The organism is Nocardioides flavescens (genome assembly GCF_009823805.1).
Classification (GTDB): Bacteria; Actinomycetota; Actinomycetes; order Propionibacteriales; family Nocardioidaceae; genus Nocardioides; species Nocardioides flavescens.
Genome location: NZ_WUEK01000005.1, coordinates 113852 through 170658, shown reverse-complemented (window position 1 = coordinate 170658; position 56807 = coordinate 113852). Strand labels below are relative to the sequence as shown.

Annotated in this window: 54 protein-coding genes (2 of these 54 running past the window's edge); 24 read left to right on the top strand and 30 right to left on the bottom strand. The window is 72.1% G+C overall.

What is annotated here, in order from left to right; translation table 11 throughout:
* From GRQ65_RS09665 to GRQ65_RS09655, 3 genes are all read left to right on the top strand, one after another.
* Window positions 1-422: the 3' portion of a DUF3109 family protein gene (locus GRQ65_RS09665; RefSeq protein ID WP_160877643.1), read on the top strand. It extends 358 nt beyond the left edge of the window; 422 of the gene's 780 nt are visible here — the last part of the coding sequence; its start codon lies beyond the left edge, outside the window; its stop codon occupies window positions 420-422.
* Window positions 423-854: 432 nt separating this feature from the next.
* A complete protein-coding gene (locus GRQ65_RS09660; protein WP_160877641.1) occupies window positions 855-1493 on the top strand; it encodes a VOC family protein in 639 nt (212 codons plus the stop codon).
* A 4-nt stretch (window positions 1494-1497) separates the two neighbouring features.
* Window positions 1498-2217, top strand: coding sequence for a class I SAM-dependent methyltransferase (locus GRQ65_RS09655; RefSeq protein WP_202387912.1), 720 nt, complete (start codon window positions 1498-1500; stop codon window positions 2215-2217).
* Between the two features lie 6 nt (window positions 2218-2223).
* On the opposite strand, the gene GRQ65_RS09650 is transcribed toward GRQ65_RS09655, so the two are convergent.
* Window positions 2224-3273, bottom strand: coding sequence for a LacI family DNA-binding transcriptional regulator (locus GRQ65_RS09650; protein ID WP_160877639.1), 1050 nt, complete (start codon window positions 3271-3273; stop codon window positions 2224-2226).
* A 185-nt stretch (window positions 3274-3458) separates the two neighbouring features.
* Here GRQ65_RS09650 and radA point away from each other — a divergent pair, with 185 nt between their 5' ends.
* The 5 genes from radA to GRQ65_RS09625 all read left to right on the top strand — a co-directional run bounded on the left by radA (window position 3459) and on the right by GRQ65_RS09625 (window position 8340).
* Window positions 3459-4910, top strand: coding sequence for a DNA repair protein RadA (gene radA, locus GRQ65_RS09645; protein ID WP_160877637.1), 1452 nt, complete (start codon window positions 3459-3461; stop codon window positions 4908-4910).
* Between the two features lie 86 nt (window positions 4911-4996).
* Window positions 4997-6055 carry a DNA integrity scanning diadenylate cyclase DisA gene (gene disA, locus GRQ65_RS09640; RefSeq protein ID WP_439331857.1) on the top strand — a complete coding sequence of 353 codons (1059 nt, stop codon included), beginning with the start codon at window positions 4997-4999 and terminating at the stop codon, window positions 6053-6055.
* Between the two features lie 46 nt (window positions 6056-6101).
* On the top strand, window positions 6102-6896 hold the full coding sequence (locus GRQ65_RS09635; RefSeq protein WP_160877635.1) for a glycosyltransferase family 2 protein: 795 nt from the start codon (window positions 6102-6104) through the stop codon (window positions 6894-6896).
* Entirely contained in the window at window positions 6893-7294 is a 402-nt protein-coding gene (locus tag GRQ65_RS09630; protein ID WP_160877633.1) for a DUF2304 family protein, read from the top strand. Before GRQ65_RS09635 ends, GRQ65_RS09630 begins: the two co-directional genes overlap by 4 nt.
* Entirely contained in the window at window positions 7291-8340 is a 1050-nt protein-coding gene (locus GRQ65_RS09625) for a glycosyltransferase (protein ID WP_160877631.1), read from the top strand. Before GRQ65_RS09630 ends, GRQ65_RS09625 begins: the two co-directional genes overlap by 4 nt.
* Here GRQ65_RS09625 and GRQ65_RS09620 read toward each other — a convergent pair.
* Window positions 8312-9118: a hypothetical protein gene (locus GRQ65_RS09620; protein WP_160877629.1), complete on the bottom strand. Its 807-nt coding sequence runs from the start codon at window positions 9116-9118 to the stop codon at window positions 8312-8314. The two genes, GRQ65_RS09625 and GRQ65_RS09620, sit on opposite strands and share 29 nt — an antisense overlap.
* A gap of 64 nt (window positions 9119-9182) precedes the next feature.
* Here GRQ65_RS09620 and GRQ65_RS09615 point away from each other — a divergent pair, with 64 nt between their 5' ends.
* On the top strand, window positions 9183-10043 hold the full coding sequence (locus GRQ65_RS09615) for an HhH-GPD family protein (protein WP_160877627.1): 861 nt from the start codon (window positions 9183-9185) through the stop codon (window positions 10041-10043).
* 6 nt (window positions 10044-10049) lie between these two features.
* On the opposite strand, the gene GRQ65_RS09610 is transcribed toward GRQ65_RS09615, so the two are convergent.
* The 3 genes from GRQ65_RS09610 to GRQ65_RS09600 all read right to left on the bottom strand — a co-directional run bounded on the left by GRQ65_RS09610 (window position 10050) and on the right by GRQ65_RS09600 (window position 13886).
* Entirely contained in the window at window positions 10050-10670 is a 621-nt protein-coding gene (locus GRQ65_RS09610) for a DapH/DapD/GlmU-related protein (RefSeq protein ID WP_160877625.1), read from the bottom strand.
* Between the two features lie 114 nt (window positions 10671-10784).
* Complete coding sequence (locus GRQ65_RS09605; RefSeq protein ID WP_160877623.1) at window positions 10785-13364, bottom strand: ATP-dependent Clp protease ATP-binding subunit; 2580 nt, start codon at window positions 13362-13364, stop codon at window positions 10785-10787.
* Window positions 13365-13544: 180 nt separating this feature from the next.
* Window positions 13545-13886 carry a histone-like nucleoid-structuring protein Lsr2 gene (locus GRQ65_RS09600; protein WP_160877621.1) on the bottom strand — a complete coding sequence of 114 codons (342 nt, stop codon included), beginning with the start codon at window positions 13884-13886 and terminating at the stop codon, window positions 13545-13547.
* A 593-nt stretch (window positions 13887-14479) separates the two neighbouring features.
* On the opposite strand from GRQ65_RS09600, the gene GRQ65_RS09595 reads away from it, so the two are divergent.
* From GRQ65_RS09595 to GRQ65_RS09570, 6 genes are all read left to right on the top strand, one after another.
* Window positions 14480-15697, top strand: coding sequence for a nucleotide sugar dehydrogenase (locus GRQ65_RS09595; RefSeq protein ID WP_160877619.1), 1218 nt, complete (start codon window positions 14480-14482; stop codon window positions 15695-15697).
* On the top strand, window positions 15694-16461 hold the full coding sequence (locus tag GRQ65_RS09590; protein WP_160877617.1) for a glycosyltransferase: 768 nt from the start codon (window positions 15694-15696) through the stop codon (window positions 16459-16461). The genes GRQ65_RS09595 and GRQ65_RS09590 overlap by 4 nt, the downstream gene beginning before the upstream one ends.
* 30 nt (window positions 16462-16491) lie before the next feature.
* Window positions 16492-17523 carry an NAD-dependent epimerase/dehydratase family protein gene (locus tag GRQ65_RS09585; RefSeq protein WP_160877615.1) on the top strand — a complete coding sequence of 344 codons (1032 nt, stop codon included), beginning with the start codon at window positions 16492-16494 and terminating at the stop codon, window positions 17521-17523.
* Window positions 17524-17584: 61 nt separating this feature from the next.
* The gene (locus tag GRQ65_RS09580; RefSeq protein ID WP_160877613.1) at window positions 17585-19171 is read left to right on the top strand and encodes a hypothetical protein; all 1587 of its coding nucleotides are present in this window, start codon (window positions 17585-17587) and stop codon (window positions 19169-19171) included.
* Window positions 19172-19276: 105 nt separating this feature from the next.
* Window positions 19277-20308, top strand: coding sequence for a methyltransferase domain-containing protein (locus GRQ65_RS09575; RefSeq protein WP_160877611.1), 1032 nt, complete (start codon window positions 19277-19279; stop codon window positions 20306-20308).
* Window positions 20309-20313: 5 nt separating this feature from the next.
* Window positions 20314-21960 (top strand): glycosyltransferase family 2 protein, encoded by a 1647-nt coding sequence (locus GRQ65_RS09570; RefSeq protein ID WP_160877946.1) that lies wholly within the window; start codon window positions 20314-20316, stop codon window positions 21958-21960.
* 31 nt (window positions 21961-21991) lie between these two features.
* Here the strand turns inward: GRQ65_RS09570 and nadC are convergent, their stop codons facing one another.
* The 6 genes from nadC to GRQ65_RS23955 are packed head-to-tail and all read right to left on the bottom strand — an operon-like array spanning window position 21992 to window position 28274.
* Window positions 21992-22870: a carboxylating nicotinate-nucleotide diphosphorylase gene (gene nadC, locus GRQ65_RS09565; RefSeq protein ID WP_160877609.1), complete on the bottom strand. Its 879-nt coding sequence runs from the start codon at window positions 22868-22870 to the stop codon at window positions 21992-21994.
* On the bottom strand, window positions 22867-24546 hold the full coding sequence (locus GRQ65_RS09560; protein ID WP_337191604.1) for an L-aspartate oxidase: 1680 nt from the start codon (window positions 24544-24546) through the stop codon (window positions 22867-22869). Before GRQ65_RS09560 ends, nadC begins: the two co-directional genes overlap by 4 nt.
* Window positions 24530-26050: a DUF2142 domain-containing protein gene (locus tag GRQ65_RS09555; protein WP_160877605.1), complete on the bottom strand. Its 1521-nt coding sequence runs from the start codon at window positions 26048-26050 to the stop codon at window positions 24530-24532. Before GRQ65_RS09555 ends, GRQ65_RS09560 begins: the two co-directional genes overlap by 17 nt.
* 9 nt (window positions 26051-26059) lie before the next feature.
* A complete protein-coding gene (gene panD / locus GRQ65_RS09550; protein ID WP_160877603.1) occupies window positions 26060-26494 on the bottom strand; it encodes an aspartate 1-decarboxylase in 435 nt (144 codons plus the stop codon).
* Window positions 26494-27363 (bottom strand): pantoate--beta-alanine ligase, encoded by an 870-nt coding sequence (gene panC, locus GRQ65_RS09545; RefSeq protein ID WP_160877601.1) that lies wholly within the window; start codon window positions 27361-27363, stop codon window positions 26494-26496. Before panC ends, panD begins: the two co-directional genes overlap by 1 nt.
* Window positions 27360-28274: a DUF2520 domain-containing protein gene (locus GRQ65_RS23955; protein ID WP_160877599.1), complete on the bottom strand. Its 915-nt coding sequence runs from the start codon at window positions 28272-28274 to the stop codon at window positions 27360-27362. The genes panC and GRQ65_RS23955 overlap by 4 nt, the downstream gene beginning before the upstream one ends.
* 184 nt (window positions 28275-28458) lie before the next feature.
* Here GRQ65_RS23955 and GRQ65_RS09535 point away from each other — a divergent pair, with 184 nt between their 5' ends.
* Window positions 28459-29049, top strand: coding sequence for a class I SAM-dependent methyltransferase (locus GRQ65_RS09535; protein ID WP_160877597.1), 591 nt, complete (start codon window positions 28459-28461; stop codon window positions 29047-29049).
* Here GRQ65_RS09535 and GRQ65_RS09530 read toward each other — a convergent pair.
* On the bottom strand, window positions 29013-29978 hold the full coding sequence (locus tag GRQ65_RS09530) for a glycosyltransferase family 2 protein (RefSeq protein ID WP_202387867.1): 966 nt from the start codon (window positions 29976-29978) through the stop codon (window positions 29013-29015). The two genes, GRQ65_RS09535 and GRQ65_RS09530, sit on opposite strands and share 37 nt — an antisense overlap.
* Window positions 29975-31063, bottom strand: coding sequence for a sulfotransferase family protein (locus GRQ65_RS09525; RefSeq protein WP_337191603.1), 1089 nt, complete (start codon window positions 31061-31063; stop codon window positions 29975-29977). Before GRQ65_RS09525 ends, GRQ65_RS09530 begins: the two co-directional genes overlap by 4 nt.
* Before the next feature lie 20 nt (window positions 31064-31083).
* Here GRQ65_RS09525 and GRQ65_RS09520 point away from each other — a divergent pair, with 20 nt between their 5' ends.
* The 5 genes from GRQ65_RS09520 (at window position 31084) to GRQ65_RS09500 (ending at window position 35677) form a co-directional block, all read left to right on the top strand.
* Window positions 31084-32244 carry a glycosyltransferase gene (locus GRQ65_RS09520; protein WP_160877595.1) on the top strand — a complete coding sequence of 387 codons (1161 nt, stop codon included), beginning with the start codon at window positions 31084-31086 and terminating at the stop codon, window positions 32242-32244.
* A 137-nt stretch (window positions 32245-32381) separates the two neighbouring features.
* On the top strand, window positions 32382-33233 hold the full coding sequence (locus GRQ65_RS09515; protein ID WP_160877593.1) for an ABC transporter ATP-binding protein: 852 nt from the start codon (window positions 32382-32384) through the stop codon (window positions 33231-33233).
* Window positions 33230-33955 carry an ABC transporter permease subunit gene (locus tag GRQ65_RS09510; RefSeq protein WP_160877591.1) on the top strand — a complete coding sequence of 242 codons (726 nt, stop codon included), beginning with the start codon at window positions 33230-33232 and terminating at the stop codon, window positions 33953-33955. The genes GRQ65_RS09515 and GRQ65_RS09510 overlap by 4 nt, the downstream gene beginning before the upstream one ends.
* Complete coding sequence (locus tag GRQ65_RS09505) at window positions 33955-34704, top strand: ABC transporter permease (RefSeq protein WP_160877589.1); 750 nt, start codon at window positions 33955-33957, stop codon at window positions 34702-34704. Before GRQ65_RS09510 ends, GRQ65_RS09505 begins: the two co-directional genes overlap by 1 nt.
* A 31-nt stretch (window positions 34705-34735) precedes the next feature.
* On the top strand, window positions 34736-35677 hold the full coding sequence (locus GRQ65_RS09500) for an ABC transporter substrate-binding protein (protein ID WP_160877587.1): 942 nt from the start codon (window positions 34736-34738) through the stop codon (window positions 35675-35677).
* A 168-nt stretch (window positions 35678-35845) separates the two neighbouring features.
* Here GRQ65_RS09500 and GRQ65_RS09495 read toward each other — a convergent pair whose 3' ends face one another.
* From GRQ65_RS09495 to folP, 14 genes are all read right to left on the bottom strand, one after another.
* Complete coding sequence (locus GRQ65_RS09495) at window positions 35846-36424, bottom strand: VTT domain-containing protein (RefSeq protein WP_160877585.1); 579 nt, start codon at window positions 36422-36424, stop codon at window positions 35846-35848.
* Window positions 36425-36431: 7 nt separating this feature from the next.
* Window positions 36432-37193, bottom strand: a complete 762-nt coding sequence (locus GRQ65_RS09490) for an MBL fold metallo-hydrolase (protein ID WP_337191602.1) — start codon at window positions 37191-37193, stop codon at window positions 36432-36434.
* Entirely contained in the window at window positions 37190-39331 is a 2142-nt protein-coding gene (locus tag GRQ65_RS09485; RefSeq protein ID WP_160877583.1) for an alkaline phosphatase family protein, read from the bottom strand. Before GRQ65_RS09485 ends, GRQ65_RS09490 begins: the two co-directional genes overlap by 4 nt.
* A gap of 155 nt (window positions 39332-39486) precedes the next feature.
* Window positions 39487-40515 (bottom strand): GNAT family N-acetyltransferase, encoded by a 1029-nt coding sequence (locus GRQ65_RS23950; RefSeq protein ID WP_202387866.1) that lies wholly within the window; start codon window positions 40513-40515, stop codon window positions 39487-39489.
* An 80-nt stretch (window positions 40516-40595) separates the two neighbouring features.
* Window positions 40596-41126: a hypothetical protein gene (locus GRQ65_RS09475; RefSeq protein ID WP_237448027.1), complete on the bottom strand. Its 531-nt coding sequence runs from the start codon at window positions 41124-41126 to the stop codon at window positions 40596-40598.
* Window positions 41127-41252: 126 nt separating this feature from the next.
* Window positions 41253-42071, bottom strand: coding sequence for a PASTA domain-containing protein (locus tag GRQ65_RS09470; protein WP_237448026.1), 819 nt, complete (start codon window positions 42069-42071; stop codon window positions 41253-41255).
* A 122-nt stretch (window positions 42072-42193) separates the two neighbouring features.
* Window positions 42194-44446: a GNAT family N-acetyltransferase gene (locus GRQ65_RS09465; RefSeq protein WP_160877577.1), complete on the bottom strand. Its 2253-nt coding sequence runs from the start codon at window positions 44444-44446 to the stop codon at window positions 42194-42196.
* On the bottom strand, window positions 44443-45756 hold the full coding sequence (locus GRQ65_RS09460) for a SidA/IucD/PvdA family monooxygenase (RefSeq protein WP_160877575.1): 1314 nt from the start codon (window positions 45754-45756) through the stop codon (window positions 44443-44445). Before GRQ65_RS09460 ends, GRQ65_RS09465 begins: the two co-directional genes overlap by 4 nt.
* Window positions 45753-47279 (bottom strand): pyridoxal phosphate-dependent decarboxylase family protein, encoded by a 1527-nt coding sequence (locus GRQ65_RS09455; RefSeq protein WP_160877573.1) that lies wholly within the window; start codon window positions 47277-47279, stop codon window positions 45753-45755. The genes GRQ65_RS09460 and GRQ65_RS09455 overlap by 4 nt, the downstream gene beginning before the upstream one ends.
* A gap of 193 nt (window positions 47280-47472) precedes the next feature.
* A complete protein-coding gene (locus tag GRQ65_RS09450) occupies window positions 47473-48453 on the bottom strand; it encodes an IS481 family transposase (RefSeq protein WP_439331854.1) in 981 nt (326 codons plus the stop codon).
* A gap of 162 nt (window positions 48454-48615) precedes the next feature.
* A complete protein-coding gene (locus GRQ65_RS09445; protein WP_337191601.1) occupies window positions 48616-49125 on the bottom strand; it encodes a DUF3180 domain-containing protein in 510 nt (169 codons plus the stop codon).
* A gap of 34 nt (window positions 49126-49159) precedes the next feature.
* Entirely contained in the window at window positions 49160-49729 is a 570-nt protein-coding gene (gene folK, locus GRQ65_RS09440; protein ID WP_160877569.1) for a 2-amino-4-hydroxy-6-hydroxymethyldihydropteridine diphosphokinase, read from the bottom strand.
* Complete coding sequence (gene folB / locus GRQ65_RS09435) at window positions 49726-50103, bottom strand: dihydroneopterin aldolase (protein WP_160877567.1); 378 nt, start codon at window positions 50101-50103, stop codon at window positions 49726-49728. Before folB ends, folK begins: the two co-directional genes overlap by 4 nt.
* A complete protein-coding gene (gene folP / locus GRQ65_RS09430; RefSeq protein ID WP_160877941.1) occupies window positions 50100-50933 on the bottom strand; it encodes a dihydropteroate synthase in 834 nt (277 codons plus the stop codon). The genes folB and folP overlap by 4 nt, the downstream gene beginning before the upstream one ends.
* Window positions 50934-51247: 314 nt before the next feature.
* On the opposite strand from folP, the gene GRQ65_RS09425 reads away from it, so the two are divergent.
* Complete coding sequence (locus tag GRQ65_RS09425) at window positions 51248-51736, top strand: hypothetical protein (RefSeq protein ID WP_160877565.1); 489 nt, start codon at window positions 51248-51250, stop codon at window positions 51734-51736.
* Here GRQ65_RS09425 and GRQ65_RS09420 read toward each other — a convergent pair.
* Window positions 51670-52749 (bottom strand): sulfotransferase family protein, encoded by a 1080-nt coding sequence (locus GRQ65_RS09420; RefSeq protein WP_160877563.1) that lies wholly within the window; start codon window positions 52747-52749, stop codon window positions 51670-51672. The two genes, GRQ65_RS09425 and GRQ65_RS09420, sit on opposite strands and share 67 nt — an antisense overlap.
* Window positions 52750-52775: 26 nt before the next feature.
* Here GRQ65_RS09420 and GRQ65_RS09415 point away from each other — a divergent pair, with 26 nt between their 5' ends.
* Together GRQ65_RS09415 and GRQ65_RS09410 are read left to right on the top strand one after the other, a co-directional pair.
* Window positions 52776-53423: a hypothetical protein gene (locus GRQ65_RS09415; protein WP_160877561.1), complete on the top strand. Its 648-nt coding sequence runs from the start codon at window positions 52776-52778 to the stop codon at window positions 53421-53423.
* Window positions 53424-53642: 219 nt separating this feature from the next.
* Window positions 53643-54260, top strand: a complete 618-nt coding sequence (locus GRQ65_RS09410) for a DUF8548 family protein (protein ID WP_160877559.1) — start codon at window positions 53643-53645, stop codon at window positions 54258-54260.
* Here GRQ65_RS09410 and folE read toward each other — a convergent pair.
* Window positions 54244-54849, bottom strand: coding sequence for a GTP cyclohydrolase I FolE (gene folE / locus GRQ65_RS09405; RefSeq protein WP_272917631.1), 606 nt, complete (start codon window positions 54847-54849; stop codon window positions 54244-54246). The genes GRQ65_RS09410 and folE overlap by 17 nt on opposite strands.
* Window positions 54850-54851: 2 nt before the next feature.
* Window positions 54852-56807: the 3' portion of an ATP-dependent zinc metalloprotease FtsH gene (gene ftsH / locus GRQ65_RS09400; RefSeq protein ID WP_160877557.1), read on the bottom strand. It continues 132 nt past the right edge of the window; 1956 of the gene's 2088 nt are visible here — the last part of the coding sequence; its start codon lies beyond the right edge, outside the window; its stop codon occupies window positions 54852-54854.

Sequence of the window (56807 nt, the reverse complement as noted above, 5' to 3'; positions counted from 1 at the left end):
GCGTCTTCGCCAACCGGCCCGACTTCGTGCGCCCCGACGGCTCCAGCGGCGCCGGCTGCGCTCTGCACGCGCTCGCCCTGACGCTGGGCAAGAACCCCCTCGAGACGAAGCCCGACGTGTGCTGGCAGCTGCCGCTGCGCCGCACCTTCCGTGACGTCGAGCGGCCCGACGGCACGACGTACACCGAGGTCTCGATCGGCGAGTACGACCGCCGCGGCTGGGGCCCCGGCGGCCACGACCTCGACTGGTACTGCACCGGCAACCCCGACGCCCACGTCGCCCCCGAGCCGCTCTACCTCACCAGCGCCGCCGAGCTCACCGAGCTGATGGGCGCCGCGGCGTACGCCGAGCTGGTCCGGCACTGCGAGGCCCACCTCGCCTCCCGCTCCCGCCTCGCCATCCACCCCGCCGACCCCCACTGAGCGGCCCCACCGCTCGTCGAGCAGCGAGCGCCAGCGAGCGTCGTCGAGACCATCAGCCGACCCGGTGGTTGAGGAACGACGAAGTCGTGTCTCGAAACCACGCCCCACCGCTGGTCGAGCAGCGAGCGCCAGCGAGCGTCGTCGAGACCACCGCAGCCTCGGCACCCGCTCGACCCGCACCGCCTGGGTCTCGACACGGCGGTTCGGACCTCGTCCCTCGGTCCGACGCCCTGCTCGACCACCGACGCTGCGCCCTCGCAGGCTCGGGCCCAGCCGACACGACGGTTCCGGCCTCGTCCCTCGGCCGGACGGCTCGCTCGACCACCATCAGGGTGGGCACGCGCTCGTTCCTCGCGCGCCCCACCCTCTCGACGTCAAGAGACCCGCACCCCGTGTTGGAGGCCGGAGAGGCCCACCCGCACAATCGTCGGCATGCGCCTCGACCACCTCTCGTTCGCCGCCGGCCCCGACGGACTGGCCGCGACGGCCGAACGCATCGGGTCCCAGCTCGGCGCCACGTTCGTCGACGGGGGCGTGCACCCCCGCTTCGGCACCCGCAACATGACGCTGCCGCTGGCGGACCGCACCTACATCGAGGTCGTCGAGGTGCTCGACCACCCGGCCTCCGACAAGGCGCCGTTCGGCCAGGCGGTCCGCGCCCGCTCCGCGCTCGGCGGCGGCTGGCTCGGCTGGGTCGTGGCCGTCGACGACATCGCCGTCGTCGAGAAGCGCCTCGGCCGCGAGGCCGTCGCCGGCAGCCGGCACCGTCCCGACGGCACCCAGCTGCGCTGGCGCCAGATCGGCGTCAACGGCCTGATCAGCGACCCCCAGCTGCCGTTCTTCGTGCAGTGGGAGGACGGCGCGGGCGAGCACCCGAGCACGGGCGCCGACGAGGCGTTCTCGCTCGCCGCGCTCGAGATCGCCGGCGACCCGCAGCGCGTCTCGGAGTGGCTCGGCGAGACCGTCGAGGCGCCCCTCGAGGACATCAAGGTCGAGTGGGTCGCCCCCAACGGCATGCCGGGCGTGCTCGCCGTCCAGGTGCAGACACCCGGCGGCCTCGTCCGCATCTGACGCCCTGGACCTCCCTCCCGGGACCCGACCGAGTCCCAACATCTGGCACCACACGGCGACGTACGAGATCGAGAACCGCGCCGTCGACCCCGACGGTCGCCTGTGGTCGACCCTCGCCGACCTCGCGCACTGGGACGGCCGCGACGTGCTCGACCTCGGGTGCGGCACGGGCTTCCACCTCCCCCGCTTCGCCGAGACCGCCCGCTCGGTCGTCGGCGTCGAGCCGCACCCCGACCTCGCGGCGCTGGCCCGCCGCCGCACCCGCCGTCTGAGCTCCGTGACGGTGCGGCAGGGCACGGCTCAGTCGGTGCCGCTGCCCGACGCCTCCGTCGACGTCGTCCACGCTCGCTGGGCCTACTTCTTCGGGCCCGGCTGCGAGCCCGGTCTCGCCGAGCTCGCCCGCGTCGTACGCCGCGGCGGGGTCGCCACCGTCGTCGACAACGACCCGACCCGCTCGACGTTCGGCGGCTGGTTCCGGCGCGGCTACCCCGAGGTCGACCCCGACGCGGTGGAGCGGTTCCGGTCGCAGCACGGTTGGACCCGCAACCCGGTCGACATGGGCTGGCGGTTCACCTCACGCGCCGACCTCGAGGCGGTCGTGCGCATCGAGTTCGACGCCGCCACCGCCGACGCGGTGCTCGCCGAGCACTGGGCCCACCACGGCGACAGCCCCAGCGGGCTCGAGGTCGACTACGCCGTCAACGTCTGGTCGCGGGCGTTCTGAGCCGCGTCAGCTGGAGCCGCGGACGACGAGCCGCGGCGTGAGCAGCACGCCTGGGTGCACGGTGGGCGGCGCTCCCAGCAGCCCCTCGAGGGCCTTCACGACCTCGACGGCGACGTCCTCGAGCGGCTGACGCACCGAGGTGAGCCCCGGCGGCACCGTCTGGGCGACCTGGGAGTCGTCGAAGCCGGTCACGGCGATGTCGTGGCCGGCGCTCAGCCCCCGCTCGGCGAGCGTGTGCAGCACCCCCATCGCGAGGGTGTCACTGGCACAGACGAACGCCGAGGGGTGGGCCTCGTCGAGCAGCACCGCGCTGGCCTCGCGGCCGGACGAGACGGTGTCCTCGACGCGGGAGGCCAGGCCGCTGGTCGGGATGTCGCGGCTGCGCATGGCGCGGCTCCAGCCGGCGCGGCGCTCCTCGCCCAGCAGCGAGTCCTTGCGCCAGCCGATCCAGGCGATGCGGGTGTGGCCGCGCTCGATGAGGTGCGTCGTCGCCATCTCGGTGCCGGCGGCGCCGTCGACGTCGACCCAGGGGTGCCGGGCGTCGGGATCGTTCCACGGCCGCCCGAAGGCGACGAACGGCGCCCGGCGCTGGTCGAGCCACTCCGCCTGGGGGTTGCCCAGGTAGGTGTCGGTCACGACGAAGGCGTCGACGGCGGTCGAGCGCAGGAGGTCGTCGTAGGCCGGGAGCTCGTCGACCGCCTTGCCGGTGCGGGTGCCGGAGAAGAGCAGGACGTGGTAGCCCGCCTCGCGTGAGGAGTCGACCAGTGAGTGGACGAAGCGGTCCATCAGGGCGTTGGCGGTGCCCTCCTCCGCGGCCTTGATGGGCAGGCCGATGAGGTGGGAGGCGCGGGTGCGGAGGTTGCGGGCGGCGCGGTTGGGGAGGTAGCCGAGCTCGGCGATCGCCTGCTGCACCCGGCTCAGGGTGTCCTCGCGCAGGAGGTCGGGGTTGTTGACGGCGTTGGAGACCGTCTGACGGCTCACCCCCGCACGCTCCGCGACGTCGGCCAGCGTGGGCGGCGTGACCGAGGAGCGGCCGCTCGGCCGGGACACGCTCATCCGGGCCTCCCTCGTAGCACTGGCTCAAGACATCGGGCCGACGGCCCCGGATGGGCCGGCTCGGTCCTGGATCGTTCCAACGCACAGTACAGCGCAGCCACCCCCGTGGGGGTGGCTGCGGTCACCCCGGCCGTCCGCGGCCCGTGCCGACCCAGGATGTCGGTGGCGCCGCCTAGGTTGCTGCCATGGCCACGAAGAAGACCGCCGCGCGCCCGGCGTACCGCTGCAGCGAGTGCGGCTGGGAGACCGCGAAGTGGGTCGGTCGCTGCGGCGAGTGCCAGGCCTGGGGCTCCGTGGCCGAGAGCGCTGCGCCGCAGCTGCGGGCCTCCGCCTCGCCGGTGACCGCCGCGGCCGTACCGATCGGCGAGGTGAGCGTCGAGGAGTCGTCCTCGCGCGGCAGCGGGGTCCCCGAGCTCGACCGCGTGCTCGGCGGGGGACTCGTGCCGGGTGCAGCCATCCTGCTGGCCGGTGAGCCGGGCGTCGGCAAGAGCACCCTGCTGCTGGAGGTGGCCGCCCAGACCGCTCGCGCCCGCCACCGGGTCCTCTACGTCACCGGCGAGGAGTCGGCCTCTCAGGTGCGGCTGCGCGCCGACCGCACCGGTGCGGTGCAGGACGAGCTCTACCTCGCGGCGGAGACGGACCTCGGCGCCGTGCTGACCCACATCGAGCAGGTGCGCCCGACGCTGCTCGTCGTCGACTCCGTGCAGACGATCGGCGCCTCCGGGCTCGACGGCGTCCCAGGTGGGGTCACCCAGGTCAAGGAGGTCGCGGCCGCGCTCATCCGGGTCGCCAAGACCCGCAACATCACCACCGTCATGGTCGGCCACGTCACCAAGGACGGCGCCATCGCCGGACCTCGCGTCCTGGAGCACCTCGTCGACGTCGTCCTGCACTTCGAGGGTGACCGCAACTCCCGCTTCCGCATGGTGAGGGCGATGAAGAACCGGTTCGGACCGGTCGACGAGGTCGGCTGCTTCGACCTCGGCCCCGACGGCATCAGCGCGGTCACCGACCCGACCGGGCTGTTCATCGAGCACCAGACGGCCCCGGTGCCGGGCACGTGCGTCGCGGTCACCATGGAGGGCCGCCGCCCGATGCTCGCCGAGGTGCAGGCCCTGGTCACGCCTTCTCCCATGGACCGGCCGCGGCGTACGACGTCCGGCCTCGACTCCTCGCGCGTCGCGATGGTGCTCGCGATCCTCCAGCAGCACGGCCGACTGCCCCTGCACACCTGCGACGTGTTCGCCTCCACCGTCGGCGGGGCCCGGCTCCAGGAGCCCGCCAGCGACCTCGCCCTCGCCATCGCGATCGCCTCGGCCGTCCAAGGCGTCACCGCGGGGGCCGGGGTGGTGGCGATGGGCGAGCTCGGACTGGCCGGAGAGCTCCGCAAGGTGCGCGACCTGCCGCAGCGGCTCGCGGAGGCCGCGCGGCTGGGCTTCACGAAGGCGCTCGTGCCGGGCCAGCGAGCGAGCGGGCCGCACACCACGCGTCCGCGCACGGTCGACGGGATGAGCGTCATCGAGGTCACCGACATCGGTTCCGCGCTGCGCCTCCTCCGGCTCAGCGGCGGCGATCGCGCCGACCGCGCGGCCCGCAGCTCTGGGGGCCGCCCCGATCTCCACGCGGTCGACGAGTGACCCGGCTCCGCTTCGCTTAGGCTTCGGGTGACCCGGTGGGACCGGGCGAGCGAGAGGGGCGGCTGGTGGCCGAACGCACCGACGAGATGCTGCGGCTGCGCGCGACCCTCCAGGCGATCGCCCCCGGCACATCGCTGCGCGACGGGCTCGAGCGCATCCTGCGCGGACGCACCGGCGCCCTGATCGTCCTCGGCAACGACCGGACGGTCGAGTCGATCGCCACCGGTGGCTTCCAGCTCGACGTACCGTTCACCGCGACCGGTCTGCGCGAGCTGGCCAAGATGGACGGCGCGATCATCGTCGATCGCGACGTCACCCGCATCGTCAAGGCCGCGGTGCACCTCATGCCCGACCACACGATCCCCAGCGAGGAGACCGGCACCCGCCACCGCACCGCGGACCGGGTCGCCCGGCAGACCGGCTTCCCGGTGATCTCGGTGTCGCAGTCGATGCAGATCATCGCCGCCTACGTCGGCGAGACCCGTCACGTGCTGGAGGACTCCGGCCAGATCCTCTCCCGCGCCAACCAGGCTCTCGCCACCCTCGAGCGCTACAAGCTGCGCCTCGACGAGGTGTCGAGCACGCTGTCGGCGCTGGAGATCGAGGACCTCGTCACCGTCCGCGACGTCGCGGTCGTCGCCCAGCGCCTCGAGATGGTCACCCGCATCGCCCGCGAGATCGAGGACTACGTGCTCGAGCTCGGCACCGACGGTCGCCTGCTGTCGCTGCAGCTCGAGGAGCTCATCACCGGCGTCGACGCCGAGCGCGAGCTGGTCATCCGCGACTACGTCCCCGGCGGGCGCCGCACCAAGAGCCCGGAGGTGCTGCTGCAGCGCCTCGAGGCGCTGACGGCGACCGAGCTCGTCGACCCGGCGTCCTCGGCCCGCGTGCTCGGGCTCGGCTCGGTCGAGCACCTCGACGGCGCGGTCGCCCCCCGCGGCTACCGCCTCCTCGCCAAGGTGCCCCGGCTGCCGGCCACCGTCGTCGACCGGCTCGTCGACCACTTCGGCACCCTGCAGAAGCTGCTGTCCGCCGGCGTCGAGGACCTCCAGGTCGTCGACGGCGTGGGCGAGCTGCGGGCCCGCAGCGTGCGCGAGGGGCTCAGCCGACTCGCGGAGTCGACGATCCTCGAGCGCTACGTCTGAGCGGCGAATCAGCGGTCGGCGCGCCTGCCCCATAGTCTCGGTGCCCATGAGTCCCACCGTCCCGCGCTCCCCAGGCCTTCCGGGAGTGCTCGTGGTCATGCCCGCCTGGAACGAGCAGGACGCCATCGGTTCGACCATCCACGACGTGACCTCGACCCTGGGCGTGGACGTCCTCGTCGTGGACGACGGATCCATCGACCACACCGCTCGGGAGGCGATGAGGGCCGGGGCGGTCGTCTGCTCACTCCCTTACAACCTGGGTGTCGGTGGCGCCATGCGGACTGGCTACCGGTACGCCCTGCGTCACGGGTACGACACCGTGGTCCAGATCGACGCGGACGGGCAGCACGACCCGCGCTACCTGCCGCACCTGCTCGAGGCACTCCGCACGCGCGACGACCAGCCCGGGGCCGACCTGGTCATCGGCGCACGTTTCGCGGGCGAGGGTGCGGACTACCAGGTGAGCTGGGTGCGCCGAATGGCGATGCGCATGCTCGCCGGCACACTGTCGCGTCTCGCGGGAACGCGTCTGACCGACGTCACCAGTGGCTTCCGCGTCGCCAACCGACGAGCGGTCGAGGTCTTCGCCAGTCACTATCCCGCCGAGTACCTCGGCGACACCGTCGAGTCGATGGTGATCGCACTGCGTGCGGGGTGCAGCGTCACCCAGGTCGCCGTCGAGATGAGGCCGCGCCAGGGCGGCGTCCCCAGCCAGACGCCGTTCAAGGCTGCCTTGTTCCTGGGCCGCGCGGTGATGGCCCTGGCCCTGGCGCTCATCCGGCGCTGGCCGGACGTGCCCGGTGATCGCGAGCCCGCAGCGACCGTGGGCGGCCTCCCGTGAACGCGCCGAACATCCTCGGGATCATCGGTTCGGTCGTCATCCTCGTCGTGCTCTTCGAGCTGCTCCGCCGGCGGCACCTCCGCGAGAAGTACGCGGTGCTGTGGGCTGCGGTCGCGTTCGGCGTCCTCGTCCTGACGATCGCGCCGTGGGTGCTCAACACCGCCGCGCGCCTGGTGGGGGTCGACGTCCCGGCCAACCTCCTGTTCTTCGTCGCCAGCATGGTGCTGATGGTGCTGACGCTCCAGCACAGCTACGAGCTCGGTCGGCTCGAGGACAAGACGCGGACCCTGGCGGAGGAGATCGCACTGCTGCGTCTCGAGCAGGACAGCATCAGACGCGCGGCCGACACCGGATCCCAGGACGACATGTCGTCGACCGAGGGGAGCGAGACTCCGTGAGCGCCCCGTTCGCGGGCACCGCGGTCATCCTCGCGTACGGGCACCAACCCCTGCTGCCGCGTGCGGTCGAGGCGGTCCTCGCCTCGCGGGGCATCGACGTCGACGTCGTGCTGGTGGACAACGGCGGCGAGGACGACGTCGTCCGGACTCTGGCCGAACTCCCCGGGGTGGAGGTCGTCCGCCCTGGCTCCAACCTGGGCTTCGCCGCCGGGTGCAACCTCGGTGCGCATCGCGCCCGTGGCGAGCACCTGCTCTTCGTCAACGGGGACGCTGTCGTCGAGCCCGACGCCCTCGCCCGCCTCGTCGCGGCCCTCGACGACCGGGTGGCGCTGGCCTCGGCGTCCGTCCGGCTCCTCGACCGTCCCGACGTCATGAACTCGGCCGGCAACCCGGTGCACTTCCTCGGGATCAGCTGGGCGGGGGCTCTCGGCGAGCCGGCAGCCGACCACTCCACCCCGTCCGACATCACCTCGATCTCCGGTGCGACCGCTGCCGTCCGCCGCGACGACTTCCTCGCGATGGGCGGCTTCTGCGAGACGCTCTTCACCTATGTCGAGGACACCGACCTGAGCCTCCGCAGCTGGTCACGCGGACGTCGAGCGGTCTTCGTGCCCGACGCCGTGGTGCACCACGACTACGAGTTCTCGCGCAATCCCGACAAGTTCTACCTGCTCGAGCGCAACCGGCTCTTCATGGTGCTCACGCTCTATCCCGCCCGCGTCCTCCTCGCCGTCCTCCCGGTCCTCGTCGCCGCGGAACTGGCGCTGCTGGGCCTCGCTGCCAAACAGGGGTGGGCGTCGCAGAAGCTGCGTGGCTGGTGGTGGCTCCTCAGGCACGTTCCCGAGATCCGGCGTCGTCGCCGGGCAGAGGCACGCGACCGCGTCATCAGTGACTCCGCGTTCGCCGCTCTCCTCACACCCACGTTGGATCCCGGGGTCGACGGCTTCGCGCTGCCGCGTGGCGTCCAGTTCCTGACCACCTCGTGGTGGATCGCCGCCCGTCGGGGGCTGCGCCTGGTCAGCCCGCGGGGGCAGGCTCTGCAGTGACCGTCGGTGTCACCGTCTGGGTGACGACCGGCGCCGCCGGCGCCGCGAGCTCGAACTGCACGTCGGTCGGCTCGCCGCCGAGCACGGCCGTGCTCACGGTGTAGACCCCCGGCATGGCGTACGCCGTACGGTCGCTGCACTCGTCGTCGGAGCGCGCAGCGTCGGCCCACACGACCGGCACCTGGGTGATGGCGGCCTGCCGCACGGCCACGACCTGGGTGGGGATGGCGCCGCTGCACTGCTCGCTCGACCAGACGGTGTCGCGACCACGCGAGATGACCATGCTGACGTCGTCGGGCGAGACCTCGAAGGTGCAGGCCGGGGTCGCCCGGGTCTGGAGGTTGAGCATCACCGTGACGTCGGTGGTGCCGACGGCGCCGTCGACCGTCGCGGTCACGAAGACGTCGTCGTCCGGGCACGGCCCGGTCGGCTCGGCGAGCGGCGGGGGCGTGGTCGGAGTCGGCTCGGGAGTGGGGACGGCCGCGGGCGTCTCCTCGGCGGTGGCGTCCTGGCCGGCGTTCTTGCCGCCGTTCCTCTTGCCGCCGTTCTTGCCGTCCTTGCCCGCCTTGCTGGTCGGCGCGTCGGTCGGGTCGGCGGTGACCGTCACGGTCGGCGAGGCGAGCGCGCCGACACGAGCCGCCGTCGGGTCGTCGTCGCCCCCGGCGCGCCCGAGGAGCTTGCCGAAACTGAGCACGAGGACCAGCGCGACGCTCAGGACGGCCAGGCGACGTCGCCAGTAGACCCCCGGAGGCAGAGGCCCGCGCGTGGTGGTGGGCACTCGCCCAAGGCTAGGCGCCACGCGCCGATCAGCGGCGGACCCACGCCGCGTAGCGTCGAGGTCGATGTCCGCCCTGCACGACCCGGTCCTCGACTGGTACGCCGCCCACGCACGTGACCTGCCCTGGCGCGAGCCGTCCGCGAGCCCGTGGTCGGTCCTCGTCTCAGAGCTGATGCTCCAGCAGACCCCGGTGGCGCGCGTGCTCCCGGTGCACACTCAGTGGCTCGAGCGCTGGCCGACACCTGCCCACCTGGCCGCCGAACCCAGCGGCGAGGCGGTGCGCGCCTGGGGCCGGTTGGGCTACCCCCGCCGCGCCCTGCGCCTGCACGCGGCGGCCGCAGCCATCGTCGAGCGCTACGACGGCGAGGTGCCGGACAGCTACGACGAGCTGCTGACGCTCCCGGGCGTCGGCGACTACACCGCCGCCGCCGTGGCGTCGTTCGCATTCGGACGCCGTCACGTCGTCCTCGACACCAACGTGCGCCGAGTGCTGGGGCGGGTGCTGGCGGGCCGGGAGTTCCCACCGACGTCGGTCACCCGCGCCGAGCGCGAGGAGGCCACCGAGGTGCTGCCCGATGACGAGGCGACCGCGGCGACCTGGGCGGTCGCCGTCATGGAGCTCGGCGCCCTCGTCTGCACGGCGGCCTCCCCTCGATGCGAAGACTGCCCTGTGCGAGAGCAGTGCGCCTGGCGCGCGGCCGGCTACCCGGCGTACGACGGCCCGCCGCGACGCGGCCAGGCGTGGCAGGGCACCGACCGCCAGTGCCGCGGACGACTCATGGCGGTGCTCCGCGACAGCGACGGACCGGTCCACCGCAGCCGACTGGACGTCGCCTGGCCCGACGCGGACCAGAGGGAGCGCTGCCTCGCCTCGTTGTCCCAGGACGGTCTGATCATGCGCAAGGGCGATACCTTCCGTCTCTGACGAGGATCAGGCCTCGCGGTTGTCCGCGGTGTGGTCGACAGCCGGTGCGTTGCGCCTGACGAACCGTTCTACGTCGTCGGACAGCAACCCTTTCATCCGTCGCTGGATCTTGCGATCGGACCAGTTCCACCACTGCATCCGGAGCAATCCGTCGATCACGTCTGGCTCGAAGCGGTGTGCGACCACCCGACCCGGGTTGCCAGCGACGACGGCGTACGGCGGCACGTCCTTCGTGACGACTGCGCCGGCTGCCACCACCGCACCGTCCGCGACCGACACTCCGGAGAGGACCGTCGCAGCACTTCCCAGCCACACGTCGTTGCCGATGATGATGCTGCCCTTGGACGCGGGGTGGCCAGGGGTCGTGTGCGCTTCCGGCCAGTCGGCGAACTCGGTGAACGGATAGGTAGTGACCCAGTCAGTCCGGTGGTTCCCGCCGAGGATGAAGGACACGCCGAGGGCTATCGAGCAGAAAGCGCCGATCCGGAGCTCGACATCTTCCCCCCACCAGTGGACGTGCGGCGCGCCGTAGGTGTGCCGGCCGATCTGCAATCGACCTGCGGCGCGCAGGGCCGCCGCGCCGGCATCGTCAACGAAGACCGCGCGTTGCTTCTCCGGCACCTCCACCGGGCGGACATTAGTCCGCCGTGATCGCCGAGACGAGAGCGGGCCCTTCACGCACCGAGGGCCCGGACGCGGTCGCGTCCGGGCCCTCGGTGGTCGAGCCGTGGTGCTTGTGCCTCAGCTCTCCGAGCGGGGCACGTCGGTGCCGCTGTCGGAGTCGTCGGGACCCTCGATCGGGGCCTCGGCGACACCGCCGACCTCGGCGGTCTCGAACGGAGGCAGGTCGGGCAGCGCGCTGACCTTCTGACCGGCGAAGGTGAACTTCGCCGTCGGGCCCTCACCCTCGACGTCGACCAGGATGATCTGACCCGGGCCGACCTCACCGAAGAGCATCTTCTCGGCGAGCACGTCCTCGATCTCGCGCTGCACCGTGCGACGCAGCGGCCGTGCGCCCAGGACCGGGTCGAAACCACGCTCGGCGAGCAGGTTCTTCGCGGGCTGGGTGAGCTCGAGCTGCATGTCGCGGTCGCGCAGACGCAGCTCCACCGAGGCCACCATGTTGTCGACCATGTTGATGATCTGCTCCTGCGTCAGCGGCGGGAACACGATGACCTCGTCGACACGGTTGAGGAACTCGGGACGGAAGTGCTGCTTGAGCTCCTCCGACACCTTGTTCTTCATCCGCTCGTAGGAGCCCGCAGAGTCGCCGCCCTGGGCGAAGCCGAGGTGGACGCCCTTGGCGATGTCGCGGGTGCCGAGGTTGGTGGTCATGATGATGACGGTGTTCTTGAAGTCGACCACCCGGCCCTGGGAGTCGGTCAGGCGACCTTCCTCCAGGATCTGCAGCAGGCTGTTGAAGATGTCCGGGTGGGCCTTCTCCACCTCGTCGAACAGCACGACCGAGAACGGCTTGCGGCGCACCTTCTCGGTGAGCTGGCCGCCCTCTTCGTAGCCGACGTAGCCGGGGGGCGAGCCGAAGAGCCGCGAGACGGTGTGCTTCTCGCCGTACTCCGACATGTCGAGCTGGATCAGCGAGTCCTCGTCGCCGAAGAGGAACTCGGCGAGCGTCTTGGACAGCCAGGTCTTACCGACGCCCGAGGGACCGGCGAAGATGAACGAGCCGCCGGGGCGCTTCGGGTCCTTGAGGCCGGCACGCGTACGACGGATGGCCCGCGACAGGGCCTTGACGGCCTCGTCCTGACCGATGACGCGCTTGTGGAGCTCGTCCTCCATCTTGAGCAGCCGGCTCGACTCCTCCTCCGACAGCTTCACGATCGGGATGCCCGTCGCGACGGCGAGCACCTCGGCGATCAGCTCCTCGTCGACCTCGGCGACCTCGTCCATGTCGCCCGAGCGCCACTGCTTCTCGCGCTCGGACTTCTTGGCGATGAGCTGCTTCTCCTCGTCGCGCAGGCGGGCCGCGGCCTCGAAGTCCTGCCCGTCGATCGCCGCCTCCTTGCGCTGGCGGACCTCGCCGATCTTGTCGTCGTACTCGCGCAGGTCGGCGGGCGCCGTCATCCGACGGATGCGCAGGCGCGAGCCCGCCTCGTCGATGAGGTCGATCGCCTTGTCGGGCAGGAAGCGGTCGGAGATGTAGCGGTCGGCCAGCGTCGCCGCCGAGACCAGGGCCTCGTCGGTGATCGTGACGCGGTGGTGGGCCTCGTAGCGGTCGCGCAGCCCCTTGAGCATCTCGATCGTGTGCGCGATGGAGGGCTCGGCGACCTGGATCGGCTGGAAGCGGCGCTCGAGCGCGGCGTCCTTCTCGAGGTACTTGCGGTACTCGTCGAGCGTGGTGGCACCGATGGTCTGCAGCTCGCCGCGGGCCAGCATCGGCTTGAGGATGCTGGCGGCGTCGATCGCGCCCTCGGCCGCACCGGCACCGACGAGGGTGTGGATCTCGTCGATGAACAGCACGATGTCGCCGCGGGTGCGGATCTCCTTGAGCACCTTCTTGAGGCGCTCCTCGAAGTCACCGCGGTAGCGCGAGCCGGCGACCAGCGCGCCGAGGTCGAGAGTGTAGATCTGCTTGTCCTTGAGCGTCTCCGGCACGTTGCCCTTGACGATGTCCTGGGCCAGGCCCTCGACGATCGTCGTCTTGCCAACGCCGGGCTCACCGATCAGCACGGGGTTGTTCTTCGTGCGGCGCGAGAGGATCTGCATGACCCGCTCGATCTCCTGCTCGCGACCGATGACCGGGTCGAGCTTGCCCTCGCGGGCGTCCTGGGTGAGGTTGCGACCGAACTGGTCGAGCACCAGCGACGACGACGGCGCCTCGCCGCCTCCCGTCGCGGCGGTGGCGGACGCGGCCGACTCCTTGCCCTGGAAGCCGGACAGCAGCTGGATGACCTGCTGGCGCACCCGGTTGAGGTCGGCGCCGAGCTTCTGCAGGACCTGGGCGGCGACGCCCTCGCCCTCACGGATCAGGCCGAGCAGGATGTGCTCGGTGCCGATGTAGCTGTGGCCGAGCTGGAGTGCCTCGCGCAGCGAGAGCTCGAGGACCTTCTTCGCGCGCGGGGTGAACGGGATGTGGCCGCTGGGGGCCTGCTGGCCCTGGCCGATGATCTCCTCGACCTGGGCGCGGACGGCCTCCAGGGAGATGTCGAGGCTCTCGAGGGCCTTGGCGGCCACGCCCTCGCCCTCGTGGATGAGGCCGAGCAGGATGTGCTCGGTCCCGATGTAGTTGTGGGAGAGCATGCGGGCCTCTTCCTGGGCCAGCACGACCACCCGGCGGGCACGGTCGGTGAACCGCTCGAACATGCGTCTCTCCTCGAGTTTTCAGCGTGTGGGGTCGACAGGTCCAACCCTCTTGTCAGCCTAGACGTTCCCGCCTGAGCCGCCCACGGCATCCGCTGAGAGCGAACAGGCGTCGTACGACGCGAGACCGGCGCCGCCCCAGTGGGGCGACGCCGGTCGTGTGGTGCCTTGTCGTGCTCGAGGTCAGTGAGCCGAGTCGTAGGCCTCGCGGACGTCGGCCGGGATGCGGCCCCGCTCGGGGACCTCGTGGCCGTTCTCGCGGGCCCACTCGCGGATCTCCTTGGCGCTGGGGCCGTCGCTGCTGCTCGCGCTCGGCGTACGACGCGCGCCACCGCCTCCGCGACGCGCACCGCTCACCTTGCGGGCGTGGCCGACGTAGGTCGCCAGGGCCTCCCGCAGCGCGGTGGCGTTCTCGTCGTTGAGGTCGATCTCGTAGTTGGTGCCGTCGAGACCGAAGCTCACGGTCTCGGTCGCCTCGGAGCCGTCGAGGTCGTCCTCGAGGACGATGTGGACCTTCTGTGCCATCGAAACTGCCTTCACTTTCTGAGAGGGTCCCCCGTCTATCGAGAGCACTTTATCCGAGGTGAATGTGACTATCGCGCGAATCGCCCTGCGATCGGGGATTCTCTGAATTCCGGATGGGCGACGCCGAATGCCTGCGCCCCGTCACCCGCGACGCAGGAGGAAAACGCAAGCAGGCCTTGACCGAGGCGGGCGCGACGGAATTCACGGCTTCGTACCGGAAGGGGGGACCTCGAATTGATTCCCTCCACGTCGTGTCCCGTGTGCGGCTATTCCTCGTACATCGCACGGTCGTCGACGGCGTGATGTGGTCGAAGACCATCCGCTGCGCGTCGGCGCAGTGCGGGACAACACCCCGAGCTCGTCGGGACCAGGTCTGCCACGTGGGCCCCTCGTCGACGACGGTGGCGGCGACACGCGGTCACACCCGCCGGACCGGGCGCGATTGTACGGGTCTCAGGTCACGAGCGGGTCCGAGCACGACGAGGCGAAGCCCGCACGAGAGCCCACTCGGCCGCTCGCGCGGGTTATGGCGCAGTCTCCGCGCCCCCTACGATGCTCGGGTTCGACGCCCGACCTAACCCAGGAGCTCCCCCATGACCACCCCCGACGCCGCTCGCGCCCTCGACGTCGTCGTGGTCGGAGGATGCGGCCACGTCGGCCTCCCACTGGCGATCGGCTTCGCCTCCCGCGGCCTCGACGTCGGCATCTACGACATCAACCAGGCGGCGGTCGACCTCGTCAACGGCGGTGAGCTCCCCTTCCAGGAGGACGGCGCTCAGCCCGTGCTCGAGCGCGCCCTGCAGGACGACCGCCTGCGCGCCAGCACCGACCCTTCGATCATCTCTCGCGCCGACGCGGTGGTCGTCGTGGTGGGCACCCCGGTCGACGAGCACCTCAACCCCAACCCGCACGCCGTGGGCCGCTCGCTCGAGGCCAACATCGGCCAGTTCCGCGACGGCCAGCTGCTGGTGCTGCGCAGCACGGTCTATCCCGGCGTGACCCGCAACGTCGAGCGGATGTTCGAGAAGGCCGGCGTCGCCCTCGACGTCGCGTTCTGCCCCGAGCGGATCGCCGAGGGCAAGGCCATGGTCGAGCTGTTCGAGCTCCCTCAGATCGTGTCGGGTCGCAGCCAGGAGGTGCGCGACCGGGCCGGGAAGCTGTTCGGCCACCTCACCGACAGCATCGTCGAGCTGGAGCCCGAGGAGGCCGAGCTCGCCAAGCTGTTCACCAACACCTGGCGCTACATCAAGTTCGCCGCGGCCAACCAGTTCTACGTGATGGCCAACAACAACGGCCTCGACTTCGAGCGCATCCGGTCCGCGCTGTCCCAGGACTACCCCCGGGCCTCCGACATGCCGGGCGCCGGCTTCGCCGCGGGGCCGTGCCTGTTCAAGGACACGATGCAGCTGGCGGCGTTCAGCGACAACAGCTTCGCGCTCGGCCACGCCGCGATGCTGGTCAACGAGGGCCTGCCGCTCTACGTCGTGTCGCAGCTCGAGCAGAAGATGGACCTCTCGACGACCCGCGTAGGCATCCTCGGGATGGCCTTCAAGGGAGAGAGCGACGACATCCGCTCCTCGCTGTCCTACAAGCTCAAGCGAATCCTGGAGTTCCGCGCCGGCTCGGTCATGACCACCGACCCCTACGTCACCGTCGACCCGACGCTGTCGACGCTGGAGGAGGTCGTCGCGGGCAGTGACGTGCTGATCCTGGCGGCGCCGCACAAGGCCTACCGCGACCTCGGCGGGCTCGTCGGCGACAAGCAGGTCGTCGACATCTGGAACATGCTCGGCGACGGCACCACCGTATGAGCCTGGCCGTCAGCGTCGTCATCCCGGCGTACAACGAGGGCGAGGAGATCATCCCCGTCCTCGACCGCATCTTCGAGGCCGTACACCTCGAGTGCCAGGTGATGGTCGTCGTCGACTTCCTCGAGGACACCACTGTGCCGGTCGTGGAGCGCTACCGGGAGAACGAGCCGCGGCTGCGTCTCGGCGTCAACGACTACGGTAGGGGCCCGGCCAACGCCATCCGCTGGGGCATCGACAACGTCACCACCCCCATCGTGGTCGTCACGATGGCCGACGGCAGCGACGACCCGCGCCAGATCGACACGCTGGCGCGCCTGGTCGAGCGGGGCGTCGTGGTCGCGGCGGCGTCGCGCTACACCGGCGGCGGCGCCCAGGTCGGCGGCCCGCTGTTCAAGGGACTGCTGTCACGCGCGGCGGGTCGCTCGCTCGGCGTCGCGGCCCGCGTCGGGACCCGCGACGCCACCAACAGCTTCAAGGCCTACAACACGGAGTTCGTGCGCGAGGTGGGCATCCACTCCCGCAGCGGTTTCGAGATCGGTCTGGAGCTCACCGCCAAAGCCCGGCGGCTGCGCCGGCCCGTCGCCGAGGTCCCGACCATCTGGCTCGACCGCACGATCGGCGAGTCGAACTTCGACCTCAAGAAGTGGCTGCCGAAGTACCTGCGCTGGTACCGCTTCGCGTTCGGCCCTCAGCTGACCCCCGAGCAGGTCGAGGCCGAGTCGCGGCGCATCGCCGCCCTCAACTACCAGACCGACAGCAACTGACAAACCGTCACCACAGGAGAGCTCCCCGACATGTCCGAACAGCAGAAGGTCCTCGTCTCCGGCTCCGCCGGCTTCATCGGCGGGTACGTCGTGGAGGAGCTCCTCAACCGCGGGTACGCCGTCCGCGGCATCGACAACTACTCGAAGTACGGCAAGGTCGAGAAGTCCTACGACAACCACCCCCACTACGACTTCGTCGAGGACGACGTCCGCAACACCGACGTCATGAAGAAACTGCTCTCCGACTGCGACCACTTCGTCGCTGGCGCAGCGCTCATCGGTGGCATCTCCTACTTCCACGCCTACGCCTACGACCTCCTCGCCACCAACGAGAGGATCATGGCCTCCTCCTGCGACGCGGCCATCGAGGCGATGCAGCACGGCAAGCTCAAGAAGGTCACCTACCTCTCGAGCTCGATGGTCTTCGAGTCGACCGAGCACTGGCCCTCCAAGGAGGGCGACGAGCGCAAGATCCCGCCGCCGCTGTCGTCCTACGGCTTCCAGAAGCTGGCGGTGGAGTACTTCGCCAAGGCGGCCTGGGACCAGTACAAGCTCCCTTACACGATCGTGCGCCCGTTCAACTGCGTCGGCATCGGCGAGGGTCGTGCACTCGGGGACGTCGAGATCGACTCCGGCAACGTCAAGCTGGCGATGAGCCACGTCGTGCCCGACATCGTGCAGAAGATCGTCAAGGGTCAGGACCCGCTGCACATCCTCGGCGAGGGCAACCAGATCCGCCACTACACCTACGGCGGCGACCTCGCCAAGGGCATCGTCGAGGCGATGAGCCAGGACGCGGCCTACAACGACGACTTCAACATCTCGACCGCCGAGTCGACCTCGGTGCGCGAGCTCGCGGCCGTCATCTGGAAGAAGATCAAGGGCGACGCCCCGCTGACGCTGGTCAGCGACGAGGCCTACGAGTACGACGTGCAGAAGCGCGTCCCCGACGTCAGCAAGGCCAAGGAGGTCCTCGGCTTCGAGTGCACCACCACCCTCGACGACATGCTCGACGAGGTCATCCCGTGGGTGGCTCAGGCCGTCGCCGATGGCCGACTCTGAGGGTTCGGGGTCTCACAGGGTCCCGGGACGACGCGTCTCGGGACCGACCGCCGCCCTGGCGGTGGGCCTCCTGGCTTCCCTCCTGGTCCTGGCGTCACAGGCGCGGCGTCTGTACTTCTTCGGGGACGACTGGGCGTTCCTGCTGAAGCGCACCGTCAGCTGGCACGACCTGATGGCTCCGCACAACGAGCACTGGTCGGCACTGCCCGTCCTGGTGTTCCGCGCGATGTTCCGCCTCTTCGGGATCGACCACTACCTCGCCTACGGGCTCCTACCGGTCCTGCTGCACGTCGCCGCCTGCGTCCTGCTCTTCGCGCTCATGCGGCGCAACGGGATCGGCGGCTGGTCCGCCCTCGTCGGCACCGCACCCCTGGTCTTCCTGCAGGGCAATCTCGCGGAGAACCCCCTCTGGGACTTCCAGATCGGGTTCCTCGGCTCGGCCGTCCTCGGCCTGGTCGGACTCCTGCTGGTGCACGACCCGGGTCGACGCTCGTTGGTCCTCTCGTGGGCCGCCTCGGTCCTGGGACTCATGTGCTCGGGCATGTCACTGCCGATGGTGGGATGGCTGACCGGGTACGCCCTGCTGAGGCACGGCCCGAGGCGGGCCTGCGCCGTCGCGATCGTCCCTGCAGTCGTCTACGTGGCGTGGTTCCTCGCCTACGGACGCGGGGCGAACGCCGCCGGACCGTCGGCGACCGGCCCCGCGTTCCTCGGCTTCGTCAGCAGTGGCCTCGCCAACTTCTGGCAGCAGGCCCTCCCGATCGCCTCGGCGGGTGGCCCCTTCCTCCTCCTCCTCGCCTGCTACGCCGTCCTGGGTCCGCTGACGACGGACCGACGCGCCCTGGCCGTGTCGGGCGTGGTCGCCGTGATCGCCATGTACGCGCTGATCGGCTTCTCCAGGGCGGGGTACGGCGTCGACTTCGCGCTGGCCAGCCGCTACAGCTACTTCGCAGCCCTCTTCACGCTCCCGGCGTTCGCCGTCGTGGTGGAACACGCAGGGCGCCTCATGCACGAGCGTCCTGGTCACAGGGCCGTCGCCACGGCGGCGCTGCTGGCCCTGACCGTGGCGATCGGCATCACGCAGACCCTGTCCTACGGCGCCTCCCGCGAGAAGCTCACCGACGGCTTGGAGCAGCGGCTCGCCGCTACCGAGCGGCTCATCGACGACGGAGGCACCTTCCTCTCGCAGTCCGTCTCGCCGACCTACAACCCGGACATCACACTCGACGGTCTGCGCCGCGACGACGTCCGCTCGGCGCTGCCCGCGTCGGCGGTCACGCGACGTGAGGTGATGGAGGCGTCGGTGGTCGTCCAGACGGCCGCGTCCCCGTCGCGCTTCGACCTCCCCACGGCTGACGTGACGCTACGTCGCGTCGTCGGCGACCCACCGTCCGCGGGCTGTGCGGACCTGGTCGCCGAGGACGACGCCTGGTTCCTCATCCCGGCCAGCCGAGAGGGAGGACAGATCGCGGTCGTCACCTCCGCCTCCGGTCTGAGCGCCGCTCTCGTGGCTGCTGAGGTCAGACCCGCACAGACGACGCTCCCCACGACGCCCGGGGTCGCGACCTGGATCGCGAGCACGGCGCGGGTCGCGGGTCTCAAGGTGCAGGTGCCTGCGGGCCCGTTCCAGCTCTGCACGAGCGTCTGACGTGCCGACCGCAGGCCTCGGGATCGGACGGTCCACTCCCGTAGAGTGCCCGACTGCGACCAGTGCACCTCCTCAACGAACCGACGATGACAAGGCTCAAGACGCGTGAACAACGGCTCCCGCTACCAGACAGAGGTCGATCTCACCGCTGGCAACTTCAGCCAGGGGATGATCGTGGAGATGGTCGGGCCCGACATGCGCGTGCTCGACGTCGGATGTGCGGCCGGTGACACTGCGCAGGCCCTCGTGGACCAGGGCTGCACCGTCTCCGGGATCGACATCGAGGACGCCGTGCCGGCCGAGCGGCGCTCCATCTTCGAACGGCTCCTGGTCGGTGACATCGAGCGCGAGCCGCTCAGCACGCTCTTCGACGCCGGGTCCTTCGACGTGGTGGTGTTCGGTGACGTCCTGGAGCACCTCCTCGACCCGGTTGCTGCGCTGCGAGATGCATCGGTCCTCCTGAGCGATGGGGGACGCGTGGTCGTGTCGATCCCCAACGTCACGCACGCCTCCGTCCGCTACGCGCTCGCGCAGGGCCGGTGGCGCTACACCGAGACCGGTCTGCTCGACGAGACGCACGTGCGGTTCTACACCCGCGAGTCGGTCTGCGACGTGCTCGAGCGCGGGGGTCTCGTGATCGACGACCTGCGCGCGACCATCGCGGACCCGTTCGACGTCGAGGTGGAGTTCCAGGCCGAGGCGCTGCCGGACGGCTTCGTCGAGTGGGTGCGGCACCAGCCCGACGCGATGGCCTACCAGTTCCTGGCGACCGCCCACGTCGCGCTCGATGACGAGCAGCCTGCACGACCGCCGCTGCGACCGGGCGCACCCCCGGACCGGGTGCGCCGCAGGGACAGCTTCCACGCCGCCGCCGAGGAGTCCCGCCGAGAGCGCCACCAAGAGCTCCGGCTCCGCGACCACGTGGTGGGCCTCGAGGCGCAGGCCGCGAGGGCCGCGGCGTCCGAAGCTGCCGCGATCGCCAAGCAGGACCGTCTGGAGCTGCGTGCGAAGAAGCTGCGCGCGCAGCTGGACGACGTGCTCCGCGAGATCGACGCCCTCCCCCGGTGGAAGACGACACCCGCTCTGCGGGAGGCCGTCGAGGCGGCGAGGTCGCCGCGTCTGCGCAAGGAGCCGTGACGACGATGCCGTCGCCGTTCTTCTCCATCGTCACCCCCGTCTACCAGCCACCGACGGACGTCCTGCGCTCCATGATCGAGTCGGTGCGGGCGCAGACGTTCCAGGACTGGGAGCTGATCCTGGTCGACGACGCATCACCCGATCCGCAGGTGCTCGCCACCCTGAGGGGTGCGGCAGCCTCGGACCCGCGGATCACGGTCGTCGCGCGACCGGAGAACGGCCACATCGTGGCGGCGTCCAACGACGGTGTGCGAGCTGCCTCCGGCGAGTTCATCGTCCTCGTGGACCACGACGACCTCATCACGCCCCGCGCCCTGCAGCTGATGCACGCGGCGATCCAGGCGGAGCCCGAGGCCGACTACCTCTACTCCGACGAGGACAAGATCGACGTCAACGGGCGTCGGTACGACACCTTCCGCAAGCCCGACTGGTCCCCCGAGCGGTTGCGGGGCCAGATGTACACCTCGCACCTGTCCGTCTACCGCACCGAGCTCGTGCGCGACGTGGGCGGATTCCGCGACGGCTACGACGGGTCGCAGGACCACGACCTCGCCCTGCGAGTGTCGGAGCGTGCCCGACGGGTGGTGCACGTCCCTGAGGTCCTCTACCACTGGCGCGTCGTCCAGGGTTCCGCCGCCGGCGACAGCGAGGCCAAGCCCTACGCCTGGCTCGCTGGCCAGCGTGCGGTGCAGGACCAGCTCGACAGACTCGGGATCGAGGGCACCGTGCACCGGGGGCAGGTCCCCGGCACCTACGTGGTCCAACGGCGTCTCGACCCGTCCGTGCGCGTCAGCGTCATCATCCCGACCCGCGGCAGCGGGGGCCTGGTCTGGGGTCGGCGTCGGGTCTTCGTGGTCGAGGCGGTGCGCTCGCTGCTCGCCAGGGGCGGCCACGACAACCTGGAGATCGTCGTCGTCCACGACACGGCGACCCCACTCACCGTCCTGGAGGAGCTCGAGGCTCTGGGCGCCGCGGACCTCCGCCTCGTCCCCTACGACCAGCCCTTCAACTTCAGCGAGAAGTGCAACCTCGGTGTCACTGCGTCGTACGGCGACGTGGTCGTGCTGCTCAACGACGACATCGAGATCGAGAGCGACGACTTCCTCGCTCAGCTCTGCGGCCCGTTGGCCGAGTCCGACGTCGGTATGACGGGCACTCGACTGCTCTTCGCCGACACCACCGTCCAGCACGCGGGACTGGTGCTGGACCGCCGCGACATGGTGCACGCCTTCGCGGGCCGGCGCAACGACGATCCCGGGCCGTTCGCGGCGCTGCTGGTGAACCGGGAGACATCAGGACTGACCGCGGCGTGCGTGGCTCTCCGCAGGGAGACCTTCGAGCGCGTCGGTGGGTTCAGCGAGCGGCTCCCCGCCAACTTCAACGACGTCGACCTGTCCCTGAAGATCGGCAACGAGGGACTGCGACAGGTGTGGGTCGCGAACGCTGTGGCCTTCCACTTCGAGTCCCAGACCCGGGTGCCCGTCGTTCACGACTGGGAGCGCGACCTGGTCCTGCAGCGCTGGCACCTTCCCGAGCAGGACCGCTACCTCCCCTTCCTGAAGCCGGTGCCCTCGAGGACCCGACGCCGGAGCACGATGCTCGTGACCTCGGCCGACCCGGCCCGTCGTCGCCGCCGGTGGAGGTCGCGCTGAGGCAGGGCCCCCGCGGGCGCGGGCGGCCCGGTCACCCGGTGGTGAGGTCGAGCCCCAGGTCGAAGACGCGGGCCGAGTGGGTGAGCGCCCCGACCGAGATGAAGTCGACCCCCGTCTCCGCGACCTCACGGGCGCGGTCGAAGGTCAGCCCGCCGCTGGCCTCGAGCGTGGCGCGGCCCGCCGCGATCTCGACCGCCTCACGCATGACGTCGGTCGGCATGTTGTCGAGCAGGATCTCGGTGCAGCCGACCTCGAGGAGCTCGCGCAGCTGGTCGAGGTCGGTCACCTCGACCTCGACGCGCAGGTCGGGGTACGCCGCCCGCACCGCCTCGTAGGCGGGCACGACGCCGCCCGCGGCGACGACGTGGTTGTCCTTGACCATCGCTCGGTCGCTGAGCGACATCCGGTGGTTGAGGCCGCCGCCGCAGCGCACGGCGTACTTCTGCAGGGTGCGCCAGCCGGGCAGCGTCTTGCGGGTGTCGAGCACGCGGGCGCGCGTGCCCTGGAGCGCGTCGACCCAGGCCGCGGTGGCGGTGGCGACGCCCGAGAGGTGGCTGGCGTAGTTGAGCGCGGTGCGCTCGGCGGTGAGCAGACCGCGGGTGGGCCCGGCGACGCGCATCACGACGTCGCCCGGCTCGACGCGGGTGCCGTCGGCGACGCGGTCGAGGACCGTGACCGAGGAGCCCATGACGGTCTCGAAGACCAGCGCGGCGACGCCGAGCCCGGCCACCGTGCCCGGCTCGCGGGCCGCGAAGACACCCTCCCCGAGCGCGTCCCCGGAGATGGTGGCGACGCTGGTGACGTCGACGGTGGGCACGTCCTCGGCGAGTGCCCGGTCGATCGCAGCCTGGACCTCGTCGGGGTTCAGGCCGGCCTCGCGGAGCTCGGCGTGCAGGGCGGAGGCGCTCATGCGAGCGCGTCCGTCGCGACACCCGGGACGTAGACGTGGTCGGCGAGGCCGTCGCGCATCGTCACGTCGACGTGACCGGCGAAGTGGGCGTCGTCGCGCTCGGGGAAGTCCTCGCGCCAGTGCGAGCCACGGGTCTCCTCACGCATCGCGGCGGCTCCGGCGAGGGCCCTGGCGATCGTCACCAGGTTGGTCGTCTCCCACGACTCGAGGTCGATCTCGCTCGCACCCTTGCCGACCAGCCCGTCGATCTCGGCGGCCGCGTCGGAGAGCCCGGCCGCAGTCCGCAGGACACCGACCCGAGCCGTCATCGTCTCCTGCAGCTCGCGCCGGGTGTCGCCGGCGATCAGCCCCATCGTGCGTACGTCGGGCGCCGGGTCCGCCCAGGGCCGCAGCTCGGCCGGGAGGACGCTCGCGATGCGGCGGGAGAAGACGAGCCCCTCGAGCAGCGAGTTGGACGCCAGCCGGTTGGCGCCGTGCACACCGGAGCAGGCCACCTCGCCGGTGGCGTAGAGCCCGGGCACGTCGGAGCGCCCCCACAGATCGGTGCGCACGCCGCCGCTGGCGTAGTGGCAGGCGGGCGCGACGGGGATCAGGTCGTGCACGGGGTCCACACCGTGCTCGCGCGCGGTGGCGAGGATGGTCGGGAAGCGCCGCTCCCAGAACTCCGCGCCGAGGTGGCGCGCGTCGAGCCACATGTGCGGGTGCCCGGTCTCGAGCATCCGCTTCATGATCGCCTTGGCCACGATGTCGCGGGGAGCGAGGTCGGCGAGCTCGTGCACGCCCTGCATGAACCGCTCACCCTCGAAGTCGACGAGGAAGGCGCCCTCACCGCGCACCGCCTCGGAGATGAGCGGCTGCTGGCCGCGGGAGTCGGCGCCGAGGTACATCACCGTCGGGTGGAACTGCACGAACTCCAGGTCGCGCAGCGTCGCGCCCGCCCGCAGCGCGAGCGCCATGCCGTCGCCGGTGGAGACGGCGGGGTTGGTGGTCTGGCTGAACACCTGCCCGAGACCACCCGAAGCCAGCACCACTGCCCGGCAGTGGACGGCACCGACCCCGTCGCGCTGGCCCTCGCCCATGACGTGCAGCGTCACCCCGGCCACGCCGCCGCCGTCCCCGAGGGGCCCGCTCAGGAGGAGGTCGACGGCGAGGGCGCGCTTGATCACCTCGATCTCGGGTGCGCGGCCGATCGCTGCGATCAACGCCCGCTGTATCTCCGCGCCGGTCGCGTCGCCGCCGGCGTGGGCGATGCGGTCGCGGTGGTGACCGCCCTCGCGCGTCAGCGACAGCTCGCCGTCGGCGCTGTGGTCGAAGTTCGTGCCGAGGGCGATCAGCTCGCGCACCGCCTCGGGTCCCTCGCGCACGAGCGCGCGCACGGCGTCGAGGTCGCACGCACCGGCCCCGGCGACGAGGGTGTCGACCTCGTGCTGCTCGGGGGTGTCGCCGGGCCCGAGGGCAGCAGCGATCCCGCCCTGCGCCCACTGCGTCGACCCGGCGTTGAGCCGGTCCTTGGTCACGACGAGCACCGTCGCGCCCTCGGGCAGCGTGTCCTTGAGCCGCAGCGCCGCGGTCAACCCGGCGATGCCGGAGCCGATGACGACGACGTCGGCGCTCGTCGTCCAGCCGGGCTCGGGCGCCGCGAGGCGGCCGGGAAGGTTCCTAGGCGATGGGGGCACGGTGTTCCGATCTCTCGAGTGCGTCACGTCTGGTGACGCACAGGCTGAGCGCGACGAAGGCGGTGACCGCGAACCCGAGCACCCCCAGGGCCCAGACCGTCGTGGGCCCCACGGGCAGGTCCCACCACCACTCACGCGAGGTGTCGAGGTCCAGCGCGGAGACGTCGGTGCCGGTGACGTAGCGGCGCATCTGTGTGTGCAGGGCGATCGCGTTGGCCAGGGACAGTGCACCTGCGAGGGCGAGCCAGGTCCCGCGGCTCAGCCGCGGGACTCCCGAGAGCAGCACCAGTGCGAGGAGGACGACGACCAGCGGCAGGAGGTAGCGGGGCTGCATGCCCTGGCCGACGACGAGATCGCCGCGCACCAGCACGTAGCTGGGGTAGACGATCAGCGACGCCAGGCTCAGCCCGAGGGCGATCGCGTGCGCGAACGGAGCCCGGTGCAGGCACCGCACAGCCGTCGTGAGGAGCACCCCACCCGACAGGAACCCGACGAGAGGGGGCACCGGCGTGTCGAGCCACCCCATCCGGCCGAGGGGCCCGCTGCCCAGGAAACCCGTCCACAACGTGGGCATCTGTGTGAGGTTCGACCACAGCAGCTCCAGGGTCGACATCTGAGAGGCCTCGCCGAGCACCTGCTCCGAGGCGAGTCCCCCCGTCACCGCCGACGCCTGGCCAGCCCCCAGGAACAGGACGGCCGCGATGCCGACGGCGACCACCCCGGTGACGACCGGGGCCGGCTGCCGCGCCAGCCTCCGCCCGTTGAGGATGAAGACGAGCACGACAGCCATGGCGGTGAACAGGCACGCATCGGCCCGTGCACCCGCCCCCACGAAGGTGGCGATGACGGCCATGCCGCACAGCGCGGCCCGCCTGCGGCCGGTCGTGGCGAACGCCGCGTGCAGGGCGACCAGCACGCTGGCGGGGCCGACGATCCCCCACCCGCTCGGGTTCGTCGAGCTGATCAACGAGAGTCCGAGCGGAACGCTGCTGACCAGCAACGGCAGGACGGCAGCGGGTCGCATCGTCGACGGGACCAGCGCGACCAGGGCCCCGAGCACCGCGATCACCACGAGCGCCGAGAAGATCCGCATCAGGACGACCGACACCATGGGCGCCGAGGTCACCCACAGTCCCTGCAACCAGTAGTACACGGGAGGGTAGGAGCCCTGCCAGTTGCCGACTCCGACCGAGATGTCGTCGCCTGCGGCCGCGATCACCTCCTGCTGGCAACGGGCGCTCTCGGCGGCATCGAAGTTGAAGCAGATCTGGACCCCGGAGATCGCCGCGGGGACAGCACGAGCGTCGGGGTCACCGGGGACGCTCTCGCACCGCCCGGCGGCCTCACCGTGCGCGCACCAGATCGACGGCAGGTGGAAGTTGTCATCAGGCGAAGAGCCGGGCGCCGAGGCGAGGGCCCACGCCACAGCCGAGAGGATCGCGGCGCAGAACGCGACGACGGCAACGCCGATCGAAGACCTGGAGCGGTGTGTCGCGTCGTGCACCGCTGCACCTTAGCCGCGGGGCGTCGCGCCCGCCGCAGCGAGACGGCCAGAGGTCAGCGTCGGGTCGTCGAACGTCTCGGCCGGGTCACCGCCGCGTCCGACGACGCGGTTGTCGGCGTCGACGAAGACCACGTGAGGCACGAGAGCCTTCGCCTCCGCGTCCTCGACCAGGGCGTAGGCGATGAGGATGACGACGTCGCCGGGGTGCACCAGGTGCGCGGCGGCGCCGTTGATGCCGACGACGCCCGAGCCGCGCTCGCCCGCGATCGTGTAGGTCTCGAGCCGGGCGCCGTTGGTGACGTCGACGATGTGGACCAGCTCGCCGGGCAGCAGGTCGGCGGCGTCGAGGAGGTCCTCGTCGACGGTCACCGACCCGACGTAGTGCAGGTCGGCCTGCGTCACCGTCGCGCGGTGGATCTTGCTCTTCATCATCGTGCGCAGCATCAAGATGGCCTTCCCAGGACGAGCGGCAGGTTGTCGATCAGGCGGGTGGTGCCGACCTTCGCGGCGACGAGCACACGCCCCTCGGTCCCGTCCGGTACGTCGACGGGCAGGTCCGCGAGGTCGGGTGTCGTGACGACGAGGTAGTCGAGTTCGACGCCCGGCTCGGCGTCGAGTTCCGCCTGGGCGGCCGCGAGCGCGGCACCGGCGCCCTGGACGGCCTCGTCCTGGGCGCGCCGGAGCGCCCGGCTCAGCACGAGGGCCGCCGTGCGCTGGTCGACGTCGAGGTAGCGGTTGCGACTCGAGAGTGCGAGCCCGTCGGGCTCGCGGACGGTCTCGGCGCCGACGACGACGACACCGAGGCACAGGTCGTCGACCATCCGGCGCACGAGCACGAGCTGCTGGTAGTCCTTCTGCCCGAACACCGCGACGTCGGGTCGCACCAGCCCGAACAGCTTGGCGACGACGGTGAGCACGCCGCGGAAGTGGCCGGGTCGGGTGGCCCCCTCCAGCACGGTCGCGAGCGACCCGGGCTCGACGGTGACCTGCGGCTGGGCGGGCCAGCCGGGGTAGACCTCCTCGACCGCCGGCGCGAACACCACGTCGACGCCCTCCCGGCCGCAGACCTCGAGGTCGTCGGGCAGCGTGCGCGGGTAGCGGTCGAGGTCCTCCCCCGCGCCGAACTGCAGCGGGTTGACGAAGACCGACGCGACCACCGTGCCACCGCCCACGCGCGACCGCGCCTCGCGCATCAGCGTCGCGTGGCCCTGGTGCAGCGCCCCCATGGTCGGCACGAACCCGACCGGCCCGGCGCGCTCCGCGAGCAGGCCGAGCAGCTCGCCCCGCGTGGAGGCGAGGACGGGGTCGGTCACCGCCGCGACCGCTCCACGGCCCGGGCGCGCGCCGCGGCGCGGGCCTCGGCGGCGTCCAGAAGGTCGCGCATCCGGGCGGCCCGCATCGGCACCAGGCGACCGTCGGTGACGGCGCGACCGAGTGTGGCCCGCGCGAGCGCGACGTACGACGCGAGGGTCTGCGGGGCGCTCGCCTCGACGTCGCGCAGGTGTGCCTCGACCGTGCCGAGGTCGCCGCGCACGATCGGGCCGGTGAGCGCGGTGTCGCCGTGGGCGAGCGCGTTGTCGAGAGCGGCGCCGAGGAGCGGCCTCAGGGTCGCGGCGGGGTCGGTCGCACCGGCGGCGGCGAGGATCTCCATCGCCTCTGTCACCAGCGTGACCAGGTGGTTGGCGCCGTGCGCGAGACCGGCGTGGTAGAGCGTGCGCATCTCCTCGGGCACCCACATCGCGGTGCCACCGAGGTCGGCGACGAGACCCTCGACGACCTCGCGCTCCCCGGTGCCGGCGGTGAGGCCGAAGACGCAGCCCTGGAGCCGGTCGAGGTCGACCGCGGTGCCGGTGAAGGTCATCGCCGGGTGCATCGCGGCGGTGCGCGCCCCCACGGCCCGCGCGGGCTCGAGGACGGCGAGGCCGTGACGGCCCGAGGTGTGCACGACCAGCTGGCCCTCGTGGAGGGCGCCGCTGTCGGCGAGCATCTTCGCGACGTTCAGCAGCATGTCGTCGGGGACGGCGAGCAGCAGCAGGTCGCAGTCGCGGGCGACGGCCGACGGCTTGCGGCGGCGTACGCCGGGGAGCAGGGCGGCGATCCGCTCCCGCGAGGCGTCGGACTCACCGGCAGCGGCGACGACCTCGTGGCCGGCCGCTCGCAGCCCTGCGCTCAGGACGGCACCGACGCGTCCCGCGCCGACCACGCCCACCCTCAGGTCAGACACCTTCGTTGACCTCCCCGCCGGAGTCCGGCGTCACGCGCTGCTCAGGGCCCGGCGCTCGTCGGGCCCGCTCTGTCCTGCTGATCCGCTACTGCGACATCGACGCTACGCCGATGCACGCCGTGTCGACAGGAGTACCCGCGTGACGAAGACGACAGTCATCCGTCGTGGCCGTTACAGTCCGCGCATGGACGACACGCGCAGCGAGGCCTACGCCGAACGGCTCCGCACCAAGGAGTTCGCCCGTTGGAAACAGGTGCTCGACGTGCAACGTCCGTACCGTTGGAACCTCCGCCGCCAGCACCTCGGTCGCACTCTCGACGTCGGGTGCGGCATCGGCCGCAATCTCGTGTCGCTCTCTGCCGACTCCGTGGGCGTCGACCACAACACGGAGTCGGTCGAGGAGGCCCGTCGCCGGGGCTTCACCGCCTTCGATGCGGACCAGTGGGCGGACAGCGAGCTGCGCGTCCCTGCGTCCTTCGACTCGCTGCTCCTCGCTCACGTCATCGAGCACATGGACGAGCCGTCGGCGGTCTCGCTCATGGAGGAGTACCTGCCCTACCTGAAGCCGGGCGGCACCGTGTTCTTCATCTGCCCGCAGGAGCGCGGCTACACCACGGATGCGACGCACGTCCGGTTCGTCGACCTGGACGCCCTCGAGGCCCTGTGCCAGCGGGTCGGGCTCGAGGTGGAGAAGCGCTACAGCTTCCCCTTCCCCCGCGCCGCAGGCCGGGTCTTCACCTACAACGAGTTCTGCGTGCGAGCCAGGTCGAGCTGAGCCGGCGACGTCGGCGCAAGCTCCGGCAGCCCGACCTCGAGGGGCCGGGGGGCTTGGGGCAGCCACGTCTGCGTCACGTGGTCGACGACGTGGACGCCATCGGGAGCAGTGATCTCGTGGACGCCGGGGACCACCTCGCCGCGCTTGAGGGCCTGGAAGACGGTCCACTCGCGCCGCTTGCGCTTGTTGCGGTACGACGTGGCGAAGGACTCGGGGTCGGTCCAGTGGGCGAACTCGTCACCGTCGAGGTGCTTGAGCTCGACGCACAGCCCGTGCGGGAGTCCGATCGAGCGCACCGGCTGGGGAGTCGTGCGGATCTCCCACTCGTAGGCCTTGGTGAAGACGAAGTCGGGGCCGATCGGGAAGCCCCACTCCTCGGCGTTGCGCAGGCCGAGGTCGAGGAAGGCGCGCCGCTCGGACTCGACGTACAGCCCGTGACGCGGGACGCGGATGATCGACTGCACGTCGCCGACCTGCCAGCCGAGGTCGCCGATCGACACCTCGCCCTCGGTGGTGAGGACCATGTCGCCGTCCCACTTCCACGAGTAGCGGGTGCCGACCTGCGCGAAGCACCAGTTGTAGAAGTAGGCCAGCGAGTGCACGGAGCGCTCGGGGGTGGCGAGGTGCTCGGCGCCGGCGCGCGCGACGGCGAAGGGGTACGTCGCCTGCTCGAGCTTGTGGCCCAGCCCGAGCTCCTCCGCGGTGCGGCGGGCGACGTCGGGGGTGCCGTCGGTGGAGCCGTTGTCGACGACGAGGACGCGGTCGGTCGCGCGCAGCAGCGGCGGCAGCACCCAGGGCAGGTTGACGGCCTCGTCCTTGACCCGGAGCACGGCGGTGGCGCCGGGGCGCAGCCCGCCGGGGCGCTTCCAGGGCCAGGTGACGTCGTACTCGCTGTGGCCCTCGAGGTTGACCAGGTCGGGAGCGCTCACGGGCGCGGCCGTCCGGCGACCCGGCGCAGGCCACGGCGCACCGACGGCGGGATCGCCGCGCGTACGCCGTGCGGGATGCGGTCGACCGCACTCGGAGCGGTCTCGGGAGCGGCCGCGGCGGGCCGCTGGCGCTTGAGGGCCTGCTCGGCGGCGACGACCGAGGAGCGCGAGATGGCGGCCGACTCCTCGTAGAGGTCGACGTAGGCCTCGCGCAGCTGGTCCAGCGCCTCGTGCGCCTCGGGGGTGTCACCGCCGGGGTCGGCGAGGGTGTTGAGCTGCTCCCAGGTCTCGGCGGTGAGCTCGTGCAGCTGCTTCGGCAGCCCGAGGTCGGCCAGGGTCTGGCTCATCCGGCGGAGGTTGGGGTCGACGAAGCGGTGGCCCTCGCGGATCTGCTCGGAGTCGGCGTGGAGCACGTGCTGCAGCTGCAGCTGCTCGGCGACCCGGCTGGTCGTCTGCACCCAGTCAGTGAGCAGGTCCTCGTAGCGCACGAAGACCCGACCGCCGTCCGCGACGGACTCGCGGGTGCCGCGCTCGGTGTGGAGCATCATGTTGAGCCAGCTGGCGGCCAGGTGGGCCGAGCCGAGCCGGTTGGCGTAGTAGGTCTGCTTGGAGCCCACGACCTCGCTCGGCTGGCGCAGCATGGTGGCGAAGACCGGGGTGGCGCCCGTGCGCACCGCGGCGACGCGCCACAGGCCGAGGAACCACGCGAGCCGCGGGTCCTTCACGACCAGCTCGGTGCTGACCTGGAAGTGGCTCTCCAGCCACTCGGCGGTCGCGATGCGCTCGGGCTCGCGGGTCGAGACGCGACCGGTCTCGAACCACGCCTCGGGCCGGCTGTCGCTGACCTGGACCAGCGCCTCCTTGAGCAGCCGGTCGTGGTGCTCGACCGCCCACCGCGGCTCGCCGAACCCCTTGGGGTTGGTCTCGTCGGCCACGACCTCCGGCTGGGGCACGTGCAGGCCCATGATCCGCATCAGGCCGGCCATCGTGCTGGTGCCGCTGCGCCCCGCGCCGGCCACGAACAGCACCTTGCGCGGGTACGTCGTCGGGTCGGTCAGGCTGAGCTCTGCGGGGGCGCCGGTCACGGGGTGAGAGCCTAACGTCCGTGCTCCTGCGCAGACGATCGCTGCTGAGCGTGGTGGTGCCGGCCTACGACGTGGCGGCGTACCTCCCGGCGTGCCTCGACTCGGTCCTCGCCCAGCGCACCGGCCGCACCGCGCTGGAGGTGGTGGTCGTCGACGACGGCTCGCCCGACGACTCAGGCGAGATCGCCGAGGCGTACGCCGCGCGCGACGCGCGGGTGCGCGTCGTCCACACCGACAACCACGGTCTCGGCGCCGCACGCAACGAGGGGCTGCGCCACGCGCGCGGCGAGCTGCTCGCCTTCGCCGACTCCGACGACGTCGTGCCGCCGGGTGCGTACGCCGCGCTGCTGGCCGCGCAGCGCCGCAGCGGGGCCGAGGGCCGCACCGACCTGGTCACCGGCTCGATCGCGCGCTGGGAGGCCCCGCACGTGCTGCCCGACGGCACTCCCGGCCCGCTGGTCGAGCCGCCGTGGATGGAGCGGCTGCACCGCCAACGGCGCACCCTGCAGATCGACGAGCTGCCCGAGCTGCTCGGTGACGTCTTCGCGTGGAACAAGCTCTACCGCGCGGCGTTCTGGCACGAGCAGCAGCTCACCTGGCCCGAGGGCGTGCGCTACGAGGACCAGCCGTGCACGACGCGGGCGTTCCTCGCGGCCGAGCGGATCGCGGTGCTGCCCGAGGTCGTCTACCACTGGCGCATCCGCGCCGACGGCTCCTCCATCACCCAGCAGCGCTCGTCGCTGCGCGACCTGCGCGACCGGTGGACGACCAAGCGGCTCAGCCTGGCCGCGGTGCAGGCGCACGGCGTGCCGGAGACGACCACCGTCTTCCGCGACCGGGTGCTGGCGGGCGACCTGCACCGCTACTTCGCCGAGCTGCCGGGCTGCGACGACGCGTGGTGGGAGCTGCTGCGCGACGGCGTGCGGGAGATGTGGGGCGAGCGTTCGCTGACCCGCTCCGGCCTGCTGCCCGCCGACCGGCTCGTCGGGTGGCTCGTCGAGCAGGACCGGCGCGACGACGCGACCGCCGTGGCGGCGTACGCGCGGCAGCTCGGGCGCCCGCTCGACCGCGTCCCCGGACCCGGACCCGGAGGGTCGCTGCGCCTCGACCTGCCGGCCGAGGTGGTGGACGTGGGCACCGTGGCAACGGAGGCGCTGGCCCTGCGAGACACGGAGCGCTGAGGACGGCCCGATCGCGGAATCCCGTGTTGCGTGGGCCTTTTCGTGATGCACCCGTGTCCGACGACTCACCGATGGGGTGGGCCACGTTGTCGGAGGTTGTGCATACGCTGGCCACCCCACGAGGTGAGGTGTTCACCATGATCGAGTTCCGCGGTGTGTCCAAGCGGTTCCCCGACGGCACGCTCGCCGTCGAGGAGTTCGACTTCACGCTCCCGTCCCGCAAGACGACCGTCTTCGTCGGCTCCTCCGGCTGTGGCAAGACGACGCTGCTGCGGATGATCAACCGGATGGTCGAGCCCAGCTCGGGGCAGGTCCTGATCGATGGTGAGGACGTGGCCGGCCAGGACAAGGTCAAGCTGCGCCGGCGCATCGGCTACGTCCTGCAGGCCTCCGGGCTGCTGCCGCACCGCAAGGTCGTCGACAACGTCGCGACGGTGCCGGTCCTCAACGGCGTGCCCAAGGCCAAGGCGCGCGCCGACGCCCTCGAGCTGCTCGACAAGGTCGGGCTCGACCGGTCGCTGGCCCAGCGCTACCCGCGCCAGCTGTCCGGCGGCCAGCAGCAGCGCGTCGGTGTCGCCCGGGCGCTGGCGAGCGACCCCAACATCCTGCTGATGGACGAGCCGTTCGGCGCGGTCGACCCGATCGTGCGCGCCGACCTGCAGGTCGAGCTCAACCGGCTGCAGCGCGAGCTCGGCAAGACCATCGTGTTCGTCACCCACGACATCGACGAGGCCTTCGTGCTCGCCGACCAGGTCGTCATCCTGCGCAAGGGCGGCGCGATCGCCCAGGCCGGCACGCCCGCCGAGATCCTCGCCGCGCCGGCCGACGACTTCGTCGCCAGCTTCATCGGTGCCGACAAGGGCAAGCGCCACCTGCAGCTGCAGCAGCGCGAGGGCGACGGGGGGCTGACCCTCGTCGTCGACGGCGACGGCCGACCGGTCGGGGTCCTCGAGGACGGGGAACGCCGACCGGGAGCCGCCGCCTCGTGAACTGGACGCGCAACAACCTCGACCTGATCCTCGACTACACCCTCAACCACGCCCGGCTCGCGATCATCCCGATCGTCGTCGCGTTCCTCCTCGCGATCCCGCTCGGCTGGCTGGCCAACCGCAGCGCGCTCTCGCGCTCGGTCGTCATCACCGTGGGCAGCCTGCTCTACACGATCCCGTCGCTGCCGCTGTTCGTGATCCTGCCGCTCGTGCTGCCGACCCGGGTCCTCGACGACACCAACCTCGTCGTGGCCCTGTGCATCTACGGCGTGGCGATCATGGCCCGCTCGGCGGCGGACGCGCTGGCCTCGGTCGACAAGACCACGATCGACGCCTCCGTGGCCATCGGCTACTCCCCCGCGGCCCGGTTCTTCAAGGTCGAGCTGCCCCTGGCCGGGCCGGTGCTCCTCGCCGGCATCCGCGTGGTCTCGGTGAGCACGATCGCGCTGGTCTCGGTGGGCGTCATCATCGGCTCGGAGAACCTCGGCTACTTCTTCGCCAACGGCAAGCAGCGCGGCATCCTCGAGGAGGTCGTCGTCGGCATCGTGATCAGCCTGCTGCTCGCGCTGATCTTCGACCTGGTCATCGTCTTCCTCGGCAAGGTGCTGATGCCGTGGAACCGCGGGGACGCCGGCGGGCGCGGGTCCCGCGCGGACGCTGACGCCACGATCCACCACTCGCGCATGCGCGGGCTGGCCGCGCTCGTCGGGTCGGTGCGCTGATGGACCTCCTCCTGAGCGCCCTGCGCTGGATCTTCGACGGCTCCCACTGGCAGGCCGGCAGCCAGAGCCCGCTGCCCATCCAGGACCGGCTGGTCGAGCACCTCGCCTACACCGCGATCTCGGTGGTCATCGCCGCGCTGATCGCGCTGCCCCTCGGCTTCTTCATCGGCCACACGGGGCGGGGGCGCCAGTTCGTCATCGCCTTCACCGGCTCGATGCGCGCGCTGCCGACCCTGGGACTGCTGTTCTTCCTGCTGATGGTGTTCGGCTACTGGCTCTCCTACGACACCGCGCCGATCGTGGGGGCGACGATCGCCTTCGTCGTCCTGGCGATCCCCTCGATGCTGGCCGGCGCCTACTCCGGCCTGGAGTCGGTCGACCGCGGGGTCATCGACGCGGCGCGCGCCAACGGCATGACCGAGTGGCAGATCCTGACCCAGGTCGAGATCCCGCTCAGCCTGCCTCTCATCATCGGCGGGATCCGCGCGGGGACGCTGCAGGTCATCGCGACCGTCACCATCGCCTCCTACGCCGGCCTGGGCGGGCTCGGCCGGATCATCACGAGCGGCATCGGGCTCAACGACTACGACCTGATCCTCGGCGGTGCCCTGCTCGTCACCTTCCTGGCCCTCGTGGTCGACGGCCTCTTCGCCCTCCTCCAGCGCGTCACCGCGACGCGCGGGCTCTCAGACAGCCACTCCGCGGCATCCAGCCGCCCTCAGTCGGTCACCACGACCGCCGGCGCGTGACCCGCGCGCCTGACGAAAGGGAACAACCACCATGACCACCACTCTCCGTGCCCGGTTCGGCGTCGTCGCGCTGACCCTCGGCCTCGGCGCCGCGCTCGCCGCGTGCGGCTCCGACGACCCCACCTCGACCGCGTCCTCCGGCGACGGCGGAGGCGACAAGGTCATCGTCGGCTCCTTCGCGTTCCCCGAGAGCGAGATCCTCGGCGAGATCTACGCCCAGGCCCTCGAGGCCAAGGACATCGACGTCGACACGAAGTTCAACATCGGTCCGCGCCAGCAGACGATCCCCGCTCTCCAGGACGGCTCGATCAACCTGATCCCGGAGTACAACGGCAACCTGCTGGCCTACTACGACCCGGAGTACACCCAGCGCTCCACCGAGGAGGTCGACGGCGCCCTCGGTGACGCCGTGGCCAAGGACAAGCTGCGGGTGCTCGACTCGGCCGAGGCCGAGGACAAGGACGCCTACGTCGTCACCAGCGACACCGCGGAGTCCGCCGGGCTGACCAGCATCGGCGACCTGTCGAAGCTGGTGCCGTTCAAGCTCGGCGCCAACCCGCAGTTCGGCGAGCTCGGCTACGGCATCCCCGGCCTGAAGGACGTCTACGGCGTCGGCACCAACTCCGGCGACGTCGAGTTCGTCCCGATCGAGGACTTCGGCGGCCCCGACACCGTGAAGGCGCTCGTCGACGACACCGTGCAGGTGGCCGACATCTACACCACCTCGCCGGCGCTGAAGACCGAGAACCTCGTCGTGCTCGAGGACCCGGAGAACATGATCTCGGCGCAGAACGTCGTGCCGCTGATCGCCGACAGCGTCTACAGCGACGAGATCGCCGATGTCCTCAACGCCGTCTCCGCCGACCTCACCACCGACGACCTGATCGCGCTGCGCGACCGGGTCGAGGGCGACGAGAAGGCCTCTCCGGCCACCGCGGCCAAGGACTGGCTGGACGACAAGGGTCTGCTCTGAGCATCCCCGCCTGACGTCAGAGGCCCCCGCACCCGGCTCGGGTGCGGGGGCCTCTGGCGTCGCCGGGTCGCACTAGTTTCACCGGGTACCCGGTGGAACTGGCGCTTCCCGCACGAAGCTTCGTCCGGGAAGCGTGAGTTCCGTGCGGTCAGTACGCCGGGCCGCGGCTCAGCCGCGGGCGCGGCGTACGAGCCCGGGCGCGACGGAGGCGACGAGCGCGGCGGCGATGACGACGGCGATCGCGGTCGTCTGGTCGTCGAAGACGGCGTCGCCGAGCACGCCGATGGCGCTGTAGGCGACGGCCCAGAGCAGGGCGGCGCCGACGGCGGCGGAGGCGAAGCGCTGCCACGGGTAGCCGGTGAGCGAGGCGACGAGGAGCACCGGGATGCGACCGCCGGGGATGAGCCGCGAGACGAGCAGGGTGCGGATCTCCCGCTCCTCGAGCCGTTCGCGCAGCCGGTGCAGGCGCGCGGTGACGGCGGCGGCGTCGCCGTCCTCGAGCCAGCCCAGGCGCCGGGCGAGCGGGGTGCCGGCGGCCGACAGCACGCCGTAGGTCACCAGGTCGCCCGTGTAGGCACCCGCGCCGCCGACGAGCACCACGAGCACGATCTCGATCGGCTCCTCGTGCCCGGCGAGCACCGCCGCGCCGCTGACCGCAGCGCCGGTCGGCACGACGGGCAGCACCGCGCCGAAGGCGACCACGGCCCACAGCACGAGGAAGGCGGTCGGCGAGAGGTCCGAGATCACCGCAGCATCACCGGTCCACCGTCTCCCCCGGTCGCACCACGATCGCCTCGGTGCCCGATCCGGCCATCGCCGTCACGAACCGCTCGCCGGGGGTCACGAACAGCTCGCGGTGCGTACGACGCGCGAGCCGCCGGAGCCCGAGGGGCCAGAAGGTGCCCCAGTGCACGCCTACCGCCCAGCGGGCCCCGACCCGCCGCACCGCCTCGGCGGCGTCGTCCGGACCCATGTGCCCCTCACCCAGGCTCGGCCCCCACCCCCCGATCGGCACCAGCGCCAGGTCGACCGGCCCGAGGTCGACCATGTCGTCGCGCAGCCCCGTGTCGCCGGGGTACCACCACCGGTCACCGGTCCCGAGGTGCGTGACCCGGAACCCGAGCGCCGGCGCGCCCGCGCGGTCCAGGGGGTGGCGCCGGCCGTCGTGGGAGGCCGCGAGCACCTCGACGCGGACGCCGGCCCGCTCGACGACGTCGCCGGGCGCGACGGGCACCAGCGGGCGGTCGGCGAGGCGGGAGAGCACCGGCTCGCTGCCGCGGGGCACGACGAGCGGCACGTCGGGCGCGAACCGCGCCAGCGAGGGCACGTGGCAGTGGTCGAGGTGCTGGTGGGAGACGAGCACGAGATCGGCCTCGGTCGCCGCCGGGCCCGGGCTCGCGGCGTACCGCCCGAGGTGCGCGAGCCGGTCGACCAGGAGCGGGTCGACGGCGACCCGGGCGCCACCGGCCGCGACGGTGGCCGACGCGTGCCCCCACCACGTGCAGCGCAGGGTCACGACGCCTGCTCCCGGTCGCCCCGCAGCCCGAGGACGACCAGCCGGTCGACGAGCGTGTCGTGCACCTGGCGCCCGGTCAGCGGCTCGTCGAGCGGCGCACGCCAGCCCGCGGGGTGCAGCAGGAACGCGTCGCTCTGCCACCCGCCGAGCCCGCCGTGCGAGCCGACGAGCTCCTCGAAGGCGACGACCTCGCCGAGGCTGGGGTCGTAGCGGCCGAAGGCGACCAGATCACCGACGTGGTCGCGGCGCTCGAGGGCGATCAGGTCGGCCAGCGCGTGGGGGCCGTACGCCGCCAACGGGTCGTCACCCTCGCCGCCGGCGGGGTGGGCACCGTGCCAGGCCCGCCAGCCGTCGCCGCCGTCCACGACGACAGCGCCGTCGGCGCGCCGGGTGAGGACGACGCCGACGTGCGGGTGCTCGGCGAGGCCGCGCACGAGCCGCGGGTGGAGGGCGTCGAGGCGCTCGCGGGTCAGCCGGCCCGGCTCGCCGGTGCAGTAGACGTGGGCCAGGCTGCCGGACGCCGCGACGACGAGCTGGTCGGGAGTCTGGGCGGCGTCACCGCCCTCGAACGGCGCCGGGTCGCGGGTGAGCGCGTGCACGAGCCACCGGGCACCGCGGGTCAGCAGCCGCACCGAGCCGGTCGCACCGGCCGACAGCGCCGCCACGGGCACCCAGGTCTCACCGGTGGTGCGCTGCCCGGGCTCCTCACCGGCGTTCTCGACCCGCGGCGACTCCGACAGCTCGCGCACGACGTCGGTGAAGGTCCGACCGCTCAGCTGCAGGAACGTCGAGCCCTGCGCCTGCCCGTGGTCGGAGACGACCGCGATCTCGTAGCGCCGTCCCACCTCGCGCGTGAGCTGGTCGAGGACGTCGAGGACGCGGTCCATGTTCTCCAGGGTCCGCATCGTCTCCGGCCGCGACGGCCCGGCGTGGTGCGCGACCTCGTCGTAGTCGACGAAGTCGACGAAGACGACCGGGGTGCCGCGGGTCAGCTGGTCGGCGACGATGGTGACGTTGAGGTCGCGCAGGATGACCGTGGTCAGTCCGCGCAGCACCACGAACTGCCCGCCGCGCCGGATCCGCGGGACGACGTCGCGCATCCGCTGGCGCCGGCCCTGGTACCACTCCGTCACGACCTGGCCGACGAACAGCGTCAGCGAGCGCAGGAACCCGAAGCGCAGCGTCGCGAACGACGCCGAGCCCGGGTCGCGCCCCGGCAGCCGCGCGTCGCTGATGGTGAGCAGCCGGGTGGGGGCGTCGCCGGAGAACAGGTTGCTGACGCTCGCGCCGCCGTACGCCAGCAGGCCGCGGCCGTCGGACATGTCGGCCTCGATCTCCGCGGCGTCGGCGGGACGGCTGGCGGCGAGCAGGCGGCCGCGCTGCTTGTCGTACCACCGGAACCCGGGCACCGAGGTGTCGTCGCCGTGCAGCAGGACGGCCTGGCCGGCCGGGGTCGTGGCGGGCACGCCGGTGTGCCAGCGGCGCAGCACGTGCGAGCCGCCGCGCACCCACGAGGAGATCGTCGGCACCGACCCGGCGGTGATGGCCTGGCGCAGCAGCGGCTCGCTGACGCCGTCGAGCTGCACCACGAGCAGCCCCGGGCCGTCGGCGCCGGCCCGGGGCGTGCGGCGTACGGCGCGGCCGAGCACCTGACCGTGGAACACCTCGTCGCTGGAGGTGTCGACGAGCCAGTTGAACGACGCGGCCGCCACCGCCGAGGCCCACGAGGCGATGACCACCTCGCTCGCGCTGAACGGCTCGACCGTCGGCACGACCGCCAGCGCCAGCGCGAGCACCGCCGCCTGGGTCAGGAGCCCGAACAGCAGCAGCCCGACGACGCCGGTCAGCACGGTGAGGTAGGTGATGAGCGGGCGCAGCAGCGCGCCGAGCGCCAGCACCGCGATCGCGAGGTTGGCGACCGAGTAGGCGCCCTGGGTGACCTGGGTGCCCGGCAGCAGCCACAGGCTCACCGCGAGCGCCGCGAACGACGTCGCGAACGCCCGCACCACCCCGCGCAGCCACTGCCACGACGGCCTCCACGAGCCCAGCAGCGTGAGTCCGAGCCGGGTGCGCCGGGCGACCTGGCCGGTGCCGCGGACCCCCGCCGGCGCCGTACCTCCCCCCACGCCCCCGCTCACCCGGCCAGGTTAGGGCGTGGTCCCGCGTGCCCGGATCGGTAGTCACCGACGTTCCGGGGGGCTGAGAGGTGTCTCAGGGCCCCGGAACGTCGGTGACTACCGACCGAACGTCGGTGAGTACCGCCCGGTACCGAGCTGGACGAGGGCGGGCGGGCTCAGCGGACGGGGACGTCGCGGTGCCACGACTGGGTGACGTAGGAGATCTCCCAGCCGAGGCCGCGGTAGAGGCGGTCGGCGCCGGTCGGGCTGTCGGCGTCGACCTCGAGGCCGACCTTGGTCCGGCCGCGGGCGGCGGCGTCGGCGATGACGGTGCGCAGCAGTCCCTTGGCGACGCCGCGACCGCGGGCCGCCTCGACGGTCCCGATGTAGGCGACGTAGGACCCGCTGCCGGTGTCGGTGGCAACCAGCGCGCCGACAGGCTGGTCGCCGAGGAGGGCGAGCCACCAGTGGTCCCAGCGGTGGCCGGGGTCCTCGCGCAGGCGGAAGAGGAACTCGTCGAAGGTCTCGGGCTTGGAGTTGAAGTGGTCGGTGAACGCCGTCTCGAGCACCTCGTGCACCGTCCGCCAGTCGTCCTCGCCGTCGGCGAGCCGGACGACGACGCCGTCGCGCTCCCAGCGGGCCGGGTCGTCGACCAGACCGGCCTCGTCGGCAGTGACCGGGCGGCTCATCTGCCACCAGGTGCGCACCTGGGCGAACCCGGCCGCGGCGAGCCAGCGGTGCTGGCGCTCGTCGTCGACGTAGGCCCCGGTGTCGATCTGCTGCACGTCGAGCCCCCGGGCGGCACCCACCTCGCGGGCCTGTCCGACGGCCCACTCGACGAGGACGTCGGAGCAGGCGCGGCCGGTGCGCTCGTCGAGGTCGCGGTCGACGACGTGCACGAACAGCATCCGCCCGCTGGCCCGGTCGTGGACGCTGCCCCAGGCCCGGGCCAGCCCGCTCGCGTCGCGGACGACGACGTTCTGCCGGGTGCGCAGCCCGGCGACCTCGACGAGCACCTCGTCGCGGTCGCTGCCGGGCCAGCCGCGGCCGGCGGCCTCGTGGGCGCGCAGCAGCGCGGTCAGCCGGTCGACGTCGGCCGGGTCGTCGGCGTCGGGTACGCCGATGGTCCAGTCGGACGGAAGGGCCGCCGGCTCCTCGACCAGCTCGGTCGGGTCGGGCTCGAAGCGGCTCTCCTCGGGGATCACGATCGACCATCCTCCCCCACACGCGAACGGCGCGCCCCCGCAGTGCGGGAGCGCGCCGTCGACGAGGCGGTGGTGAGGCGTCAGGCGTGCTTGCGCTGGTGCTCGGCGGCGTGCCAGGCGGCGGTGACCGCGTGCAGCTCGGAGCGGAGCGTGTCGGCCTCGGCCTCGAGCTCGGCGATGCGGAGCCGGTCGGCGGCGACGAGCGCCTCGGTCTCGACGAGCTTGGCCTCGAGGGCGGCGGCGCGCCGCCCCTCGGCGTTGCGGCTGCGCAGCGAGGTGGCCGCACGGCGCTGCGAGAGCGACAGCGCCTGCTCGAGCTCGTCGAGCGACTGCTCGCGCTCGGCGAGCCGGGCGCGCACCTGCTGCAGGTAGTCGGCGTCCTCGGCAGAGCGCTCCTCGTGGATCAGGAGGTAGGCCTTCGCCTGGATCGCCCGGTCCTTGGCGGCCGCGACGCGCGACTCGACGAGCTCGGTGTGGGTGATCCGGGTGGCCGCGGCCCCCAGGACGACGCTCAGCACCGCGGCGATCGTGACGACGAGCCACGAGCCGCTCAGGGCCGCGCCGACGACGGCGAGCGCGGCGAGCACGATCAGGCCGACGGCGACCGTCATGCGGACCGACCGCTGACGCTTCCGTGTGGCCTGTGTTGCTGAAGGGGAAGGCATGTTCGCAGGCTAGGGTGCCCGGCGCTCTGCGGCCCGTAGGCGCGCGGAAGCCGTGCTGGCCGCGCGGCTCGGCTACGGCTCGGTCAGCACCAGGTTGACCCGACCGATCTGTCCCACGTCGTTGATCCCGAGCTCGACCGCGAAGTAGTCGACGCAGGACCTGGGGGTGGCGGCTGCGATGACTGCGACCCCATCTCGGTCGGGCAGGGGCTGGTCACCGTGCAGGCAGGGATGACTCGGCGGGGCCGACGTGACCACCAGCTCGCCCCGGTGGTCTCGCAGCACGTCGAGCGGCGACAAGGGACAGACCCTGCCGGCGTACCCCGGCTCGGTGCACACCCCCCACTCGGCTCGCTCGCCGAGCAGGTCGTTGTCGATGGTGGAGGCGAGCCGCCCGCCGAGGTAGACGTCCACGGGCGCGTCAGCCGGGATCGAGTCGCGCCGGCCCCGGGCGAAGGCGACGAACAGGTCGGCCACCCTCTGGTCGTCGAGCGACGCCGGCGGGAGGTCGAGGTCGCAGGCCTCGAGGTCCACCTCTGCGTTGACCCGGAGCACGACGACCGACCCGGCGGGCAACGTCCGGCCCGGTGCGGGTCGTTGTTCGAAGACCGTGCCCTCGGGCTCGCACGTCGCTCCCGGCACCTTGATGGACCGAGGCTCGAGACCGGCGGCGCGCAATCGGGTCTGCGCTGCGTCGCGAGACCGACCGAGGACGTCCGGGACCCTCGTCCGCTGCGGCTTCGCGGACGCGACCGTCGAGGACGTCGTCGGAGTCGGCGAACTCGCGTCACTCGACGTGGCCTCGCGTGGCAACGAGGCACCGGGCGCGTCGTCCGAGCAGCCGGACACGAGGTAGACAGCAAGGACGACCACAGCCGCCAGCACTCTCATGCGTGGTGGACGCGTGGAGCGGTCGAGGAGTTGCCCTCCGATCGTGGTCTCGAGACAGGACTTCGTCCTTCCTCAACCACCGGGCGCTCAACCACCGGGCGCTCGTCCACCGGGGCACGCCGTCAGCCGGCAGACACGCGGGCGTGGGCGGCGAGGGGGTTGGGCATCCGTCCGGCGTACATCAGCGAGGCGTCGAGGTCGGCGAGGTCGACCATCTGGCGGGTGTCGCGCAGCTGCAGCCGGTTGAGGCAGGAGTGCGGGAACGACGGCGCGAACAGGTCGAGGTCGCGGCCGGCGGCGCCGGTGTCGTCGCGGTGCTCGTGGACGCAGTCGGCGACGAGCCGCCAGAACTCCGCGGCCGGCAGCTCGCCGGCGCCGTCGAGGATCGCGCACAGGTGGCGCAGCACCCCGTCGAAGACGTCGGTCTGGATGCACAGCGCGGCCGACTCGTCGTCGACGGCCTGGCGGATCCGCTCGATCCCGGCGGGCACCGGGCGGTCGGCGAGCACGCCGACCTCCTCGCCGATGTCCTTCATGACCGCGCGGACCGGCACGTGGTCGCGCAGCACGAGGATGAGGTTCTCGCCGTGCGGCATGAAGGCCAGATCGTGCACCCGCAGGCAGTGGAGCAGGGGCCGCAGGTAGGCGCGGAGGTACGCCGCGACCCAGGTCTCGACCGGCAGCCCCGACGCCCGCACGAGCTCGACGACGAGCGGGCGGCCGTCGGCGTCGCGGTGCAGCAGCGAGGCCATCGTCGCGAGCCGCTCGCCGGGCGCGAGCGACGGCACGGGGCTCTCGCGCCACAGCGCCGCGACCATCTTGCGGTGCGGCGACGGCGGCGCGGCGCGGTGGTAGGCGTCGCCGGTGTAGCCGACCGAGGCGATCTCGCGCAGCACCGAGAAGCCGCAGTCGCCGAGCAGCGGGTCCCCGGAGACGACCTCGTGCACCCAGTCGTTGATCGCCGGCGTCACCCGCATGTACGCCGGCGACAGGCCGCGCAGGAACCCCATGTTCTGGATGGCCAGCGCGACCTTCACGTAGGGCCGCTCGGGGTGGTCGAGGTCGAAGAAGGTCCGGATCGACTGCTGCGCCTGGTAGCGGCTCGTCGTCGGTCCGAGCGGCACGAGGTCGCCCCGGGCCACGTCGGGCGCGAAGGTGACCGCGAGCCGGTGCTCGAGCTGCCAGGGGTGGACCGGCACGGCGACGTACTGCTCGGGGTCGAGGCCGCGCTCGCGCATCCGTTCGACGACCTCGCCGGGCTGGACGTCGCCGGCCGAGACGCCGGCGCCGAGCGCGAGGTGGGTCGCGTCCCGCCGCGCGGCGACCCACTCCAGGCGCACCGGGCGCCCGGACTCGGGGGCGTAGCGGTCGTGGTCGTCGACGCCGAACCCGATCCGACCGTTGTTGGCGACGAACGACGGGTGCCCCTCGCTCATCGCCGCCTCGACGGTCTGGAAGTCGGCGTCGACCAGGTCGCGCGCGCTGAGCGTGGAGTGGCGCCGCTTCCACATCGCGCTCGCGAGCGTGCTCGACAGCTCCTCGAGGTAGGTGCCGACCAGCTCGTCGGGGATGCCCAGCAGTGGCTGCAGCTCGCTGACCAGGTCGAGGACGTCGAGGTCGGTCGGCTCGCCGTCGACCGTGCGGCGCACGGAGGCCGGGTCGACCGCCCAGTGCTCGAGCGGCAGCACCTCCGCGTCGAAGTCGTACGTCGACCCGCCGGTGACGAGTCGCCACCCCGCCCCGACGCGCTCCGGCGCGACCAGCCGCTCGTGCGCGAACTCCGTGAGCGCCTTGGTCACCAGGTGCCGCTGCGCGACGGCGAGGTGGTCGACCCGCAGGTGCGCGAGCGGCGGACGGGCGCGGAACGACAGCACCGCCCGCTTGTCGTGCAGATCGACGACCCGGCCCTCGACGAACCCGGCGGCGACGTTCTTGGCGCGCACCGCGTCGTTGCGCTCGTCGGGCTCGACCACGACCCGCCGGGCGCGCAGCGGGCCGTCGCAGAACGCCATCACGGTCTCGAAGACCGCGTCGGTGAAGCCGCGCACCGGCGACTCGGTCGGCGCCACCAGCACGTGCATGCCGAGGTCTCCGTCCAGCACGTCGTAGTGCGCGGCGAGCTCGCTGTGCGCGGGGTCGTAGGTCTCGACGAGGTACGCCGCCACCCCGTCGACCCGGCCGAGCCACGCCCGGTGGTGACCGCTCGCCGCGATCGCGGCGTACTCCGCTCGGACCCGGTCGATGTCGGCGTCGAGCATCCCCCAGAACCGCGAGCGCGGGTGCGTCACCCAGCCGTGGAGCAGCTCCGCGTCCCGGTCGACGTCGAGCGGCTCGAGGGTGTGGGTGCCGACGGCGGTCGGGTGCGTGAACGTCATCGGGCCGCCTCCTCGGCGACGAGTGCACCCGAGGGCACACCGAACTCCTGGAAGGCGATGCGCCGCTCGACCGGGTAGACCTCGCGACCGAGCACCTGGGCGAGGATGCGGGAGTTGCGGTGGGCACCCATCCCGAGGTCCGGGGCGGTGAGGCCGTGGGTGTGCTCCTCGGCGTTCTGCACGAAGACCTCGCGGTCGGCGAGGTCGATCGTGAAGTCGCGCGCGACGTCGTACCTCCCCCGGGCGTCGAAGCGCAGCCGGTCGCGCACCGGTTCGAGGAAGCCGGGCACGTGCGCGCGGTAGCCGGTGGCGAGCACCAGCCCCTCGGTCTCGAGGCCGAACTCGGTGCCGAGCTCCTCGTGGCGCAGGTCCAGGCGGTACGCCGAGCCGTCCCAGCGCGCCCCCGTCAGCGCGGTCGACGTGGCGAGCGTCGTGGGCACCGGCGCGACGCTGCGCTTGCGGTAGAGCGTGTCGTAGATCGCGTCGACCAGCTCGCCGCTGATGCCCTTGTGGAGGTGGCGCTGGGCGCGGTTCTGGCGGTCGCGCTGCTCGGCGGGCAGCGCGTGGAAGTGGTCGACCCACTCCGGCGAGGTCATCTCGAGGGTCAGCTTGGTGTACTCCATCGGGAAGAAGCGCGGCGAGCGCGTCAGCCAGGTCAGGTGGTAGCCGCCGTCGTGAATGCCCTCGAGGAGGTCGAGGTAGATCTCCGCGGCGCTCTGTCCGCTGCCGACGACGGTGATGCTGCGCGAGCGGCGCAGGTCGTCGCGCCGGTGCAGGTAGTCGCTGCTGTGCAGCACCGGCCCGTCGAGCCCGGCGACCGCGTCGGGCACCGACGGCACGGTGCCGACGCCGAGCACGAGGTGGCGCCCGCGCACGCGGCGGGTGTCGGCGGCGGTCTCCGCCGTGACGACGTACGCCGCGCCGTCGTGCTCGACGCGGGTCACGCGGTGGCCCCAGCGCAGGCTGTCGAGCATCGAGGCGGCCCAGCGGCAGTAGTCGGCGTACTCGCGGCGCAAGGGGTAGAAGCTCTCGCGGATGTAGAACGAGTAGAGCCGGCCGGTCTCCTTCAGGTGCGCGAGGAAGGAGAACCGCGAGGTCGGGTCGGCCATCGTCACCAGGTCGGCCAGGAACGGCACCTGCACGGTCGCGTCCTCCAGCATCATCCCGGGGTGCCAGTCGAAGCCGTCGGCGGCGTCGAGGAAGACCGCGTCGAGCGGCAACGGGTCGGCCAGGCAGGCGAGGCCGAGGTTGAACGGGCCGATGCCGATGCCGACCAGGTCGTGTACGTGGCCCTCGTCGCGGGTGCTCACACCGCCACCGCCTCGGGCGCGCGGGCGGCGAGGTGCTGGCGGGCGCTGCGGCGTACGGCCTCGACGACGGCGTCGAGATCGGCGAGCGTGACCTGGGGGTTGAGCAGCGTCAGCTTGAGCCACGGCCGACCGTCCACCTTGGTCGTGGCGACGAGCACCCGCCCCTCCTCGAGCAGGGCCTGCCGCACCGCCGGGTTGAGCTCGTCGGCGACGGCCTCGGGCAGCCCGGCGGGTCGGAAGCGGAACAGGACCGTGCTGAGCGATCCCGGCGCGAGCACCTCGAAGTCGGGGTCGCGGCGCAGCCGTCGGTGCACCTCGCCGGCGCGGTCGACGACCTCGTCGAACAGCTCGCCGAGCGCCTGCGCGCCGCTGGCACGCAGCGTCAGCCAGAGCTTGAGCGCGTCGAAGCGCCGCGTGGTCTGCAGGCTCTTGTCGACCTGGTTGGGCACGACCGCCTCGCGGGGGTTGAGGTAGTCGGCGTGGAACGTCACGTGCCGCAGGTCCTCGCCGCGGCGCACCAGCACCGCGCTCGAGGCGACCGGCTGGAAGAAGCTCTTGTGGAAGTCGACGGTCACCGAGTCCGCGTGCTCGATGCCGTCGAGCAGGTGACGCCGGGTCGGCGAGACGAGCAGGCCGCAGCCGTACGCCGCGTCGACGTGCAGCCACGCCCCGTGGGCACGCGTGAGGGCGGCGACCTCGGCGAGCGGGTCGATGCAGCCGCGGTCGGTGGTGCCGGCCGTGGCCACGACGGCCATCGGGTGGACGCCGTCGCGGGCGAGCGCGCCGAGCTCCCGCGAGAGCGACGCGGGGTCCATGCGGCCGTCGGCACCGGTCGCGACCAGGCGCACAGCGCCGCTGCCGAGCCCGAGCAGCCGCGCCGCCTTCACGATGCTGAAGTGGGTCTCGGCAGTCGCGAGCACCGCAAGCTGGGCCGCGAGCTCGGGCTCGTACGCCGCCCCGGTCAGCCGGTGCGCGGCGTGCTCGCGGGCGACGAGCAGCGCCTGGAGGTTGGACTGGGTGCCGCCGCTGGTGAAGACGCCGTCGGCGTCGGGCCCGAGGCCGACCAGGTCGGCGGTCCACCGGACCAGCCGCTGCTCGACCAGCGTCGCGACGGTGCTCTGGTCCCAGGTGTCGACCGAGGTGTTGACCGCGCTGGCCACGACCTCGGCGGCCAGGGCGGGCAGGGCGACCGGGCAGTTGAGGTGGGCGGCGTAGCCCGGGTCGTGGAACCACACCGCGTGCTCGAGGTAGACCTCGTCGAGCTCGCGCAGCGCGTCGTCGAGCCCGACCGGCCGGTCGAGGTCGACGCCCGCGACGAGCCGTTCGAGCTCGGCCTGCGTGGCGCCGGACGTCGGCCGGTCGACGCGCTCGAAGCGCGCCGCGACCTGCGCGACGGCGCGGGTCAGCTGGTCGGCGTACTCCGCCGCGGCGCCGCGCACCAGCAGGTGATCGTGCGGCGCGTCGACGGCTGAGGCCGCTCGTGGGGGCAGGGTCGGACGATCGGTTCCCGAGAGGTGGACCATGAAGATGAGGTTAGCCTCACCTAAGTGATGGTCCGCAACCCCGTGTGAGCCAGGTCGCTACCGCAGGGAGTGGTTTCGAGACGGTCCTGGCGGACCTCCTCAACCACCGGTGCCAGCGCCGGTGGTCGAGGAAGTCGCGCTAGCGACTGTCTCGAAACCACCGGTGCCAGCGCCGGTGGTCGAGGAAGTCGCGCTAGCTGTGATGTCCAGCCAGGTTGGTCAACCGGGTGATGGGTGGGACCTTGCCGATGGCTGAGTGGGGCCGGTGGTGGTTGTAGTGGTGGACCCATCCTGGCAGGGCGGCGAGGCGGGCGGTCTCGGAGGAGTAGAACTTCTTGAAGGCCCATCCCTCGGCGAGGGTGCGGTGGAAGCGTTCGATCTTGCCGTTGGTCTGTGGCCGGTAGGGGCGGGTGCGTTTGGGTGTGATGCCGAGCTCGGCGCACACCGCGCGCCAGTGGTGCGACTTGTAGGCCGAGCCGTTGTCGGACAGCACGCGTTCGACGGTGACGCCGCGGGCGCGAAACCAGGCCACGGCGCGGCGTAGGACGCCGGCGGCGGTCTCTTTGCGTTCGTCGTCGTGGGCTTCGACGTAGGCCACTCTGGAGTGGTCGTCGATGACGGTGTGCAGGTAGCAGGTGCCGCGTCTGCTGGTGTTGGTCTTGGTGCGGGTGTTCTTGGTGCCTTGTTGTTTGCCGACGTAGCGCCAGCCGCCGCCGTCGGGGACCCGGCCGAGCTTCTTGACGTCGACGTGCAGCATCGAACCGGGGTAGGCGTGCTCGTAGCGGCGGATCGGTTCACCGGTGACGCGGTCGAGGTGGGTGAGCCGGTTCAAGCGACATCGCACGAGGACTGCGTGCACGGTCGAGGCCGGCATCGCGAGCCGGTGACCGATCTCGACCGGTCCGAGGCGGTGCTTGAGGCGTAGGTGAACGATCTTGCGGACCACCGGTCGCGGGGTCCGCTTGGGTTGGGTGTGGCGTGCGGAGCTGCGATCACCCATCCCGTCGACGCCCTCGCGGGCATACCGCTCGGCCCACTTCTTCGCGGTGCGCCACGAGACGTCGTAGCGCTCGGCGGCTCGGGCGATGTCCCAGCCCTCGTCGATGATCAGGCGGGCCAGCTTGAGCCGCGCCGTCGGAGCCAGCGCAGCGTTGGAATGGATAGCGTGGGGCACGAAGACCTCCTGTTGGTGAAGCGGTACGGCCTAGACAGCTCCACTTCACAACAGGGGGTCTTCACCTATCTACGGCATCAGATCGTGTCGTCGCACGATCTCGACCAACGTGCCTGGACATCACAGCTAGCGACTGTCTCGAAACCACCTGACGTGGATGCCCTACGTCCGGGGGCGCCGCACCCGACAGGCCCGCTCCAGCAGGAACGAGCCGACGACGATCACGAGTCCCGCAGCAACGGCGACGAGCGAGCGGACGATGCGCTGGCCGGCGAGCTCGGCGGGGTCGCCGATCCACGACAGCGCGTAGCCGGCGTAGATGCCGGCGACCAGCGCGCCGACGTACGCCCCGGCGCGCGCGAGGACGAGCCGGTTGACCGCGCGGTGCGGCTCGAGCCGCTCGCGCCGCACCTGGACGGCGCGGTGGGTCTGCCAGGCGGTGATGGCGATGACCACGGCGACCAGCCACAGCGCGGCCGGCTGCGGCCAGGAGACGACGGGGGCCACACCGTTGACGCGCTCGGCGACGACGCGCCACACCCAGCCGAGGACGAGCCCGGCCAGCGCCCAGCCCGTCACGACGGCGTACGACGTGGGACCGAGACGGCCCTGGGGCTCGTCGTCGTGGTCCGGCTCCTCGTGCTGGCGAGGGTCGGGTGGCAGCTCGATCACGGCCGCTCCTGGCGGGGACGTCTGGCTGGGGGGACTACTCGAGCTCGAGGTGCAGGTCGTCGCGGCGGGTGATGCCGCTCTCGTCGAGCGAGGCGAGCAGGTCGGCGACCTTGCCCTGCGTGGGGATGGCCGCATCGGGCTCGAGGTCGTGCCAGGGCCGCAGCACGAAGGCGCGCTGGGCCGCGCGCGGGTGCGGCAGGCGCAGGGTGTCGTCGTCGGCGCGGCGGTCGCCGACCACGATCAGGTCGACGTCGAGGGTGCGCGGGGCGTTGCGGACCTCGCTGCGCTCGCGGCCGTAGGCGTCCTCGATGGCCAGCGCGCGGTCGAGCAGGCGCGTGGCGGCGAGCGTGGTGTCGGCGAGCACGACGGCGTTGAGGTAGGGCCCCGAGCCCTCGGGAGCGTCGACGGGCTCGCTCTCGTAGACCGGGGAGACGCTGGTGACCCAGACGTCGGGGGTGTCGGCGAGGGCGCGCACGGCGCCCTGGAGGTTCTCCATCCGCTCCCCGAGGTTGGACCCCAGCGCCAGGACCGTCCGCCGGATCGGTCGCATCTCGCCGGTCAGGGTGTCGGCGTCGACGATGTGCGGGTTGGGGGTCTCGGTCACGGGGGGCCCTCCTGGGTCTTCGACCGGGTGATCGTCAGCGCGACGTCGGAGAACGTCGCGTCGATGGGTGCGTCCGGCTTGTGGACCGTGACGCGGACCCATTCAACACCGCTCTCCAAGAGGCAGAGAGCCGCGATCCGCTGGGCCAGCGTCTCGATCAGGTCGACCGGATCCTTCTCGACGGCGGCCTTCACCGCCATCGCGAGACTTCCGTAGTCGACCGTCTGTGACAAGTCGTCGGTCTCGGCGGCGGAGCGGGTGTCGAGCCCCAGCACGAGGTCGATGACGAAGGTCTGGCCCTCGCGCCGCTCGAACTCGAAGACCCCGTGGTGGCCGAAGCACTCCAGCCCGGTGAGCGCGAGCTCGTCGGTCATCGGGCTCCGATCCGGGGCGTGGTCTGGCGGGCGGCGTGCAGGGCTGCGACGACGCGGAAGGCGTCGCGGGTCGAGCGTACGTCGTGCACACGGACGCCCCAGACACCGACCTCGGCCAGCACCGTGCTGATCGCGACCACCGCGGCCTCGCGCTCGTCGACGGGCCGCGGCTCCCCTGCCTCGTCGGCCAGGAGGCGCCCGAGGAACGACTTGCGGCTCGCCCCCACCAGCAGCGGGTGACCCAGTCCGGCCAGGGCGTCGAGGTGGGCGAGCAGCTCCCAGTTGTGGTCGCCGCGCTTGGCGAAGCCCAGCCCCGGGTCGAGCACCAGCCGCTCGGCCGCGATGCCCGCGGACAGCGCGGCCCAGGCCCGCTCGGCCAGCTCGTCGCGGACGGTGCCGACCACGCCCCCCGGGCCGTCGTACGTCGCGAAGTCGGCCATGTGGTCGGCGTGGGCGCGCCAGTGCATGGCGACGTAGGTCGCCTCGCTGTCGGCGACCACGCGCAGGATGTCGGGGTCGGCGAGGCCACCGGAGACGTCGTTGACGACGCTCGCGCCGGCCTCGAGCGCGGCGCTCGCGACCTCGGAGCGCATCGTGTCGACGGAGACCCGCGCCCCGGCCTCGGCGAGCTCCGTGATGACCGGCACGACCCGGTCGAGCTCCTCCGAGACCAGTGGACGGGTCGCCCCGGGCCTCGTCGACTCACCGCCCACGTCGAGCAGGTCGGCGCCGTCGGCGAGCAGCCGCAGCCCGTGCGCGACCGCGCTGTCGGTGTCGGCGTAGCGTCCGCCGTCGCTGAACGAGTCGGGGGTGACGTTGACGACGCCCATCACCAGGGGCAGGGCGCGCTCGGTCACCGGCCGACCCTATCGAGCCACCCGGGGGTCGGGGAACGACGAAGGCACCGCTGGTCGAGCAGAGAGGCCGGCTACGGCCGGACGTCGTCGAGACCACCGCAACCATCACCAGGTCTCGACGACGCTCGCTGGCGCTCGCTGCTCGACCACCGACGTACGACGCTCGCTGCTCGACCACCGAGGAAGGCACCGCACCAAGGTGCGACGGGTGGACCGGACCTTCCTGCTCGGAGTGGGCGCGATGAAGGCACGACCCGGCTGCACAACCACCGGGCGGCCTCGCCGCAGTGCGAGCCGGGCTGCGCAAGGAGGACCACGTCTTCGACAGCCTCGACCTCGGCGAGGCGCCGTACCTCCTCGGTCACGTGGTCGAGCGCGCCCACGGGTCGCTCGAGGAGGTCGCGCAGGGACGCTCGACCGGCCCGACGTTCCTGCAGCAGGCGGCGATGATCGCTGACGAGCAGCTCTGCTTCGACTACTTCACCGGCCTGTTCTCGCGCGACCCGCAGACCCGGCTGACCCTCGACGTGACGCCGGACTACGCGCGGCTGAGCACCGAGCGGTTCGCCTCGATCCGCGGGGAGTTCGAGCGGCGCGGGGTGCGGGCGGTCGAGCGGATCTGGTCGCAGGTGCGGATGCAGAGGCGGCGCCGCCCCGGCAGCAACCCCGGCTCGGCCGAGCAGCTCGTCGCGCAGCTCGTCGCCCAGCGCTACGCCGAGCGGTTCCCCGACCGCGACCTGGCCCGGATCTGGCCGAGCGCGCGCTTCGTCCTCTGAGCCAGGGCCTCGACCCCTCCGGCCGGCTGCGCCGCCTCGAGCTCGCGGCGGCGGGCGCGCTCCTCGCGCAGCCGCCCGCGGATCTTGGCCGCGCCCGCGGCCGAGCCGCGCCGCTCGCGGTGGCGGGCCTCGTCGAGGGTGAGGGCCACGGCCTCGGCGTACCGGCCGTCGTACGCCACGCGCAGCTCGTCCAGACGCGCGGAGGCGGCCGCGTCGTGGGGGTCGACGACGAGCGCCCCGAGCTGCGTCCAGGCGTCCTCGGCGAGGTCGCGCAGCCACGTCGGCAGCACGATGTCGTCCCAGGTCAGCTGCGAGCGCCGCATGCCCGGGTCGAGGAAGTCGTCGAGCGCGGCGGCGCGCTGCGGGTCGTCGACCGGCAGGTCCAGGTCGAGCTGCGTCGAGACCAGGCCGAGTGAGGCGCGCCAGTCGCCGAGCAGGTCGTGGTAGCCGATGAAGGACCGCGCCGAGCCGCGCGAGGTCGCCTCGGTGACGAGCGCGACGTTGAGCCAGGCCGCCGTGTTGGCGGTCTCCTTGACCCGGCGCTCCTCGTCGGTGCGCCGGCCCGCGCCCCAGGTGCGGTCCTGCGAGCCGACCACCTCGGCGGGGTGGCGCAGCGCGGTCAGCGTGTGCAGATCGCGGTCGGCGCCCGCGGCGGCCGCGCGCCAGGTCGGCAGCACCCAGGCGGCGTGCGGGTCCTTGACCACCACCCGCGGCTGCGGCTGCTCGCCCAGCCAGGTGCGCAGCTCGGCCTCGAGCCCCTCGCGGTCGGCGTACCCCGCGACCCGGCCGAGCGCCTTGGGGCTGCCGTCGCTGGGGCGCACGAGCGCACCGCGCATGATCCGCTTGTGGAACTCGATGACCCACCGCGGCTCGAAGTGGCCCTTGGCGTTGCGCTCGGACGCCGGGACCTCCGGCTGCGGCACGTGCCAGCCGAGCTGCTTGAGGCTGCCGGCCAGCGAGCTGGTGCCGCTGCGCATCGAGCCGGTCACCAGCACCACGGTGTGTTCACTCATCAGCACGGCAGCCTACGGTCGGACGCGTGATCCTCTCCCACGAGCACGGCTTCGTGTTCATGAAGACGCGCAAGACGGCCGGCACCTCGGTCGAGATCGCGCTCTCGCGGGTCTGCGGCCCCGACGACGTGATCACCCCGGTGCTCGAGGAGTCGCTGCGCGCCGAGCTCGGCGGCCGCGGCCCGCAGAACCACACCGCCCCGCCGCTGGAGCGCAAGGCGTTCAACCACATGCCGGTCTCGATGGTGCGCCGGATGGTCGGCCGCGCCCGCTTCGAGTCCTACCTGTCCTTCGCCATCGAGCGGAACCCCTGGGACGCCGTCGTCTCGCTCTTCCACTGGGCCCACCGCGAGGGCGGCGCGCCCGCCGGGCCGGGCGCCTTCGCGGCGTACGTCGCGAGCCCCGCGGTCGCGGAGTTCGCCGAGAAGAACCAGCGCATCTACCGGCTCCAGGGTCGGGTCGCCGTCGACCGGGTGCTGCGCTACGAGTCGCTCGCCGACGAGCTCGGCGCCCTGTGGACCGAGCTGGGCCTGCCCGGCTCCCCCGACCTGCCGCACGCCAAGGCCGGCGTGCGCCCGGCCGGCTCCTACCGCGAGCTGTACGACGACGCCTCGCGCCAGCGCGTCGCCGCGCTCTTCGCCGCCCCGATCGCGGAGCTGGGCTACGAGTTCTGAGCGGTCGAGGTGGGTGGTTTCGAGACAGGACTTCGTCCTTCCTCAACCACCGGTGGCCCGGCCGGTGGTTGAGGAGGCCCGCTAGGGCCGTCTCGAAACCACTCTCGCCGCACCGACTGGTCTAGCGAGAGCGCACCGATCGCCGTTCGCTGTGCGTACACCGCCCCCTCGCGGGGCAGAACCCCGTCACAACGACTCGGGCCGACCTGTGGGGGGACAGTGACGACGCACGCCCGGGCGCCGCTCGACGCCGTCGCGCGCCGAGTGCTCGCCGACCTCGGTCCCTGTGCCGCCTGGGACGTCGAGCCCGCCTGGCCCGACTCGCTCGCCCTGGCGGTCATCGACGCGGCATTGCCCCCGTCCGAGCGCGCCGCGCTGCTGTCGGCGTACGTCGAGGCGCGGCGAGCGACCGGCACGGACCCCGCCACCGACGGGCTCGAAGAGCTGCGCGCGACCCTGCCGCAGCTGCCCGACACACCGGCCCGGGCGCAGGTCGGCGAGGTCGCCGCCCGGCTCGCGGCGACCGGCGTGCTGACCGCGGAGCACCTGCGTCACGCCCACGAGCTCAACCGGGCACGTCTGGCCCAGGTCTGGCACGGCGCGCCGGGCCAGGCGTCCGGTGCCGGGTGGGCCCGGCTCTTGGTCCTGCTCGGGATCGACGACGGCGACCCGGACCTCGTGGTCGCGACCTACCTCGGCTCGGCCGTCGGGCGACGCCTCGACGCCCGCGGCACGGCGGAGGTGCTGCAGAGCCTGGCGAGGGCGCTCGACACCGACCCGGCCACGCTGGCGCGCGCGGTGCGGGCTCGCGTGTGTGCGGTCAGCAGGTGCGGTTGATCAGCGCCATCGCCTCGGCACGGGTCGAGGCGTTGGAGCGGAAGGTGCCGCGCACGGCGGACGTGATCGTGCGGGCGCCGGCCTTCTTGACCCCGCGCATCGTCATGCACAGGTGCTCGGCCTCGATGACGACGATGACGCCGCGCGCCTCGAGGTGGGTCATCAGCGCGTCGGCCACCTGCGTGGTCAGCCGCTCCTGCACCTGAGGGCGCTTGGAGTAGAGGTCGACCAGGCGGGCGAGCTTGGACAGGCCGGTGATGAGCCCGCTGCGACCCGGCAGGTAGCCGACGTGCGCGACGCCGGTGAACGGCACCAGGTGGTGCTCGCACATCGACCAGAGCTCGATGTCGCGCACCAGGATGATCTCGTCGTGACCGATGTCGAACGTCTTGGTCAGGACGTCCTCGGGCGACTGGCGCAGCCCCTGGGTGAGCTCGGCGTAGGCCCGGGCCACGCGGCCCGGGGTCTCCTTGAGCCCTTCGCGGTCGGGGTCCTCACCGATCGCGATGAGCAGCTCGCGGACGGCCGCTTCGGCGCGCGCGTGGTCGAAGGGCGGCACGTCCTCGGGCCGCCGTACGGCGTCGGTCAAGCTCAGGCTCCTGGGTAGGGCGGCTGCGGGGCGCTGCCCCCGCCGGGCTGGTCGATGCCGGGGTCGCCGTGGACGTCGCCGCCCGGGCCGGGCGGGGTGACGACGGCGCCGGGGCCCTCCTCGGGCGCGCGGCCGTTGACGCCGTGACCGTTCATCGCGGCGGCGCGGGCCCGCACCTCGGCGGGGATCTCGACGGCGGGGATGTCGGAGGGGCGACGCGTGGGCGAGCCCGTCCAGGCCGGGCGCTCGGGGCGGCGGCGCAGCGGCTCGAAGACCCGCGCGATCTGCTCCTTATCGAGGGTCTCCTTGTCGAGCAGCTCGAGGACCAGGGCGTCGAGGACGTCGCGGTTCTCCTCGAGGATGTCGAAGGCCTCCTGGTGCGCGGTGGCGAGGAGCTTCTTGGTCTCCTCGTCGACCACCCCGGCGACCTCCTCGGAGTAGTTGCGCGAGTGGCCGAGGTCGCGGCCCAGGAACGGCTCGGAGCCCGAGTCGCCCAGCTTGATCGCGCCGAGCCGCTCGGTCATGCCGTACTGCGTGACCATCGCGCGGGCGACCGAGGTCGCCTTCTCGATGTCATTGCCGGCGCCCGTGGTCGGGTCGTGGAAGATCAGCTCCTCGGCGGCGCGGCCGCCGAGCATGTAGGCGAGCTGGTCGAGCATCTGGCTGCGCGGCTGGGAGTACTTGTCGCTGTCGGGCAGCACCATCGTGTAGCCCAGCGCGCGACCGCGCGGCAGGATCGTCACCTTGTGCACCGGGTCGTTGCCCGGGAGCGCCGCCGCGACGAGGGCGTGGCCGCCCTCGTGGTAGGCGGTGATGAGCTTCTCCTTCTCGCTCATCAGGCGCGTGCGGCGCTGCGGGCCGGCGATGACGCGGTCGATGGCCTCGTCGAGCGACTCGTTGGTGATGAGCTTCTCGTTGGCGCGGGCCGTGAGCAGCGCGGCCTCGTTGAGCACGTTGGCCAGGTCGGCACCGCTGAAGCCGGGCGTACGACGGGCGACCGAGATCAGGTTGACGTCGTCGGCCAGCGGCTTGCCACGCGAGTGGACCTTGAGGATCTGCTCGCGGCCCGACAGGTCGGGGGCGTCGACCTGGATCTGGCGGTCGAAGCGACCCGGGCGCAGCAGCGCGGGGTCGAGCACGTCGGGACGGTTGGTCGCCGCGATGAGGATGACCCCGCCGCGCACGTCGAAGCCGTCCATCTCGACCAGCAGCTGGTTGAGGGTCTGCTCGCGCTCGTCGTGGCCGCCGCCCATGCCGGTGCCGCGGTGACGACCGACCGCGTCGATCTCGTCGATGAAGACGATGGCCGGGGCGTTCTCCTTGGCCTGCTCGAACAGGTCGCGCACGCGGCTCGCGCCGACACCCACGAACATCTCGACGAAGTCGGAGCCGGAGATCGAGTAGAACGGCACGCCCGCCTCACCCGCGACCGCGCGGGCGAGCAGCGTCTTGCCGGTGCCGGGCTGGCCGTAGAGCAGCACGCCCTTGGGGATCTTGGCGCCCACGGCCTGGAACTTCGCGGGCTCCTGCAGGAACTCCTTGATCTCGCCGAGCTCCTCGATCGCCTCGTCGCACCCGGCGACGTCGGCGAACGTGGTCTTGGGCATGTCCTTGGAGATCAGCTTGGCCTTGGACTTGGCGAACTGCATGACGCCGCGACCGCCGCCGCCCTGCATGGAGTTCATCAGCCAGAAGAACAGGCCGACCAGCAGCAGGATCGGGAGCAGGCTGATCAGGAACGAGCTCAGGAGACCGGGGCGGGAGACCTCGACCTCGACGGAGTCGATGGTGCCGTCGCGGAACTGGCGCTGCGCGGAGCGGAAGATCTCGCCCTGGGTGCCCATGAGGTACTTCGTGGTCACCTCGCGTCCACCGTCGCGGTCGACACTGTCGTCGAGCGTCGCCTTGATGACCTGGTCACCGTCGACGAAGGTGATGTCCTTGACCTCACCGTCGGC

Bases quoted from the DNA above. Each gene is read 5' to 3' on its own strand.
- GRQ65_RS09595 (WP_160877619.1), top strand. From the start codon at position 14,480: ATGACCACCCCCGACGCCGCTCGCGCCCTCGACGTCGTCGTGGTCGGA.
- GRQ65_RS09615 (WP_160877627.1), top strand. From the start codon at position 9,183: ATGTCCGCCCTGCACGACCCGGTCCTCGACTGGTACGCCGCCCACGCA.
- GRQ65_RS09455 (WP_160877573.1), bottom strand. From the start codon at position 47,279: ATGGTCCACCTCTCGGGAACCGATCGTCCGACCCTGCCCCCACGAGCG.
- radA (WP_160877637.1), top strand. From the start codon at position 3,459: ATGGCCACGAAGAAGACCGCCGCGCGCCCGGCGTACCGCTGCAGCGAG.
- GRQ65_RS09515 (WP_160877593.1), top strand. From the start codon at position 32,382: ATGATCGAGTTCCGCGGTGTGTCCAAGCGGTTCCCCGACGGCACGCTC.
- disA (WP_439331857.1), top strand. From the start codon at position 4,997: ATGCTGCGGCTGCGCGCGACCCTCCAGGCGATCGCCCCCGGCACATCG.
- GRQ65_RS09470 (WP_237448026.1), bottom strand. From the start codon at position 42,071: ATGAGAGTGCTGGCGGCTGTGGTCGTCCTTGCTGTCTACCTCGTGTCC.
- GRQ65_RS09570 (WP_160877946.1), top strand. From the start codon at position 20,314: ATGCCGTCGCCGTTCTTCTCCATCGTCACCCCCGTCTACCAGCCACCG.
- GRQ65_RS09500 (WP_160877587.1), top strand. From the start codon at position 34,736: ATGACCACCACTCTCCGTGCCCGGTTCGGCGTCGTCGCGCTGACCCTC.
- GRQ65_RS09650 (WP_160877639.1), bottom strand. From the start codon at position 3,273: ATGAGCGTGTCCCGGCCGAGCGGCCGCTCCTCGGTCACGCCGCCCACG.
- GRQ65_RS09475 (WP_237448027.1), bottom strand. From the start codon at position 41,126: ATGACGGTCGCCGTCGGCCTGATCGTGCTCGCCGCGCTCGCCGTCGTC.
- GRQ65_RS09420 (WP_160877563.1), bottom strand. From the start codon at position 52,749: ATGAGTGAACACACCGTGGTGCTGGTGACCGGCTCGATGCGCAGCGGC.
- folB (WP_160877567.1), bottom strand. From the start codon at position 50,103: ATGACCGACGAGCTCGCGCTCACCGGGCTGGAGTGCTTCGGCCACCAC.
- GRQ65_RS09660 (WP_160877641.1), top strand. From the start codon at position 855: ATGCGCCTCGACCACCTCTCGTTCGCCGCCGGCCCCGACGGACTGGCC.
- GRQ65_RS09465 (WP_160877577.1), bottom strand. From the start codon at position 44,446: ATGACGTTCACGCACCCGACCGCCGTCGGCACCCACACCCTCGAGCCG.
- GRQ65_RS09600 (WP_160877621.1), bottom strand. From the start codon at position 13,886: ATGGCACAGAAGGTCCACATCGTCCTCGAGGACGACCTCGACGGCTCC.
- GRQ65_RS09505 (WP_160877589.1), top strand. From the start codon at position 33,955: ATGGACCTCCTCCTGAGCGCCCTGCGCTGGATCTTCGACGGCTCCCAC.
- folP (WP_160877941.1), bottom strand. From the start codon at position 50,933: ATGGGCGTCGTCAACGTCACCCCCGACTCGTTCAGCGACGGCGGACGC.
- GRQ65_RS09590 (WP_160877617.1), top strand. From the start codon at position 15,694: ATGAGCCTGGCCGTCAGCGTCGTCATCCCGGCGTACAACGAGGGCGAG.
- GRQ65_RS09535 (WP_160877597.1), top strand. From the start codon at position 28,459: ATGGACGACACGCGCAGCGAGGCCTACGCCGAACGGCTCCGCACCAAG.
- GRQ65_RS09605 (WP_160877623.1), bottom strand. From the start codon at position 13,364: ATGTTCGAGCGGTTCACCGACCGTGCCCGCCGGGTGGTCGTGCTGGCC.
- GRQ65_RS09635 (WP_160877635.1), top strand. From the start codon at position 6,102: ATGAGTCCCACCGTCCCGCGCTCCCCAGGCCTTCCGGGAGTGCTCGTG.
- GRQ65_RS09585 (WP_160877615.1), top strand. From the start codon at position 16,492: ATGTCCGAACAGCAGAAGGTCCTCGTCTCCGGCTCCGCCGGCTTCATC.
- panD (WP_160877603.1), bottom strand. From the start codon at position 26,494: ATGCTGCGCACGATGATGAAGAGCAAGATCCACCGCGCGACGGTGACG.
- nadC (WP_160877609.1), bottom strand. From the start codon at position 22,870: ATGAGCGCCTCCGCCCTGCACGCCGAGCTCCGCGAGGCCGGCCTGAAC.